The 57671-nt window shown below is 58.8% G+C and carries 49 protein-coding genes and 1 tRNA gene (1 of these 50 running past the window's edge); 27 read left to right on the top strand and 23 right to left on the bottom strand.

Annotation, left to right across the window (positions count from 1 at the left end):
* The 10 genes from IEY47_RS06570 to IEY47_RS06525 all read right to left on the bottom strand — a co-directional run.
* On the bottom strand, window positions 1-124 hold the start of the coding sequence (locus tag IEY47_RS06570) for a Na+/H+ antiporter subunit E (RefSeq protein WP_188982379.1). Its footprint begins 377 nt before the window's first position; only the first 124 of its 501 coding nucleotides appear in the window; it begins with the start codon at window positions 122-124; its stop codon lies off the left edge, out of view.
* Complete coding sequence (locus IEY47_RS06565) at window positions 121-1623, bottom strand: monovalent cation/H+ antiporter subunit D (protein ID WP_188982378.1); 1503 nt, start codon at window positions 1621-1623, stop codon at window positions 121-123. The genes IEY47_RS06570 and IEY47_RS06565 overlap by 4 nt, the downstream gene beginning before the upstream one ends.
* Entirely contained in the window at window positions 1620-1949 is a 330-nt protein-coding gene (locus IEY47_RS06560) for a Na+/H+ antiporter subunit C (protein WP_188982377.1), read from the bottom strand. The genes IEY47_RS06565 and IEY47_RS06560 overlap by 4 nt, the downstream gene beginning before the upstream one ends.
* 1 nt (window position 1950) lies before the next feature.
* Entirely contained in the window at window positions 1951-4743 is a 2793-nt protein-coding gene (locus tag IEY47_RS06555) for a monovalent cation/H+ antiporter subunit A (RefSeq protein WP_188982376.1), read from the bottom strand.
* 596 nt (window positions 4744-5339) lie between these two features.
* The gene (locus IEY47_RS06550) at window positions 5340-6167 is read right to left on the bottom strand and encodes a phosphodiesterase (RefSeq protein ID WP_188982375.1); all 828 of its coding nucleotides are present in this window, start codon (window positions 6165-6167) and stop codon (window positions 5340-5342) included.
* Between the two features lie 11 nt (window positions 6168-6178).
* On the bottom strand, window positions 6179-7207 hold the full coding sequence (locus IEY47_RS06545) for an ABC transporter ATP-binding protein (RefSeq protein WP_188982374.1): 1029 nt from the start codon (window positions 7205-7207) through the stop codon (window positions 6179-6181).
* On the bottom strand, window positions 7204-7998 hold the full coding sequence (locus tag IEY47_RS06540) for an ABC transporter permease (protein ID WP_188982373.1): 795 nt from the start codon (window positions 7996-7998) through the stop codon (window positions 7204-7206). The genes IEY47_RS06545 and IEY47_RS06540 overlap by 4 nt, the downstream gene beginning before the upstream one ends.
* A 19-nt stretch (window positions 7999-8017) precedes the next feature.
* Window positions 8018-8866: an ABC transporter permease gene (locus tag IEY47_RS06535; protein ID WP_229779323.1), complete on the bottom strand. Its 849-nt coding sequence runs from the start codon at window positions 8864-8866 to the stop codon at window positions 8018-8020.
* A 16-nt stretch (window positions 8867-8882) separates the two neighbouring features.
* Entirely contained in the window at window positions 8883-9890 is a 1008-nt protein-coding gene (locus tag IEY47_RS06530) for an ABC transporter substrate-binding protein (RefSeq protein WP_188982371.1), read from the bottom strand.
* Entirely contained in the window at window positions 9887-10888 is a 1002-nt protein-coding gene (locus tag IEY47_RS06525) for a substrate-binding domain-containing protein (protein ID WP_188982370.1), read from the bottom strand. Before IEY47_RS06525 ends, IEY47_RS06530 begins: the two co-directional genes overlap by 4 nt.
* Before the next feature lie 328 nt (window positions 10889-11216).
* Between IEY47_RS06525 and purE the strand changes: the two genes are divergently transcribed.
* From purE to IEY47_RS06490, 7 genes are all read left to right on the top strand, one after another.
* Entirely contained in the window at window positions 11217-11708 is a 492-nt protein-coding gene (gene purE, locus IEY47_RS06520; protein WP_188982369.1) for a 5-(carboxyamino)imidazole ribonucleotide mutase, read from the top strand.
* 31 nt (window positions 11709-11739) lie between these two features.
* Window positions 11740-12822, top strand: a complete 1083-nt coding sequence (locus tag IEY47_RS06515; RefSeq protein WP_188982368.1) for a 5-(carboxyamino)imidazole ribonucleotide synthase — start codon at window positions 11740-11742, stop codon at window positions 12820-12822.
* Window positions 12823-12916: 94 nt separating this feature from the next.
* Window positions 12917-13165 (top strand): GlsB/YeaQ/YmgE family stress response membrane protein, encoded by a 249-nt coding sequence (locus IEY47_RS06510; protein WP_188982367.1) that lies wholly within the window; start codon window positions 12917-12919, stop codon window positions 13163-13165.
* A 51-nt stretch (window positions 13166-13216) separates the two neighbouring features.
* Window positions 13217-13747, top strand: a complete 531-nt coding sequence (locus IEY47_RS06505; protein WP_188982366.1) for a DUF3299 domain-containing protein — start codon at window positions 13217-13219, stop codon at window positions 13745-13747.
* A complete protein-coding gene (locus IEY47_RS06500; RefSeq protein ID WP_188982365.1) occupies window positions 13748-14452 on the top strand; it encodes a uracil-DNA glycosylase family protein in 705 nt (234 codons plus the stop codon). It begins immediately after the preceding gene.
* Window positions 14453-14603: 151 nt separating this feature from the next.
* Window positions 14604-15545, top strand: a complete 942-nt coding sequence (gene trhO / locus IEY47_RS06495; protein WP_188982364.1) for an oxygen-dependent tRNA uridine(34) hydroxylase TrhO — start codon at window positions 14604-14606, stop codon at window positions 15543-15545.
* Between the two features lie 172 nt (window positions 15546-15717).
* Window positions 15718-16362, top strand: coding sequence for a DsbA family protein (locus IEY47_RS06490; protein ID WP_188982363.1), 645 nt, complete (start codon window positions 15718-15720; stop codon window positions 16360-16362).
* 44 nt (window positions 16363-16406) lie between these two features.
* Here IEY47_RS06490 and IEY47_RS06485 read toward each other — a convergent pair whose 3' ends face one another.
* Window positions 16407-17468 (bottom strand): metal-dependent hydrolase, encoded by a 1062-nt coding sequence (locus tag IEY47_RS06485; RefSeq protein WP_188982362.1) that lies wholly within the window; start codon window positions 17466-17468, stop codon window positions 16407-16409.
* Between the two features lie 366 nt (window positions 17469-17834).
* Between IEY47_RS06485 and IEY47_RS06480 the strand changes: the two genes are divergently transcribed.
* Window positions 17835-18875 carry an acyltransferase family protein gene (locus IEY47_RS06480; RefSeq protein ID WP_188982361.1) on the top strand — a complete coding sequence of 347 codons (1041 nt, stop codon included), beginning with the start codon at window positions 17835-17837 and terminating at the stop codon, window positions 18873-18875.
* A gap of 151 nt (window positions 18876-19026) precedes the next feature.
* Here the strand turns inward: IEY47_RS06480 and IEY47_RS06475 are convergent, their stop codons facing one another.
* Together IEY47_RS06475 and IEY47_RS06470 are read right to left on the bottom strand one after the other, a co-directional pair.
* Complete coding sequence (locus IEY47_RS06475) at window positions 19027-20418, bottom strand: ATP-binding protein (protein ID WP_188982360.1); 1392 nt, start codon at window positions 20416-20418, stop codon at window positions 19027-19029.
* Window positions 20415-21119, bottom strand: coding sequence for a response regulator (locus IEY47_RS06470; protein WP_188982924.1), 705 nt, complete (start codon window positions 21117-21119; stop codon window positions 20415-20417). Before IEY47_RS06470 ends, IEY47_RS06475 begins: the two co-directional genes overlap by 4 nt.
* Window positions 21120-21392: 273 nt before the next feature.
* On the opposite strand from IEY47_RS06470, the gene IEY47_RS06465 reads away from it, so the two are divergent.
* The 13 genes from IEY47_RS06465 to qatC all read left to right on the top strand — a co-directional run bounded on the left by IEY47_RS06465 (window position 21393) and on the right by qatC (window position 36461).
* Window positions 21393-23591: a TonB-dependent siderophore receptor gene (locus IEY47_RS06465; protein WP_188982923.1), complete on the top strand. Its 2199-nt coding sequence runs from the start codon at window positions 21393-21395 to the stop codon at window positions 23589-23591.
* Between the two features lie 389 nt (window positions 23592-23980).
* Window positions 23981-25903, top strand: a complete 1923-nt coding sequence (gene thrS, locus IEY47_RS06460; protein WP_188982359.1) for a threonine--tRNA ligase — start codon at window positions 23981-23983, stop codon at window positions 25901-25903.
* A gap of 17 nt (window positions 25904-25920) precedes the next feature.
* Entirely contained in the window at window positions 25921-26454 is a 534-nt protein-coding gene (gene infC / locus IEY47_RS06455) for a translation initiation factor IF-3 (protein WP_188982358.1), read from the top strand.
* Between the two features lie 61 nt (window positions 26455-26515).
* Window positions 26516-26710 carry a 50S ribosomal protein L35 gene (rpmI, locus tag IEY47_RS06450; RefSeq protein WP_188982357.1) on the top strand — a complete coding sequence of 65 codons (195 nt, stop codon included), beginning with the start codon at window positions 26516-26518 and terminating at the stop codon, window positions 26708-26710.
* Between the two features lie 22 nt (window positions 26711-26732).
* Window positions 26733-27089, top strand: coding sequence for a 50S ribosomal protein L20 (gene rplT / locus IEY47_RS06445; protein ID WP_188982356.1), 357 nt, complete (start codon window positions 26733-26735; stop codon window positions 27087-27089).
* 121 nt (window positions 27090-27210) lie between these two features.
* On the top strand, window positions 27211-28227 hold the full coding sequence (gene pheS, locus IEY47_RS06440) for a phenylalanine--tRNA ligase subunit alpha (protein ID WP_188982355.1): 1017 nt from the start codon (window positions 27211-27213) through the stop codon (window positions 28225-28227).
* Between the two features lie 45 nt (window positions 28228-28272).
* Entirely contained in the window at window positions 28273-30651 is a 2379-nt protein-coding gene (gene pheT / locus IEY47_RS06435; protein ID WP_188982354.1) for a phenylalanine--tRNA ligase subunit beta, read from the top strand.
* A gap of 3 nt (window positions 30652-30654) precedes the next feature.
* Entirely contained in the window at window positions 30655-30957 is a 303-nt protein-coding gene (gene ihfA, locus IEY47_RS06430; protein ID WP_188982353.1) for an integration host factor subunit alpha, read from the top strand.
* Complete coding sequence (locus IEY47_RS06425) at window positions 30938-31294, top strand: MerR family transcriptional regulator (RefSeq protein WP_188982352.1); 357 nt, start codon at window positions 30938-30940, stop codon at window positions 31292-31294. The genes ihfA and IEY47_RS06425 overlap by 20 nt, the downstream gene beginning before the upstream one ends.
* A 79-nt stretch (window positions 31295-31373) precedes the next feature.
* Window positions 31374-31450: transfer RNA gene (locus IEY47_RS06420), tRNA-Pro, on the top strand.
* Window positions 31451-32408: 958 nt separating this feature from the next.
* On the top strand, window positions 32409-34280 hold the full coding sequence (locus IEY47_RS06415; protein WP_188982922.1) for a KAP family P-loop NTPase fold protein: 1872 nt from the start codon (window positions 32409-32411) through the stop codon (window positions 34278-34280).
* A 268-nt stretch (window positions 34281-34548) separates the two neighbouring features.
* Window positions 34549-35190 (top strand): Qat anti-phage system associated protein QatB, encoded by a 642-nt coding sequence (gene qatB / locus IEY47_RS06410; protein ID WP_229779283.1) that lies wholly within the window; start codon window positions 34549-34551, stop codon window positions 35188-35190.
* The gene (gene qatC / locus IEY47_RS06405) at window positions 35187-36461 is read left to right on the top strand and encodes a Qat anti-phage system QueC-like protein QatC (RefSeq protein ID WP_188982350.1); all 1275 of its coding nucleotides are present in this window, start codon (window positions 35187-35189) and stop codon (window positions 36459-36461) included. The genes qatB and qatC overlap by 4 nt, the downstream gene beginning before the upstream one ends.
* Before the next feature lie 121 nt (window positions 36462-36582).
* On the opposite strand, the gene IEY47_RS06400 is transcribed toward qatC, so the two are convergent.
* The 5 genes from IEY47_RS06400 to IEY47_RS06380 all read right to left on the bottom strand — a co-directional run bounded on the left by IEY47_RS06400 (window position 36583) and on the right by IEY47_RS06380 (window position 45978).
* Window positions 36583-40104, bottom strand: coding sequence for an AAA domain-containing protein (locus tag IEY47_RS06400; RefSeq protein WP_188982349.1), 3522 nt, complete (start codon window positions 40102-40104; stop codon window positions 36583-36585).
* A gap of 346 nt (window positions 40105-40450) precedes the next feature.
* Complete coding sequence (locus IEY47_RS06395; protein ID WP_188982348.1) at window positions 40451-42025, bottom strand: EAL domain-containing protein; 1575 nt, start codon at window positions 42023-42025, stop codon at window positions 40451-40453.
* 527 nt (window positions 42026-42552) lie between these two features.
* Window positions 42553-43311, bottom strand: coding sequence for a 2-keto-4-pentenoate hydratase (locus IEY47_RS06390; protein WP_188982347.1), 759 nt, complete (start codon window positions 43309-43311; stop codon window positions 42553-42555).
* Between the two features lie 50 nt (window positions 43312-43361).
* Window positions 43362-44672 carry an MFS transporter gene (locus IEY47_RS06385; RefSeq protein ID WP_229779281.1) on the bottom strand — a complete coding sequence of 437 codons (1311 nt, stop codon included), beginning with the start codon at window positions 44670-44672 and terminating at the stop codon, window positions 43362-43364.
* A 94-nt stretch (window positions 44673-44766) separates the two neighbouring features.
* Window positions 44767-45978, bottom strand: coding sequence for a pyridoxal-phosphate-dependent aminotransferase family protein (locus tag IEY47_RS06380; RefSeq protein WP_188982346.1), 1212 nt, complete (start codon window positions 45976-45978; stop codon window positions 44767-44769).
* Window positions 45979-46132: 154 nt separating this feature from the next.
* Between IEY47_RS06380 and IEY47_RS06375 the strand changes: the two genes are divergently transcribed.
* A complete protein-coding gene (locus IEY47_RS06375; RefSeq protein WP_188982345.1) occupies window positions 46133-46828 on the top strand; it encodes a GntR family transcriptional regulator in 696 nt (231 codons plus the stop codon).
* Window positions 46829-46897: 69 nt separating this feature from the next.
* Here IEY47_RS06375 and IEY47_RS06370 read toward each other — a convergent pair whose 3' ends face one another.
* Window positions 46898-47446 (bottom strand): cytochrome b, encoded by a 549-nt coding sequence (locus IEY47_RS06370; RefSeq protein WP_188982344.1) that lies wholly within the window; start codon window positions 47444-47446, stop codon window positions 46898-46900.
* Window positions 47443-48522, bottom strand: a complete 1080-nt coding sequence (locus IEY47_RS06365) for a catalase family peroxidase (RefSeq protein ID WP_188982343.1) — start codon at window positions 48520-48522, stop codon at window positions 47443-47445. Before IEY47_RS06365 ends, IEY47_RS06370 begins: the two co-directional genes overlap by 4 nt.
* 124 nt (window positions 48523-48646) lie before the next feature.
* On the opposite strand from IEY47_RS06365, the gene IEY47_RS06360 reads away from it, so the two are divergent.
* From IEY47_RS06360 to ppk2, 3 genes are all read left to right on the top strand, one after another.
* Entirely contained in the window at window positions 48647-49162 is a 516-nt protein-coding gene (locus tag IEY47_RS06360) for a sigma-70 family RNA polymerase sigma factor (protein ID WP_188982342.1), read from the top strand.
* Window positions 49159-49905 carry an anti-sigma factor family protein gene (locus tag IEY47_RS06355; RefSeq protein WP_188982341.1) on the top strand — a complete coding sequence of 249 codons (747 nt, stop codon included), beginning with the start codon at window positions 49159-49161 and terminating at the stop codon, window positions 49903-49905. The genes IEY47_RS06360 and IEY47_RS06355 overlap by 4 nt, the downstream gene beginning before the upstream one ends.
* A 99-nt stretch (window positions 49906-50004) precedes the next feature.
* Entirely contained in the window at window positions 50005-50946 is a 942-nt protein-coding gene (ppk2, locus tag IEY47_RS06350; protein WP_188982340.1) for a polyphosphate kinase 2, read from the top strand.
* A 70-nt stretch (window positions 50947-51016) separates the two neighbouring features.
* Here the strand turns inward: ppk2 and IEY47_RS06345 are convergent, their stop codons facing one another.
* The 3 genes from IEY47_RS06345 to IEY47_RS06335 are packed head-to-tail and all read right to left on the bottom strand — an operon-like array spanning window position 51017 to window position 54583.
* On the bottom strand, window positions 51017-52162 hold the full coding sequence (locus IEY47_RS06345; RefSeq protein ID WP_188982339.1) for a polysaccharide pyruvyl transferase family protein: 1146 nt from the start codon (window positions 52160-52162) through the stop codon (window positions 51017-51019).
* A gap of 1 nt (window position 52163) precedes the next feature.
* On the bottom strand, window positions 52164-53480 hold the full coding sequence (locus IEY47_RS06340; protein WP_188982338.1) for a flippase: 1317 nt from the start codon (window positions 53478-53480) through the stop codon (window positions 52164-52166).
* Entirely contained in the window at window positions 53477-54583 is a 1107-nt protein-coding gene (locus IEY47_RS06335) for a nitroreductase family protein (protein WP_188982337.1), read from the bottom strand. The genes IEY47_RS06340 and IEY47_RS06335 overlap by 4 nt, the downstream gene beginning before the upstream one ends.
* 587 nt (window positions 54584-55170) lie before the next feature.
* On the opposite strand from IEY47_RS06335, the gene IEY47_RS06330 reads away from it, so the two are divergent.
* Window positions 55171-55317 carry a hypothetical protein gene (locus tag IEY47_RS06330; protein ID WP_188982336.1) on the top strand — a complete coding sequence of 49 codons (147 nt, stop codon included), beginning with the start codon at window positions 55171-55173 and terminating at the stop codon, window positions 55315-55317.
* A 646-nt stretch (window positions 55318-55963) separates the two neighbouring features.
* The gene (locus IEY47_RS06325; protein WP_188982335.1) at window positions 55964-57376 is read left to right on the top strand and encodes an amino acid permease; all 1413 of its coding nucleotides are present in this window, start codon (window positions 55964-55966) and stop codon (window positions 57374-57376) included.
* The last annotated feature ends 295 nt before the right edge of the window (window positions 57377-57671 follow it).

Below are 57671 nucleotides of genomic sequence, written 5' to 3'. Positions count from 1 at the left end.
GAATGCCCCACCCGAGAAACGCGCCCATCAGCCAGCTGCCGACGCTGAGTGAGTTGGTCAGCAATACCCAGACAACCGTTAGAAACAGCGTAAGGAGGGGATGTGGTAGCCAGCGTGACGTCATATGCCTTGCCCTCCGACGATGCTGAAGTAAGGCGCCAGATCGAGAAGCTGCCGAGCCGTCGCCTGCACATACGCGTGCACGGGTGCGGCGAAGACCACCAGCAACGGGCTGCCAAGGAGCAAGCCCGCTGTAGCCACCAATCTCACGCGGTCCAGATCAGCGGTTTCCAGCGGGCTACACGACATACGCCAGAACAGGGTGCTTCCCGCCCGCGCTAAGGCGATGACCATACCAAGGCCGCCAACCAACACGACTGGCCAGATGACCAAGGCCTGATAGCCGACTGGCGTCGCCTGGAGCAGCATGACCTTGCCAAGGAAGCCGGAAAACGGTGGTAACCCGGCGATCGACACCGCGCCTACGAAAAACAACCCGCCCAATAGCATGGGGTTGCGTAGCTTGGGGCCGCACGCCAGCTCGCAGCCGACCTTGCCTCGCTGCCGCGCTACCAAATCCGCCAGCAGGAACAGGCCGCCGGCGACCCAGGTGCTGTGGATGAGATAGAACAGTGCCGCGCTGAGCCCCTCGGCAGTGCCGAGGGCAACGCCAGCCAGCAACGTTCCCACTGAGACGACGACGAGATAGCCCAGCGTTATCCGCAGATCACGTGCGGCCAGCGCGCCGATCACGGCGATGGCGAGCGTCACCGCAGCTATCGGCCAAAGCCATGGCAGGACGAGGTTTGCCAGAGGTCCGGCTTCGCTGCCGAACACCAGGAAGAAAAGGCGGATGATCGCGTAGAGCCCGACCTTGGTCATGATCGCGAACAAGGCGGCAACCGGCGCGCTGGATGCCGCATACGCCCGTGGCAACCAGAAGTAGAGCGGCAGGATCGCACCCTTGAGCCCAAACACGACGAGCAGCAGGAACCCCGCGGCGGCGAGCAGCGGCGCGCGCTCCGGATCGGCACTGGCGACTTTCGTCGCAAGGTCGGCCATGTTCAGCGTGCCGAGTAACCCGTAAAGCGTCCCGATACCGATCAGGAAGAACGACGAACCCACGAGGTTGAGGACTACGTAGTGGGTGCCTGCGCGTACCCGGTCAGCCCCACCGCCGTGCAGGAGCAGCGAGTACGATGCGATCAGCAGGATCTCGAAGAACACGAACAGGTTGAAGAGGTCACCAGTAAGAAACGCGCCGTTGATGCCCAGCAACTGGAATTGGAACAGCGCATGGAAATCCGGCCCGCGTCGGTCATCGCCACGCGTCGCGTAAAGCACAGCGAACGATGCCAATACCGCTGCGACGACGAGCATCAGCGCGGAGAGACGATCGAGCATCAAGACGATGCCGAACGGTGGTGCCCAGCCGCCCAGGGCATAGACGTCGATTTGGCCGGAGTCGGCGCGCATTAGCAGTAGCGCTGCCAAGGGGACCAGCGCCCAGGTCGCCGCTAGCGAGACGACCCGCGTCGCCGTAGAGCTCAACTTCGGCCGCAGCAAGAAGAACCCACCCACCAACAGCGGCAACAGGATGGGCAGGATGATCAGGTGGTTCATTCGCGGGGCTCCTCACCATCCACATGGTCGGAGCGAAGCTCGCCCAGTGCGCGGAGCGACAGCACGACGACGAACGCCGTCATCGCGAAACCGATGACGATCGCCGTGAGGACCAGTGCCTGGGGAACGGGATCGCCGTATTCCGCGCTCTTGCCAATCACGGCAGGCGTGCCGGTATTGAGGCGGCCCATGGCGAACAGGAACAGGTTCACGGCGTATGAGATCAGGGTCAAACCCATCACCACCGGATAGATACGCGCCCGCATCAGCAGGTAAACGCCGCTGGCGACCAAAATGCCAAGGGTGACCGAAAATAAGATTTCCATGTCAGAGGACCTCCCTACTCGATTCGTCCTGACTCACGTGACCGATGTTCGACAGAATCAGCAGCGTCGCGCCGACGACTGCAAGGTAAACACCCAGGTCGAAGAACAGCGCAGTAGCCAATTCGATCTCGCCAATCAATGGGATATGGAAGTGGCCGAACGCGGAGGTCAGGAATTCATTGCCGAAGACGAATGAGCCTACCCCGGTGAGTGCTGCGATCAGCACGCCGGCGCCGGTAATACTGTGGTAACTGACTGAAAGCCGCCGTTGCGTCCATTCCACGCCGTGGGCGACGTATTGCAGGATCAAGGCGATAGCGGTTATCAGACCGGCGATGAAGCCGCCGCCTGGCAAATTGTGCCCACGCAGGAATATGAACGCCGAGATGAGCAGCGCCAGGGGCAGCAGCACGCGGGCGACGTTATCGAGGATCATCGGATGGCTGTCTGTCGACCAGGGTTTGCCTTTCGGGTCGGTCAATGGGTGCGGCAGGTGCAGCCCAAGCAGCAGCGCGTAGATGCCGATGCCGGCAATCGCGAGCACGGTGATTTCGCCAAGGGTATCGAACCCGCGGAAGTCCACCAGGATGACGTTGACGACGTTATGGCCACCACCACCGGACACGGCGTTCTGGAGGAAATATTCGCCGATGTGCTCGTAGGGACGGGTCATGACCGCAAAGGCCAGCAGGGCGACGGCGATACCCGCGCCGCCTGCCAGGGTGAAATCGCGTAAGCCGCGCAGGCTGCTGGATTCGGCCGGGGTCCGGTCAGGCATGAAGAACAGTGCCAGCACCAGCAGGATAATGGTCACGACCTCGACGGAAATCTGCGTGAGCGCAAGATCTGGCGCCGAGTAGCGGGCGAATAGCAGGGACACGATCAACCCGACTGTGCTTAACGTCATCAGCGCCTTGAGTCGGTTGCGGTGGAAGAACACGGTCAACACCGCAGTCAGGCACAGGATGCCCAGTCCGAGCGCGGTAAGCCCATCGATAGGGCTCAACGGAACGGGACCCTGTAGCGACTTGATCGGGGTGAGCGCAACCGCCACGAGCACCAACGCCGACAGCAACATCAGAGCGATGTACCGCTGCAACGAGCCGGTTTCCAACCTGCGTGTCACGGCTGCGGCGACCTTCTCCAGTACCTGGTTCCCACGCTCGAAAATGGCTTTGGCATCGGCTTCCGGCATGCCGTTGTACCAACGGAACAGCGGTTCCCGGCAGGCATAGACAAGCACACCGCCTGCCAGCGCTACGAAGCTCATCATCAACGCCAGGTTGAATCCGTGCCAAATTGCCAGGCTGTAGTAAGGCAGCTCGCCGCCCAGCGTGGCCGACGCACCTGCGGCAAGTAGGGGGCCGACGGTATAGCCCGGGAATATTCCAACCACCAGGCAAAGCAGCACCAGCACCTCGACCGGAATCTTCATGTAGCGGGGCGGTTCATGGGGTGGGTACTTCGGCAGATCGACTGGCTCACCATTGAAGAACACGTCATGGATGAAGCGCAGCGAATAGGCGACGGAGAAGATGCCCGCCAGGGTCGCTGCGGCAGGTATCAGCCAATTGAAGCTACCGAGCAGGCCCTGGTTGAGCGTTTCGTTGAAGAACATCTCCTTGCTCAGGAAGCCGTTCAGCAGGGGGACGCCGCCCATGGCGGACGCCGCGACCATCGCTAACACGGCTGTATGCGGCATGTAGCGCCACAAACCGGCAATACGACGCATGTCGCGACTGCCCGTCTCGTGGTCGATGATCCCCGCTGCCATGAACAGCGAGGCTTTGAAGGTGGCGTGGTTGAGAATATGGAACACCGCGGCGACGGTGGATAGCTGGGTGTCCAGGCCGAAGAGCAAGGTGATCAGGCCAAGGTGGCTGATGGTGGAATAGGCCAGCAATCCCTTCAGATCATGCTGGAACAGCGCGAGCGTCGCGCCCACCAACAAGGTGGTGAGGCCCGTCAGGCTCACGATGTAGAACCACCAATCAGAAGCCGCCATCGCGGGGTACAGGCGTGCCAACAGGAATACGCCTGCTTTGACCATGGTTGCGGAATGCAGGTAGGCCGACACGGGTGTCGGCGCAGCCATGGCCTGGGGCAGCCAGAAGTGGAAGGGAAACTGCGCGGATTTGGTGAAGACGCCGAGCAGGACCAGGATCAAGGCCACGGGATACAGCGCATGGTTGGTGATGAGCTCGCCAGACGCCAGCACTTGCGTAAGTTCGAAGCTGCCCACGATGTGGCCGATCAACAATACACCGGCGAGCAAGGCCAGGCCGCCACCGCCTGTAACTGTCAGTGCCATTCGCGCGCCCTTGCGAGCATCGGAACTGCCGCTCCAAAAGCCGATGAGCAAGAACGATGAGAGGCTGGTGAGCTCCCAGAAAAACATCATCAGCAACAGGTTCTCGGCGAGCACCACGCCCAGCATCGCGCCCATGAACAGCAACAGGAACGCGAAGAACCGACCGACATGTTCCTCTTTGCCCAGGTAATAGGTGGCATAGAGGATGACCAACAACCCGATGCCCAGGATCATCAGGGCGAACATGAAGCCCAAACCGTCCAGGCGTAGGCTGAAGTTCAGGCCGATTGCTGGAAGCCATTCCTGTTGGAACAGCAGCGTATTGCCGTCTAGCACCGCAGGGAGGTGCTGAAGGAGCAGCGCCAAGGCTATGGCCGGGGCGATCGCCGTCGCGGACGCACACCAGGAGCGCCCGAAGCGGTCGGTCATCAATGAGAGGAATGTTCCCAGGAGTGGCAAGGCGATGATCAGCGCGAGTGCCATATGTGTAAGCCCTTGTATTCGTCGCCAGGAAACGTCGTTGCCTGTTGAATGATTTAAGTCGTTTTCCAGGCCGAGTCTCGGTTCGGGAGTCGCCCATCTGGAATAGATGAAAGGGGGACCGAATCGAGCTGGAATAAATGTATGGAAGAGGCAGCTGTTAATAACTAACCGCGATAATAAGCTACAGACAACGAATCCCCCGAACTCGCTCCCTTACAAAATGTTTGGAAATAGCGGCGGCGAGGGTGATCACCATTTGAAATGGCAGGCATGGCTTGCGCATGGGCGGGGCGCGCGCGGGGATTAGTGGCGTTGGTTCGAGATATTGATGGCGCCCCTGTCGCGAGCATGGCTCGCTCCCACAGGGATATCCAGCGTTTGCAGGGCGGGTAGAATTCGCGGCTTTCTGCTGACTCAACGCGGGTTTCACCCGCCCTACGGGAGGGGATCGGCGGGTTTCGGTGGAAGAAGCGGGGCCTAACGTTCAGGTGTATGGTCTCGCCAAACTGCCAAACGAGCGGCGCACTTGTAGGGCGGGTGAAACCCGCGGCTTTTCCCTGCGGCAACGCAGGCCTCTCGCCCTACGAGGGCATCGTTCAGTCGATCAATTCGTCCCCATCGAAGAATGGGTAAGGACCGGGGTATTCGCCCATCACGGCTTGGTGCGTCACCAAACCGTGGGTCGGGTCCCACATGTGCAGGAGATAACCCGCCGGTTCCAGGGTGAAGCGGGAAGGCGCCTCGTCACGTAGATCCAGCACGACCTGGTGGGAAGTCCCAGGGCACACGCAGGCGACCGTGCCGCCGAACCGCTTCTGGATGGGGCGATGCAGATGCCCGCACAGCACGCGTTCCACCTGATCGTGACGCGAGATGACGCGCTCCAGCGCCTCGGCACCTACCAGTCCAAGGCGGTCCATGTGGCCGATACCGGACGGGAAGGGTGGATGGTGCAACATGACCAACGTAGGCCGTGTGGGTTTCTCGGACAGCCGTGTTTGTAGCCACTCCAGTTGCTCGGGCTCGAGCAGCCCGCTGTGTTGGCCCGCGATGGTTGAATCCAGGCCAATCAAACGCACGGGATGGGTTTCGACCGTCCAGTGCAGCCGGCCGCGCTTGGGCAGGTAATAGTGGTCCGCGAACGCCTGCCGGAGCTGTTCGCAGTCGTCGTGATTGCCCGGTACGAGATAGAACGGCATCAGCAGTTCGAGCAGTGCTTCGCGCAGCGTGCCGTATTCTTCCGCGGTACCGAAGTCCACCAGGTCGCCGGTGATGAGGACGATGTCCGGGCGTGGCTCCAGCGCATTGAGGCGTGTGATCACTCGGCGCAAGGCGCCAAGGGTATCGACCACGCCGTAGGATCGCCGCCCACCGGCCTTGATGTGGAGGTCGCTAATCTGGGCGATGAGAAAATGTCGGTTCATGGGTAATTCCTTTACGCAGCCAATGCGAACAGCGGGCCGGTTACGTTCATTTCGATAAGGTCGCCGCGCTGACGGAGGCGGTCGTCGCGGCTATCCACCAAAAGCTGGCGGCCATTGCCGATGTCCACCAGCACGCGCGTATGCGCACCTTGGAAGAACTGCCCGAGCACTTGGCCCTGCAGCGCGCCGTTTGCGTGCACGATCTCCAGATGTTCCGGGCGGCAGCACAGTACCGTGGCGGAGGTGTCGTTCCATGGCAGCCAGCCGCCGGCGACCCTGGCGCGACCCTGTTCGTGGGCCAGTACGTCGAAGCGGTTCAGGTTGCCGATGAAACCCGCCACGAAGGCGTTCGCCGGACGCTGGTAGATGTCCTGTGGTGTGCCGATCTGCGCGATTCGGCCGTTCTCCATGACGACGATACGATCGCCCAATGCCATCGCCTCGGCCTGATCGTGGGTCACGTAGATCGCCGTGATATGAAGCGTCCGCAACAGCCGGTCGATATCGACACGAAGTTGCTCGCGCAGTTGCGCGTCGAGCGCTGCGAGCGGCTCGTCCAGTAGAAGGATGCGTGGACGGGCCGCCAAGGCACGGGCCAGCGCAACCCGCTGACGTTGCCCACCGGACAGCGCATGGATCGAGCGATCGGCAAAGTCCTGCAGGTGCATCAATTCGAGCATCTCCGCGACTCGCGTCGCGCGTTCGGCCTTAGGCATGCCGCGCACTTTCAAGCCGTAGGCCACGTTGCCCGCGACGTCGAGGTTGGAGAAGAGTGCGTAGCTTTGAAACACCATCCCGACGCCACGCTTTTCGATGGGCACGTCCGTCACGTCATCGTCACCGAACAGGATCCGCCCACCCGCATCGGGGGTTTCAAGGCCGGCGATAAGGCGCAGAGTGGTGGTCTTTCCACACCCGGAAGGGCCGAGGAACACGAGGGTTTCACCCGGTCGGACGTCGAGGTCGATGGGGCTCAGAGCGGTTTGGCCACCCTGGAAGGTCTTGGCGCATTGGCGTAGGCGAATGGCGGTCCCGGTCATCGTAGGGCTCCTCGTGACAGGCGATTGCTCACCACTTGCAAGGCGACCAGCAAGGGAACGATGAGCATCAGGAAAATCAAGGTGTAGGCCGAACCCACCTCCAACCGCGCCGAGGCGTAGCTGTCGGCGAGACCCACAGGCAGGGTTTTGGTCAGCGGGGTATGCAGCATCCAGGTCAGGTTGAATTCGCCCAGCGAGAGGGTGATGACCATCAGTGTGCCGGCGAGAATGCCCGCTCTGGCATTCGGCACCACGATGCCGAAGAAGCGCCTGGCCGGACCCGCGCCAAGGCTTGCGGCGGCTTCTTCGAGCACGGGAAGGTGACTGCGCTGCATGACGGCCATCACTGGACGCACAAGGAACGGCAGGGTGAACAACACGTGCCCGACGAGGATGAAGCCCGCACTGCTACGAAAGCCGCTGTAGTGGCCATAGGTCAACAGCAAGGCTAGGGCGGTGGCGAAACCTGGCATCGCCACTGGCAATACGAGCAACTCTTCTACGGCACGACTGAGACGGTTATCCAATCGCACCAGCGCATACGCTGCCGGCACGCCGATGACGACGCAGCACAGGGCGCACGCCAGGGCAAGCTGGAGCGAGAGCCATACGGTCGGCGCGTAAGCTGTCCAGACCTGAATGACCCAATCGAAGGTGAGCCCGCTTTCGATGCCTTGGAAGTAATTGCGGGTCAGGCCAGCCATCACGGAAAGCACGATCGGCACGAGCATGAAGGCGCACACCAGCAAGGTGAAGGCGAGTTGCAGGGTGAACAGTCCGGTGCGCTTCATGGGTGTTGGTCTCCGGCGTTCATGTGGACAGGCTCCGTGGGCCGGCGAGATAACGCGCAAGCATCAGGACCAGCCAGGTCACCACGCCGAGCAGAACGGACAGTGCTGCTGCGACGGCGAAATTTGCGAAGTTGGTAAAGGTGTCGTAGATGGCGATCGGCGTCACCGATAGCCGTGTACCGAGGGTAAAGGCGGTGCCAAAAGCGCCCATGGCCGTGGCGAAACAGATCGCGCCGCTGGAAATCAGGGCGGGCATGAGCCCCGGCACGATGACGTCGCGAACCACACCCCAATGGCTCGCACCCAAGGAGCGAGCAGCTTCCTCCAGGCTGCGGTCCAGCGTCTCGCAGGCCGCCATGACCGTGAGGATGACCCGCGGTATCGAAAAGTAGAGGTAACCGAGGAAGAGTCCGAACAGCGAGTAGGCGAAGATCCAGCGGTCACCGGTGAGGGCGGTGCTGATACTGGCGAAGAGGCCTTGCCGACCGCCCAGCAGGATGATGAGAAAGCCCACCACTACGCCTGGGAATGCCAGCGGAAACGTCATCAGGGCGACCAGCAGGCTGCGGCCCGCGAATGCGTGGCGCGCCAGGAAACAGCCGGCGATGCCTGCAATGACAAGGGTCGCCAGCGTGGTGCCCGCGGCCAGCGCGACCGTCTGCAGCAACCCCTGCATATAGGCAGGGCTACTTACGACGACAAGATAACCAGGCGTGCCGCTGCGATCGGCATCAGCTCCTAACGTGATGAGCTGCGCCAGCGGCAACAGCCAGAACGCGGTCAGTACGATGAGGGCCGGCGCCAGTGTCACGACGATCGCCAGCGGCACCCGACGCCGTAATGGCGTCGGGCGTACCGGCAGCGTCATTGCCAGGTCACTCATTTCAACGGATCTCGGCGAGGTACTTGTCCGCGAACGCTTGCTGGGCGGACGCCATCTTCGCGTAGTCCACCGTCTGCGCCCGGGCGTATTCGCTGTCCGGCAGGAAGCGTGCGGCCACGTCTTCGGGCAGGGCGACATCACGCACAGGTTTCAGGTAAGCCTTGGCCCACAGCGCCTGGCCTTTGTCGGACAGAACATAGTCCAGCACCTTCTCGCCGTTGCTTTTGTGCGGCGCGCCTTTGACCAGGCTCATGGTGTAGGGAACGGTGATGCTGCCTTCCCGTGGGATCACGAACGCGACGTTCGCCTTGTCGTCGTAGCGCGCGCGGTAGGCATTGAAGTCATAGTCGATCAGAATTGGGATCTCACCGGACAGCATGCGCGCGTAGGCCGTTTGTTTAGGAACGATGGGATCGTTCTTCGCCAGCTTCTTGAAAAAGTCGAGCGCTGGCGTGAAGTCGTCGAGGCTGCCACCCATGGCTCCGTTGATGGCCACGGCGCCGACATAGCCGACGAAGGCGCTGGACGGGTCGAGATAGCCGACCATGCCGGCGTATTTTGGGTCCAGCAGGTCGTTCCAGCTTTGCGGTACGGGCTTTCCGCCCAGCGCATCGACGTTGACCATGAGGCCGAGGGTGCCGGAGTGAATGGCGGTCCACTGTCCGGCTGGGTCCTTCAGGCCCTCGGGAACCTGATCCCACAGCGCCGGTTTGTAGGTGTCGAGCACGCCGGCTTGTTCCGCCTGGATACCAAACGAGACGCCGTAGTAGACGACGTCCGCCACTGGCGCGTTACGCTCGGCGACGATTTGCGCGAGCGATTGCCCGGAGTTCTTGTTGTCCTGCGGGACACGAATGCCGGTGTCTTGCTCGATGGCCTGGAGCTGAGCGCCCCAGTTGGCCCACTCAAGTGGGCAGTTGTAGCAAATAGCGGATTCAGCGGCGTGGGCAGTGGAAGCGACCAAGGCGAGCGTGGCGAGGCCTCCGCGTACTAGCGTTGCGATCTTCATTCGAGACTCTCCAGGGGGATGTTGCTGCTTTCGCCGGGCCGAATGCGGCAGGCCAGGCAGTGGTGTCTAGGGGCGTCGCCTTCGAGCTGCGCCAATATTTCAGCGATGAGGGTGCGACCCAGTTGCTCGATCGGTTGGACGACGGTGCACAACGAGGGATAGAGCTGCTCGCCCAAGGCGATGCCGTCGAAGCCGACGACGGAAATGTCGTCCGGCACCTTGTAACCGCTGCGCTGGAGTACGCCGATCACACTGATGGCGAGCAGGTCGTTCGAGCAGAGCAGGGCGGTGGGCGATAGCCGGGTCCATTGCTCGGTCATGACCGATGCACACGCGGCGGTATGGGCGGGCATTTCGATGACCGGAAGCGGCGTGAGACCATGCGCCCGCATCGCCGCCCGATAGCCATCGACGCGGCGTCGGGCACGGTCGGACTGCAGGGCAGGGCCGGTGACCATGGCAATCTTGGTATGGCCTGCTTTCAACAGGTGGCGAGTCGCCGTTGCCATGCCCTGATGGTTGTCGACGTACACCGAGGCATAGGGCTGCGATGGTTGGTGATACGCCAATGCGAAGGGCGTGGATTCCGCCGCCAGACGTTTGAGCAACTCGCTGCCATCGGCGTCGGCGACCGTCAGAACCAGGCCATCGACACGTTGCCGAAGCAGATCCTCCACCATGTCGCGTTCGCGATTGGCGCAATAGTCGGTCGTGGCAATGAGCAAGGCATAACCTTGTTCACGCGCGGCTTGCTCCATGGCGTGCAATTGTTCCGCGAACACCGGGTTCAGCAGGCTCGGTAGCACGACGCCAATGAGCCGGGTGCTTTGCTGGCGCAGCTGCTGGGCCAGCCGATTGGGCCGGAAGTTGAGCGCATCGGCTGCTTCAAAAATGCGTGAGCGCGTGCTTTCCCGAACCAACTCGGGCGTAGCAAAGGCCCGAGCGGCTGTCGCCCGGGATACACCTGCCTGCTGCGCTACCTGCTTCAAACCTGCCATCGTGCTCTCACTGAGATCGATCTCATGGCGCAGAGGCTAGGGCGCATCCGTGTCAGTCCAGCGACGTCTGGGTGACCGTTTGGTTTCAATGGTGTTTCGTAAATGTTTCAGCGGACACCGCTAGCGATGGGTTAGCGGGTGTTTGATTGCACACGTCTACGGGGGCTGGCCGTGTACACGCCTTGAGGTATACTGCGCCGCTTTTCCGCTGGGCTATTCTGCTAAAGCAGAGTCTGGCGGCATTCGCACACAAGCCACGCTCGGTCTTCCGGCGTGGCTTGTTGGTTTATGCCGCGCCACGTTGGCGCACGAAGCGAGAGGCAAGACGATGAGCGCACTGGTAGGCGTGATCATGGGGTCCAAGTCGGACTGGAGCACCCTGAGCCATACGGTCGAGACGCTGGAAAAGCTCGGCATTCCACACGAGGTGAAGGTCGTTTCCGCCCACCGTACGCCGGACCTGTTGTTTCAGTATGCGGAAGAGGCCGATACACGTGGCATCGAAGTGATCATCGCGGGCGCAGGCGGTGCGGCTCACCTACCAGGTATGTGCGCGGCGAAGACCCATCTGCCTGTACTGGGCGTGCCCGTTCAATCGTCGATGCTCTCTGGTGTGGATTCGCTACTCTCTATCGTGCAGATGCCAGCGGGCGTTCCGGTTGCAACGCTCGCGATCGGCAGGGCCGGTGCGGTGAACGCAGCATTGCTGGCCGCCAGCATCGTTGGGCATGGCCATCCTGAATTTCACGAGGCGCTCAAGCGTTTTCGCGAGCAACAGACGCAGACGGTATTGGACAACCCGGACCCACGCGACGCCTAACGGGTGACGGATTCCTGGAGAACGTAAAGTCATGAAGATCGGTGTAATCGGTGGTGGCCAGTTGGGCCGTATGTTGGCTTTGGCGGGTACGCCACTGGGCATGAGTTTCGCCTTCCTGGACCCCGCAGCGGATGCCTGTGCCCAGGCCCTTGGCGAGCATGTTCGTGCTGACTACAACGATAACGAGCACCTGCGCCAGTTGGCCGACAATGTCGATCTGGTGACGTTCGAGTTCGAAAGCGTGCCCGCGGAAACCGTGGCTTTCCTGTCTCAGTTCGTGCCGGTCTATCCAAGTGCCGACGCGCTGCGCATTGCCCGCGATCGTTGGTTTGAAAAGTCGATGTTCAAGGAGCTAGGCATTCCGACGCCCGCGTTTGCCGATATTCAGTCCCAGGCTGATCTCGATGAGGCCGTGGCCCGCATAGGCCTGCCAGCGGTAATGAAAACGCGCACGCTGGGCTATGACGGCAAGGGGCAAAAAGTGCTGCGCGAGCCCGCTGACGTCAGCGGTGCATTTGCCGAGTTGGGCGGCGTGCCGTGCATTCTCGAAGGGTTCGTGCCGTTCACGGGTGAGGTTTCACTGGTCGCCGTGCGCGCACGCGACGGGGAAACCCGCTTTTACCCGTTGGTCCACAACACGCATACGAACGGCATCCTGCAGCTGTCGGTTGCCAGCACGGATCACCCGTTGCAGGCGCAGGCCGAGGACTACGTCGCACGCGTGCTGGAAAAACTCGATTACGTGGGGGTGCTCGCGTTCGAGTTCTTCGAAGTCGACGGCGGCTTGAAAGCCAACGAAATCGCACCCCGCGTGCACAACTCGGGTCACTGGACCATTGAAGGCGCGGAATGCAGCCAATTCGAAAATCACCTGCGTGCGATCGCGGGCCTTCCCTTGGGCTCGACTGCGAAAGTCGGTGAGAGCGCGATGGTTAATTTCATTGGCGAAGTACCATCAACAGCCAAGGTCGTAGCGCTCGATGGCTGCCATTTGCACCACTATGGCAAAGCGTTCAAGCCCGGGCGGAAGGTTGGACATGCCACGTTGCGTTGCACGGATCGGGCAAGTCTGGAAGGGCTCATCGATCAGGTGCAAGGCTTGATCCAGAGCTGAAATCATTCGTTTCAAATGCCTGAACCCCGGAAAGACTCCTACTGTCCCATCGTGTAACGGCGTTAGCCGCTCATTCGATTTCAAGGAGTTTTTCATGGGCATTATCGGCACCATCATCATCGGTTTTATCGTTGGCTTGATCGCACGTTTCCTGAAGCCCGGCGACGACAGCATGGGCTGGATCATGACCATTCTGCTGGGTATCGGTGGTTCCCTACTGGCAACCTATGGTGGGCAGGCGATCGGCTTCTATCAGGCTGGCGAAGCGGCCGGATTCATCGGGGCCGTGGTCGGCGCCATCATCCTGTTGGTGCTCTACGGTATGATCAGCAAACGTCGCTGATCCGATCGGGCCGTCGCCCGGCGGCCCGTTCCCCTTGCCAGGCTTCATTCCATGCGTTTACCGCTTTTCTGCGTTCTCCTCCTTTCCGTTTCACTCGCACACGCCGCACCGCCCGAACTCGACTGGCTCGACATGATGCCGCCCGAGGATCAGAAGGCATTGGAAGAAATGCCTGAGATCGACCACAACACGCCGGAAGCGGAAGGCTTCAGTGCGAAAGGTGGTTTGAAGCAGGACAAAGGCTTGCCCGCTGTCATGTATTCGGCCAAGACCGTACCCAGCCTCAATGGCAAGAAGATTCGCCTTGGAGGTTATCCCGTGCCGCTCGATGCAAGTGAGGCCGGTACCTACGAAACGTTTTTCCTGGTGCCTTATCCCGGTGCTTGCATCCACGTACCGCCGCCGCCGCCCAACCAGATCGTTCTCGTCACCTTTCCCAAAGGCTTCAAGATGGCGGACATCTATACGCCGATCTGGGTCGATGGGACGCTCAATGTCGAGAAGACCTCTAGCGACTTGGCCGAGGCCGCCTACGTGCTAAGAGCGTCCTCCGTGAAGGTCGTGGAGGAGGACGACCTCTAGATGCCAGCCTGCGCCGATGCGACATTGCCTGACGCTATTCGCAAAGCGTTCCGCGACTTGGCAAGCCAGACGCCGGGTATCGATTGTGAGGTCTACCAGCGCTTTGAGAAGGATCCGCTCGAGCCGATCGTCGGCCTCGGGCAACATACGGCGCGAATCAGCTTCTTCGGCCGCGACCCAGGTAGGGATGAAGTTCGCCACGGCCTGCCATTCGTAGGCAGTGGTGGCCAGGTCGTCCGCAAGGTGATCTATCGGCGCCTTAATGGCCGTGAAATGCCGACGTTCGAGGCGTCGCTGGAAGTAGGGCGATCCTTTTTCTGGATCAATACCGTTCCTTACAAGCCGCTTGGCAATAAGGCGTGGTCGATGGCGGTCAAGCGACGCTTTCACCCGCTGATGCGCCAGTTGCTGATCGAGCAGTGGTCGGGTCACGAACTCATCACTTTTGGCCGGGAGGCGTTCCTGTGGTTCGGCATCGATCAACCCAAGCAGGTCCGCGACGCGCTGGAGGCTTTTTGGCGAAGCGACGGGCGCTTTACGGAGAGTATTCAGATACCGCTGACAACGGCAACGGGTGATTGCCGCGTGTTCAGCGTCCACCCACTACCGCATCCTTCGCCATTGAATCAGACGTGGTACACGCGCTTTCCTGCACTGTTGAACACGCGTTTGCAGCAGCTGAACGTTGGCTCATGCTCTGGGTAACGCCTGCCGCCGTGTGATCTGGCATCGGCGTCTTGCGCTGGTGGCCTCGCCTCCTAAGCCCTACGGCGTTAACATACGCGCCGCGCCGGGGTTGCCGGCGCTTTTCATATCCCGGTCCACCCTTTGCGAGGGTGACCACTGAGGAGTCTTCATGACAGATCAAATCGTCGTGGCGGCGCTGTACAAGTTCGTTTCCCTGCCGGACTACGTTGCGCTGCGCGAACCCTTACTCAATACGATGTTGGTAAACAACGTCAAAGGCACCTTGTTGCTCGCCGAGGAAGGCATTAACGGAACCGTTTCCGGGCCGCGGGCAGGCATCGACGCGCTGTTGACCTGGTTCCGCCTCGATCCACGGCTGGCCGATGTGGATCACAAGGAGTCCTACTGCGCCGAGCAACCGTTCTATCGCACCAAGGTCAAGCTGAAGAGGGAAATCGTGACGCTTGGGGTCCCCGGTGTGGATCCCAACAAGACCGTCGGGACCTATGTCGAGCCGCAGGATTGGAATGCGTTGCTCGATGATCCCGAAGTGCTGCTGATCGATACGCGTAATGACTACGAAGTGGCCATCGGCACGTTCGAAGGGGCAATCGATCCGAAGACCAAGTCGTTCCGCGAATTTCCGGATTACGTTCGAGAGCATTACGACCCGGCGAAGCACAAGAAGGTCGCGATGTTCTGTACGGGCGGCATCCGCTGTGAGAAGGCGTCGAGCTTCATGCTCAATGAAGGATTCGAAGCCGTTTACCACCTCAAGGGCGGCATCCTCAAATACCTAGAGGAAGTCCCGCAGGCTGAATCGAAGTGGCAGGGCGACTGCTTCGTCTTCGATAACCGTGTCACTGTTCGCCATGACTTGACCGAGGGCGACTACGACCAGTGTCATGCCTGTCGTAGCCCTATCTCGGAAGAGGACCGCCAATCGGATCACTACACGCCCGGCGTCAGTTGCCCGCATTGCTGGGATTCACTGCCGGAGAAAACGCGCGCCGGTGCTCGCGAGCGCCAAAAGCAAATCGAGCTCGCCCATGCGCGCAACGCGCCGCATCCTTTGGGCCACAATCCGCGCCTTGCAAGCAAGACTGGCTGACGCCTGGCCTGCGGTTGTGTAGCGCTCACGTTTGTGCGGCGCTCTTCCTGTCTCGCGCGTCTTGGTACGGATGTCTTGGCACGCTTCCGGGGCGCCGCAGAGTCGAACGGCATGAGGCGATTACGGCCCTGTGACGGAGCGCCAATCCACCCTTCACGATAAGGAGCACGCTATGTTCGCTCGCTTGATTTATGTAATGGACCCGATGTGTTCGTGGTGCTGGGGCTTCGCGCCGGTCGCCGAAGCGTTGGCGAAACAGGCGGCGGACTTCGGCGTTCCGACCCATTTCGTGGCGGGTGGCCTGCGCAGTGAACGGACCCCCATCGATGCTGCGGACCGGGACCGGTACCTGGGCTATTGGGCTGCAGTGCAAGAGCGCACGGGTCAGCACTTCGATCGAGAGCGTGGCCTGCCCAGTGGCATGGTGTACGACACGGAACCTGCCTGCCGCGCATTGGTGACGGTTCGTGAGGTCGCGCCATCGCAGGTCTTCGCGTTCGTGAAGGCGGTACAGCAGGCCTTCTATGTGCATGGAAAAGATGTCAGCCAAACTGTCGAATTGACGCGTATTGCAGGGGAACTGGGCATCGATAGCGAAGCGTTCTGTAGTCGCTTCGATCTTGACGCAATGCGTGAAACGACCCGGCTCGATTTCGCTTGGGCTCGTCAACTGGGTATCTCAGGCTTCCCGACCATGCTTGCCGAACGCGATGGGCAGTTGGCGTTGTTGACCAATGGCTATCAGCCGCTAGAAGCCTTGGCTCCCTTGTTGAATCGGTGGTTGGAGCGGGGAGCGAATTTGTCGTCGGGAAGATAGCGCCAGTAAGAGAGGCCCTAAACCGTTGCTGGCCAGCCTCTATTTCAACCCTCGCGATGGGCGGTGGCATTCGGCCCCATGGGCGCCGCCCATGACCGCAATGGCAGCTCCGGCGATTGCGCCCAAATTCGATTCCAGATCATGCGTAACTGCTCCGCGCCACCGCGGTAGGTCGGTTCGCGCTCGACATAGCCTATCAGCGTCCATTCTCCGTTTTCGTCCCGCTGTGCCATCGGAAACCGGAACGGGTGAAATCCCGTCATGCCCAGGCGCAAATCGGTGACGAGCAGGCGCCCGTTCACTTCGTCATAGCGCAATATGTTCGAGGTGAACCAGGCCAGGCGGTGCCATTGCGGTGAGTCCTGCAGCACGTGGCTGAGCTGTTTTCCGCTCGGCATTGCCTGCAATGCCGGCGGCTGTGTGTCGAACCAACTGACCATGCTTTCGTAGTACTGGTCTCCAGCCATGACGGTGACGCGCCACAGCAGGGTATTCAACGGCGTCGGCGCACTGAATACGGCCTCGACCTGAATGCCTTGCGCCGACAACTGCTGTTCGACCCGGTGCTCAGCCATCCATTTGCCGCTTACGCTGAACGCGATGTACAGGCTCGATATCGTCAACGCAGCGATCGGTCCGCGCGGCGTTTTGTCTTTCAGCCCGGAGATGAGCCCCACCACGACGGCTAGGATCAGGGGCACCGTGTACAACGGATCGATGATGAACAGCGTCGACCAGGCTATCGGCGGTGTCGTCAACGGCCACAACAGCTGCGTGCCATAGCTGGTGAACGTGTCGAGCAGCGGATGCGTAATGAGCACCAGCCATAGCGTGATGAACAAACGGCCAGCCGAATAGCCAGGGTTTGGCCTGAGCCTGAGCAATCCGGTAAGCGCCAGCGCAAGCGCGCTCAGGACGAAGAGCGAATGGCTAAAGCCGCGGTGATAGGTCATCTGCGCGACGGCGTCACCGTAATCGATGACGACATCGAGGTCCGGCAGCGTTGCCAGCGCGGCCCCATAGACGAGCGCTTTGCGTCCCTGCCATCGGCCCAGCAGAGCGCCCTGAATGGTTGCGCCTAGTACGGCCTGCGTAATCGAATCCATCGTGACCTCACTGGCGGAAAGCGGCTACGTTAACGGAGCGCGAAGCGGGCGGGAATCAGAAAGTCAGCGCAACGTTTTCTGGTTGCGACTTTCGGGGCAATTGTGGGTAGCGTAAACGGCCGTAATGGCAATCTCGCGAATAGTCCGACGGTAATCCGTTCCCGCGAATAGGCCCTGCAGTAACCATTCGGTCGATCTGCGCAAAAAAATCGATCGTTCGCGGAATTTACCTGTCGGACAGCAGTGACTGTGTTGCTCACTTCAGGTGCGTGCCGGCGAAACGAGGTATTTCTACTTTCGCATGTACCGGCACGAGGGCGGCACGTCTCACTCGTTCATCACGTGAGGGGGGACAGCTTCGGCGGTATGCTTTTTTCTGTGCAGGCGCTTCGTGCTTTCGCGGCCTGGTTGGTCGTTTTCCATCACTTCATGCAGATCTTCTACGACTTCAAGTCGGACAATCCCCTCGGGCAATTTCTTTCCGAGCGCGGAGCGGTGGGCGTCGACGTGTTCTTCGTCATCAGCGGCCTGGTGATCTACCTGTCGACCCAGGGGCGTGAACAGCCCACCCGAGAATTTCTCATCAATCGCATCATTCGCATTGCGCCCGCGTATTGGCTCTACAGCCTGATCGTTGCGGCGATCCTGGTGTTCGCGCATCGGGTCATGCCCATCCAGGTCTTCGAATGGCATCACCTCTTGCGCTCGCTATTCTTCATTCCTGCGCAAAACCCCGCTGGTTACGGCTTTTATCCCACGCTGCCCGTCGGCTGGACGCTCAACTACGAGATGTTCTTCTACACCGTGTTCGGTGTGCTGTTCTTCGTGCGTGAGCGTTGGCGACTGCCGTTGCTGGTTGTCACGCTATTACTCGTGAATCTGGTATTGGCACGCCAACCTTGGTTCAGCGATTTCTACCGTAACAGCATCCTTTTCGAGTTCTTGCTGGGGGTGTTCATCGGCGTGCTGTATCGCAAGGGCTGGCTGATGCGGAGCACGTGGCTACCGGTTTTGGTGCTGGTTGCCGCCGCAGCTGCGATCTATGCCTTCGATGAGTCGAGCCGCTTCTTGCATTGGGGGCTCCCAAGCGCCGCCATCGTGTTTGCGTTGATTTCGTTGGAGCCTTGGTTCGCGGGTCGGCAATGGCTCAAGCGACTAGGGGATCGCTCCTATTCGGTGTATCTCGTGCACGTGATCCTGCTCTCGCTGGCCTGGTACATCCAGCAGCGGCTCGACTTGAATGCTGAACTGGTTCTGCTGGCGTGCATCCCGTTCATTCACCTGGCGTCCTCGTTCAGCTATGAATGGGTCGAAAAACGGCTAGGTCTTTGGATGAAAGGCCGCTTGCTTCGCGAGACGAATCGCAACAAGCAAGTGGCGGACGCTGCGGCCCGCCACAGCGGTTGAGCTTCAGTGGCATTTCGAAGAGGGAAGACCTTAGTAGGCTTCACGCCGCAACCTGGTCCGTTTCGCGTGTCGCCTCGCAAGTTCTTCCGGCATGCGGTTGCGCGGGTGTTGAAGTGCCCGCTCGGAGAAATGACACCTTATCCGCGCGGATTCAGCTTCTGGGTAACTGCACGACGATTTGCAGCCCGCCATCGGGCTGGTTGCCGAGGATCAATCGACCGCGGTGCGCCATGACAATGCTACGGGCAATGCTCAGCCCTAGGCCGTACCCTGTGGTATTCGAACGGCAAGGTGCTGCGCCGCGGACGAAGGGCTGTACCACCGTTGCGAGCTGATCCTCGGCAATGCCCGGTCCGCTGTCTTTGATCACGACTTCGACGCGATCGTTTAGGTCATGTAACTCGACCTCGGCGTTGCCGGCATAGCGCAAGGCGTTTTCGATAAGGTTTTGCAGAACGCGCCGGATGCCTGCAGCGTGGCCCGGAATGACGACATCAGGTGGGCCTGTCCATCGTGTATCGCCGCCGCTCTCAGCGCACTCGTCGACGATCTCGGCAAGCAGTGCGGAAAGATCGAAGGACATCCTGTTCTTCGGCTGTGCGCTTTCGGTCACGGAATCCAACAACGAACGGATCAGCTCCTCCATCTGCGCCACATTGGCCACCAGCTTGGCGCGCAGGGTGTCGTCGACGATGCCTTCGATCCGCATGCGAATGCGGGTTAACGGCGTACGCAGGTCGTGAGAGACCGCTGCCAGTAACTGCGTGCGTTCGCTCATCAGATTGATCAATTGCCGTTGCATGGCGTTGAACGTTTCGGCCGCCTGGCGCATTTCGCGTGGACCTTCGACTGGCAATGGTGGGCGTTCAAGGTTCTGGCCAAGCGCCGAGGCTGCTTGCATCAGGCGCTGGAGGGGGCGAATGCTCAGCCGCACCACGATCAAGGCGACTGCAACCAGGGCCAGCGCCCGCAGGAGATAGACTCGCAGGATGTAGTCGCCCACGATCAACCACGCGGGCTGATCGTTCCAGCCTTGCTCTTGCGCGGCGACGATATGCAGCCAACGCCCATCGGGTTGCCGGACCTGAAAGTCGAAATGCCCAAAGACCTGAGCCAATCCGAACAGGCTTGCCCATGTTCGAGGTCGGCCATGCTCGTCGAGTATTTCCAGTGACAGCAGCGAAACGTCGGTCACCTGGCCAAGCTCATGACTCAGCGAGCGGCGTAACAGCCGCTCGACGCTGCGTTGCGAATCGTTAGGTTGCGCCGTTCTGCTCAAGGGCGCGTCAAGCAGCTCAATGTGGAACGTCTCGGTTTCCAGCGATCCGAAGCCTTCGCCGCTTGCGAGATGGCGCATGACTTCAACGGTGCGAAACACCACCAGGCGGGCAGGGATCTCCAGCACTTGGCTGTAGCGCACGTCGTACCAGATGCTGCTAAACAACAGCTGGATCGACAAGGCGCCCACGACCAGGATGAGCGTCAACTGACCAAATAGTGAATTCGGCCACAGCTGGCGCGGTGAGATGGAGCGCGTCGTCATGCGGCGTCGGGCGCCAGTTCGAGCAGATAGCCCTCGTTGCGAATGGTGCGGATGAGGCGCGGGTTGCGTGCGTTGTCTTCAAGGTACTGGCGTAAACGGCTTACGCACACGTCCACCGAACGGTCGGCAGGGTGGTGGTCGCGACCAAAGGCGCTACGGCTCAATTCGTCTCGACTGAAGATGCGATTGGGCTTTTCGCCCAACGCGCGCAGGATCATGAAGTCCGAACGGGAGAGGTCAAAGGTTTCACCGTTGGCCGAGAACAAGCGGCGGGTGCGCAGGTCCAGGCGCCATCCGGCAAAGCCCAAGGCATGCTGATTCGCTTGGGGCTCTATGGTGCGACCACCTCGGCGCAGGACCGCGCGCACGCGCGCCAGCAGCTCGCGCGGTTCAAACGGCTTGCATAGGTAATCGTCCGCGCCGATTTCCAGGCCGATGATGCGTTCGGTGGAGGCGCCACGGGCACTGATCATGACAACCGGTAAATCACCCTGGCTGCGTACGCCGCGACACAGGCTCAGGCCATCCTCGCCTGGAAGCATGACGTCGAGGATCACAAGGTCTGTAGGGTGTTCCAGCTGGCTCCACATTTCGCGCCCATTGGCGGCAGGCCGCGTTCGGTAGCCCATGTCGTTGAGGTAGTCGCAAACCAGCTCGCGAATCTCGTCATCGTCATCCACCACCAGAATGCGGGGTCGCACATCCTCATCCACGACCGGCGCGCGCGCTCGCTCCTTCTCGCTACAACAATCCATTACATAACCCTTACAAAGCCAAAAACCGGTCCGGACGGCCGTCAATATAATCGCGCCTCCCTTGTTCGTAAACGCTAATACTTATCATTGAGTGAAGGACCGCAGATGTCGTATCGCCGCTCCGCCGTATTCGAATCCCGCCCGTTCCAGTGGCAAATCTCATCCCTCGCAAGCGCAATAGCCGTCGGTATTGGTAGCTGTTTATTGAGCGCCTCCCTGATGGCCCAGGCGTCGGTTACGGATACTGCCGACGGCGAGCTGGAGCTCGGGCCGGTCAAGGTCGAAGACCGCTATCAAGGCGAAGGCGTGAACAGCTATACGGTCAGGCAGACCCAGTCTTCGACCGGTTTGGCCCTATCTCCGCGGCAGACGCCACAGTCGGTGACCACGATTACCCGCCAGCAGATGGAGGATCGCCAGATTGCCAATATCGAACAGGCGCTGGAAATCACCCCCGGCATAACGGCCAGCAAATCCGAAGTGGGCGGACGTACGGCGTACCGAGCGCGGGGCTACGCGATCAGTAACTGGAAGGTGGATGGCCTGCAGTTTCCTGGTGGTACGGATTTCAGCGGCGCGGGTAGTTCGCTCAACATGGACCTGTATGAACGAATAGACATCCTCCGCGGGGCAAACGGACTGCTTGGTGGCACGGGAGACCCGTCTGCGACGGTCAATCTGATCCGTAAGCGTCCTACCGAGACCTTTGGCGGAAGCGCTTACCTGACCTATGGCAGCTGGGACAAGACGCGTACGGGGGCCGATCTGAACCTGCCGTTGACCGAAGACGGTCGCCTGCGTTCGCGCTTTGTCGTCACCCAGCAGGAAGGTAATTCATTCCGCGATCATCAGTCGGATCGTGCCAGGGGCGCTCTGGCGAATTTCGAATTCGATTTGAGCGACGCCACGACGCTTGGCGCGGGCTATCAGTACGAATACAACAAGGTCGTGGGTGGTGGCTGGGGGGCGAATATCCCGATCTGGTATGGCGACGGCAGCAAGACCGATCTTTCTCGAAGCACCAACCTGGTACCGAGCTGGAGTTACGGCGAGCATGAAACGCAGACCGTGTTCGCGTCCCTCGAGCACCGGTTCAATGAAGATTGGCGGTTGAACGTTCAGGCGGCGCAAAGCACTACCGATGCTGTGAGTCATTATGGCCTTGCGAAGGTGAACCAGTTCAGCCGCGGTACATACACGGGTTACCCGAACCAGGATGGCACCGGTACCGTTCTGAACGGCATTCATATGTCAACGGATACGACTCAGCAGTCGGCGCAGTTCGATCTGAGCGGCGCGTTCGAAGCTCTCGGTCGCCGTCATGAGGTCATGTTCGGCTACAACGACAGCCGTACGGTGGGCTGGAGCCCTCAGTACGACTGCACGTTGTCGAGTACGACGCTGTCTCGTTCGACCTCCGGCAGCTGCCAGTTCCGCGCCAACAACGGTCTGCCGGTCAGTAACTGGTACAACGGCGTTGACGACGACATGTACCTGACGGCGACGAAGACCGGTCTGCACAGCAAGACCACTACGCGTCTGCAGGGCCTGTATGCCGCTACCCGCCTGAGCATTACCGATCCGCTATCGGTGATCCTGGGGGTGCGCACCAGTGACTACAGCAGCAAGACGATCGGCAATACCGGTGCGCGCACGACGCAAACTGAGTCCGGCGTGGTCACGCCGTACGTGGGCGCGGTCTACGACCTCAGCGACAACTACTCGTTGTATGCCAGTTACACGGATATTTTTACCCCGCAAAGTCAGGAAACCGTCAGTGGAAGCCGGGTAGAGCCTATCGTTGGCAAGAGCTACGAAACGGGTATCAAGGGTGAATGGTTCAACGGTCGACTGAATGCCCAGCTTGCGTATTTCCGCACGCAGCAGGACAAGAAAGCGGTTACCGATGGCGCGAACCTGACGCCCACGGGTGCGCAGGCGTACGTCGCCGGTACCGGTACTGAAACCGACGGTATCGACCTCGAAGTCGCAGGTGCGCTGACGCCGAATTGGAACGTCTACGGGGGCTACACCTATCTGCACTTCCGTCGTCTGGATTCGGATGGTCGCAGTGATCCGTCGCACTTGTTCAAGCTGTCGACGACCTATCGCATGCCAGCGCCGCTGGAGCGTTTGACCATGGGCGCAGGCGTCAATGCGCAGAGCAACATCCGAGCACTCTCCAGTCCGGCTGGACAACCCTCGAACGGGGTGAGCAATAGCTCAACTGACGTGAACTGGTCCGGTTATGCGATCTGGAACGCGATGGCCAAGTATGAGATCAGCGATAAAACGGATCTTTCGCTGAACGTGAACAACCTGTTCGACAAGACGTATTACACGCGCTACGGGTTCTACGCGGGTGCAATCTATGGCGACCCGCGCAACCTGGCGGTAACGCTGCGCACCACGTTCTAAAAGTTGTCGCCCGCATGGCCGTGCTCCCGGTCGTGCGGGCTTTTTCGTACGGTGGGTAAAGCCGCGTAATTCGGGTAGAAGGCAGGCATCGGGTATTTCCAACCAACACCTGCCATCTCCGCTTTGAGGAAGCGTTTGCGCTCAAGGCGACTGAAGTCGCCCCTACAGAGTGGTCCCGCTCGTCAGCCTTTGTACATTCCAGTAACATGGCCGACCCATTCAGGCGCGCAGGCCAAACGGTCTCGTGCGTTACACCAGTGATCCCGTTCGGACAGGGTCGTCGAAAGGCGACTGCCACTGTGAGGCAGAACTCCCACCGAATGACGCTTACTGGCCCACCCCAACCCATGTGGCCTTACGTAGGGGTCACCACTAGGAGAGGAGGCGCCATGCCCATCATCACCCTTCCTGACGGCAGTCAACGTCAATTCGATAACCCTGTCAGCGTCCTCGACGTCGCGCAGTCCATTGGTGCGGGGCTTGCCAAGGCGACCGTCGCCGGAAAGGTCGACGGCCAATTGGTCGATGCGTGCGACATCATCAAGCACGACGCCACGCTACAGATCATTACGCCGAAGGATGAAGAAGGGCTGGAAATCATTCGCCACTCCTGTGCTCATTTGATCGGCCATGCCGTGAAGCAGCTGTATCCAACGGCCAAGATGGTGATCGGCCCGGTGATCGACGAAGGCTTCTATTACGACATCGCCTACGAGCGCCCCTTCACGCCGGACGACGTTGCCGCCATCGAAGCCCGGATGAAGAAGCTGATCGACACCGACTACGACGTCATCAAGAAAATGACGCCGCGCGCCGAGGTCATCGATGTTTTCGCCTCGCGTGGCGAGGAGTACAAGCTGCGCCTGATCGAGGACATGCCCGACGAGCAGGCGATGGGGCTCTACTATCACGAAGAATACGTGGACATGTGCCGCGGCCCGCACGTGCCCAATACGCGCTTCCTCAAGGCATTCAAGCTGACTAAGTTGTCGGGTGCCTACTGGCGCGGCGATTCGAAAAACGAGCAGTTGCAGCGCATCTACGGTACGGCCTGGGCAGACAAGAAGCAGCTGGCTGCCTACATCCAACGTATCGAGGAGGCCGAGAAGCGCGACCATCGCCGCATTGGCAAGCAGCTGGACCTGTTCCACCTTCAGGAAGAAGCGCCGGGCATGGTGTTCTGGCATCCGAATGGCTGGACGGTCTATCAGGTGCTCGAGCAGTACATGCGCCAGGTGCAGCGTGAGCACGGCTATCAGGAGGTGAAGACGCCACAAGTCGTCGATCGCATCCTGTGGGAGCGCTCGGGGCACTGGTCCAACTATGCCGAGAACATGTTCACCACGTCCTCGGAAAGCCGCGACTTCGCAGTCAAGCCAATGAACTGCCCATGCCATGTGCAGGTGTTCAACCAAGGGCTCAAGTCCTACCGCGATCTGCCGCTGCGACTCGCCGAATTCGGTGCGTGCCACCGCAACGAGCCGTCGGGCGCGCTGCACGGCATCATGCGCGTGCGCGGTTTCACGCAGGATGACGCGCACATCTTCTGTACTGAAGAACAGGTTCAGAAGGAAGCGGCGGACTTCATCAAGTTGACCCTGCAGGTCTATGCCGACTTCGGCTTCCACGACGTCATCATGAAGTTGTCCACCCGTCCGGCAAAACGCGTGGGTTCTGAAGAAATGTGGGACCGCGCCGAGAAAGCGTTGGCCGACGCGTTGGATGGCTCAGGTCTGGAGTGGGAATACCAGCCAGGCGAGGGCGCGTTTTACGGGCCGAAGATCGAATTCACCCTCAAGGACTGCCTCGGGCGCAACTGGCAATGCGGCACGCTTCAGTACGACCCGAACCTGCCTGAGCGACTCGATGCGAGCTACATTTCCGAGGACAACAGTCGCCAGCGGCCAGTGATGCTGCATCGCGCGATCCTGGGATCGTTCGAGCGCTTCATCGGTATGCTGATCGAGCACTACGCGGGCCAATTCCCTGCTTGGCTGGCGCCAACGCAGGCCGTGATCATGAATATCACGGATAAACAGGCACCGTTCGCCGGAGAAGTGGAGCGGGAACTCAACGTAAGCGGTTTTCGTGCCAAATGCGACTTGAGAAACGAAAAGATCGGATTTAAAATCCGCGAGCATACTTTGCTCAAGGTTCCCTACCTCCTCGTCATTGGAGACCGGGAAGTTGAGACACGTTCCGTAGCCGTACGTACTCGCGAAGGTGTCGACCTGGGGTCGATGCCACTCGATGATTTCCGCGAGTTGCTTGCGCAAGCGGTTTCCCGGCGTGGTCGCCAAATAACGGAGTAAACACTATCAAGCGTGATATGAGACAAGATCGAAGAGCTGCACCTAAGGCCCCGATTAACGAGAATATCTCGGCTCGAGAGGTGCGATTGATTGGTGCAGACGGCCAGCAGATTGGCGTCGTCTCTATTGAAGAAGCGCTTCGCGCTGCTGAAGAAGCCAAGCTGGACCTGGTGGAAATTTCCGCCGATGCGCTGCCGCCCGTATGTCGAATCATGGACTACGGCAAGCACCTCTTCGAAAAGAAGAAGCAAGCCGCTGCCGCGCGCAAGAACCAGCATCAGCAGCAGATTAAAGAAATCAAGTTTCGTCCAGGGACGGAAGAAGGGGATTACCAGGTAAAACTACGCAACCTGGTACGTTTCCTAAATGAAGGGGACAAGGCCAAGATTTCGTTGAGATTTCGCGGTCGTGAGATGGCCCACCAGGAGCTGGGGATGGAACTGTTGAAGCGGGTCGAAACCGACCTTGCCGAGCTCGGTACCGTCGAACAGCATCCTAAGATGGAAGGACGCCAACTAATGATGGTCATCGCCCCCAAAAAGCGAAAGTAACTACCAGGGCACTGGCAGGCCTTGCAGTTATACATATTGATTGAATGCGGAGTATCCGAACATGCCAAAGATGAAGACCAAAAGTGGCGCTGCGAAGCGCTTCAAGAAGACTGCGGGTGGTATCAAGCACAAGCACGCCTTCAAGAGCCACATCCTCACCAAGATGACCACCAAGCGTAAGCGTCAACTGCGCGGCACTTCAATGCTTGCCTCGTGTGACGTTGCTCGTGTTGAGCGTTCCCTGCGCCTGCGCTGATTATTTAAGAGAGGATTGATTCATGGCTCGTGTTAAGCGTGGCGTTATTGCCCGTGCTCGTCACAAAAAGATTCTGAAACTCGCCAAAGGCTACTACGGTGCGCGTTCGCGCGTATTCCGCGTTGCCAAGCAGGCGGTGATCAAGGCTGGCCAATACGCCTACCGTGACCGTCGTCAGCGGAAGCGTCAGTTCCGCGCTCTTTGGATTGCTCGTATCAACGCTGGTGCTCGTCAGAACGGTCTGTCCTACAGCCGCCTGATCGCTGGCCTGAAAAAAGCAGCCATCGAGATCGACCGTAAGGTCCTGGCCGACCTGGCAGTGAACGAAAAAGCGGCGTTTACCGCGATTGTCGAGAAAGCGAAAGCCTCTCTGGCTTAAGTCCCCGACAATTACCGGGCTTGCCCGGTGCTGAACGAAACCAAGTCTGGAATCGTTCTAAACGTCATCGATAGGGGAAGAGCCTTCAAGCTCTTCCCCTATTTCGTATCTGGAGCCCCGAATGGAAAACCTGGATGCACTGGTCTCGCAAGCGCTCGAGTCCGTGCAACACACCGAAGACGTCAACGCCCTGGAGCAACTCCGGGTTCAATACCTCGGCAAGAAGGGCGAGCTGACGCAGGTCATGAAGACCTTGGGCAATATGCCCGCAGAAGAGCGTCCGAAGGTTGGCGCGTTGATCAATGTGGCCAAGGAGCGCGTCCAGGACGCCCTCAACGCACGCAAGCAGACGCTGGAAAGCGCAGCGCTCGCCGCGAAGCTGGCCGCGGAGAAGATCGACGTGACACTGCCCGGCCGTGGCCAGGTTTCCGGCGGGCTGCATCCCGTCACTCGCACGCTCGAGCGTATCGAGCAGTTCTTCACCCGCATCGGCTATGACGTGGCCGAAGGTCCGGAGATCGAAGACGACTATCACAACTTCGAAGCGCTCAACATTCCCGGGCACCACCCGGCGCGTGCCATGCACGACACCTTCTATTTCGATGCGCGCATGCTGCTACGTACCCACACGTCCCCTGTTCAGGTGCGGACGATGGAAACGCAGAAGCCGCCAATCCGCATCGTTTGTCCGGGCCGTGTCTATCGCTGCGATTCGGATATCACGCATTCGCCCATGTTCCACCAGGTCGAAGGCCTGCTGATCGACGAGGGCGTGAGCTTTGCCGACCTAAAGGGCACTATCGAAGAGTTCCTGCGGGTGTTCTTCGAGAAAGACCTGGGTGTGCGCTTCCGGCCTTCCTTCTTCCCCTTCACCGAGCCGTCGGCTGAAGTCGACATGCAGTGCGTCATGTGCTCCGGCAAGGGCTGCCGCGTCTGCAAGCAGACTGGCTGGCTGGAAGTCATGGGCTGCGGCATGGTGCACCCGAACGTGCTGCGCATGTCCGGCATCGATCCGGAACGCTATCAAGGTTTCGCCTTCGGCATGGGCGGCGAACGGCTTGCCATGCTGCGTTACGGCGTGAATGACCTGCGCCTGTTCTTCGACAACGACCTGCGCTTCCTCGGGCAATTCCGATAGCGCGCACGCGTCACGCACACGAACAGGTTTGGGAGAAAGTAAGAGATGAAATTCAGTGAACAGTGGCTCCGCAGCCTCGTCAATCCACCCGTAGATCGGGATGAGCTGGTTGCGCGCCTGTCCATGTCCGGCCTTGAAGTTGACGCCGTAACGCCCGTAGCGGGTGCTTTTAGCGGCGTTGTCGTCGGTGAAGTGCTCAGCGTCGATCCGCATCCCGATGCCGATAAACTGCGCGTGTGCCAAGTCAGCGATGGTCAGGCGACGCTGCAAGTCGTTTGTGGCGCACCCAATGTGCGCCAAGGGCTAAAGATCCCGTTCGCCACGCTCGGCGCGGTACTGCCCGGTGACTTCAAGATCAAGAAAGCCAAGCTACGCGGTGTCGAGTCCAATGGCATGCTGTGCTCGGCTTCGGAGCTGCAGATTAGTGAAGAAAACGATGGCCTGATGGAGCTGGCGGATGATGCGCCGGTCGGCCAAAGCCTGCGCGACTACCTCATGCTGGATGACGCCAGTATCGAGATCGGCCTGACGCCCAATCGTGGTGACTGCCTGTCCCTGACCGGCCTTGCACGAGAAGTTGGTGCCATCTATGCCGTGCCCTACACGGCAGTCGACGTGCCAAACGTCGCGCCTGCTCATGATGAAACACGCCCTGTCGAATTGCTCGCGTCCAACGCGTGCCCGCGATACCTCGGTCGCGTGATTCGCGGAGTTGATCTAAGTCGTCCGACCCCATTGTGGATGGTTGAGCGTCTGCGCCGTTCCGATATTCGCAGCATCGATGCGGCGGTCGACGTTACCAACTACGTGATGCTCGAACTCGGCCAGCCGATGCATGCGTTCGACCTTGCGCAGATCGAAGGCGGCATTCGCGTCCGTATGGCAGAGGAGGGCGAGAAGCTCGTCCTGCTCGACGGCCAAGAAGTCGCCTTGCGCGCGAACACCTTGGTCATCGCCAACCATGCCAGGCCGCTCGCCATCGCGGGTGTCATGGGCGGTGAGCACAGCGGCGTCAGCGCAGGTGCGCGTGACCTGTTCTTGGAAAGCGCCTTTTTCGACACCATCGCCCTGGCAGGTACCGCGCGTTCATACGGCTTGCACACCGATGCATCGCATCGCTTCGAGCGCGGTGTCGACTACACCCTCGCGCGCCGCGCCATGGAGCGCGCTACGCAATTGCTGTTGGATATCGTTGGAGGTGAAGCAGGTCCGATCACCGAAGCGGTCAAGGAAGAGGCGTTACCGAAGGTCGAGCCCATTACGCTGCGCGCGGAGCGCGTGAGCCGTATGCTCGGTTTGGACGTGCCGAGCGCAGATATCGAGCGCATGCTCACTTCGCTGGAACTGGACGTGAACGCCACGGAGCCCGGTACCTGGCAAGTCGGTGTCCCCAGTCATCGTTTCGACCTGAGTTTGGAGGTCGATCTCATCGAAGAGATCGGTCGTCTCTACGGCTACAACCGTTTGCCGGTGCGCTATCCGCAAGCGCGGCTCGCACCCACTGCACGTGCCGAAGCCCGTTCCGAGCTACCCGCGCTCAAGCGACTGCTCGTTGCTCGCGGTTATCAAGAAGCGATCACCTACACGTTCATCGATCAAAAGCTCTTCGAGCTTTTCGCGCCCGATACTCAGCCTCTCAAACTGGCTAACCCGATCTCGGCTGAACTGTCGATCATGCGTACCTCGCTTTGGCCGAGCCTGACCAAAGCGCTGTTGCATAACCTCAATCGCCAGCAGAATCGTGTTCGGTTATTCGAGAGCGGCCTTCGCTTCGTCGGTCAGCTGGAGAACCTGCAGCAAGACATGATGCTCGCCGGCCTCATCAGCGGCAGCCGTCTGCCGGAAGGTTGGACGGCAGGGCGCGAGTCCGTCGACTTCTACGACTTGAAAGCCGACGTCGAAGCCATCCTTGCCAATGCCGGTGCAGCAGGTGATTTCCATTTTGCGCCGGGGAGCCATCACGCGTTGCATCCGGGCCAGACGGCTGCCGTCATGCGGGGCGAGCGGTGTATCGGCTACATCGGCGCCTTGCACCCGGAACTCGCGCGCGAATTGGGTATCGAACAGGCCGTCTACCTATTTGAGCTGGAGTTGGCACAGGTGGCGCCCGGTATGTTGCCGGCCTTCCGCGAGCTGTCCCGCTTCCCGGAAGTGCGTCGTGACCTGGCGCTGGTGGTAGAGAAGGGCGTAGCGGCCGAATCCTTGTTGAACGACATGCGCGAGCAGGCCGGAGAGTTCTTGACCGACCTCAAGCTGTTTGATGTTTATGAAGGAAAAGGTATTGATCCTGATAGGAAAAGCCTGGCAGTTGGCTTGACCTGGCAGCATCCAGCGCGCACTCTTACCGACGAAGAAACCAACGCGACGATGCAACGCATCCTCACCTCGCTCGAACAAAGGTTCAACGCAACGTTAAGGAAGTAACGTATGGTGGCCCTGACGAAAGCCGAGATGGCCGAACGCTTATATGAAGAGTTAGGTCTCAACAAACGGGAAGCCAAGGAACTGGTCGAACTGTTTTTTGAAGAAATTCGTCAGGCCCTGGAGCACAACGAGCAGGTCAAGCTGTCCGGATTCGGCAACTTTGATCTGCGCGACAAGCGCCAGCGACCCGGCCGAAACCCGAAGACCGGCGAGGAGATTCCGATCACCGCTCGCCGCGTCGTCACGTTTCGGCCAGGCCAAAAACTAAAAGCCAGAGTCGAAGCCTATGCTGGAACCAAGCCATAACGACGAGCTACCCCCCATCCCGGGTAAGCGCTATTTCACCATTGGTGAAGTCAGCGAGCTCTGCGCCGTCAAGCCGCACGTATTGCGCTACTGGGAGCAGGAATTTCCTCAGCTCAGCCCCGTGAAGCGACGCGGCAACCGCCGCTACTACCAACGCCACGACGTCCTCATGATCCGCCAGATCCGTGGCCTGCTTTACGAGCAAGGCTTCACCATCGGCGGCGCCCGCCAACGCCTTTCCGGCGACGAAGCGAAGGACGATAGCACCCAATACAAACTCTTCCTGCGCCAGATGGTCTCCGAGCTCGAAGACGTCCTCACCGTGCTGCGTCGGTAAGATTTTTCCAGGAAAAACCTTCCAACATTCAAACCCTTAAGGTATAGTTTCGCCCGTTTCCAGCAATCGGAAACACCGTCGGGGCGTAGCGCAGCCTGGTAGCGCACTTGCATGGGGTGCAAGGGGTCGAGTGTTCGAATCACTCCGTCCCGACCAAAAATCAGAAATCCAGTCACTTAGCGGTGACTGGATTTTTTTATGGCCGATGGTTTTTGAAAGCTTCTAATTTTCGCCCCAGTTTTCGCCCCACCGTTGTCTTCGCTGAAATCTACTGAGTGAAAGGCTATCAATCAGATGCTCTTTGCGGTTTGCTTAATGCTCCTGTCGCTAAAGGCTGTCTCGGTAGAGCGGAACGACGCGTATCTGCGAAATTGCGTCTGACTACCCAGCGCCGCATCATTTGCAGTTTACTCAACCGCAGGATTCGCGCATCTGGTCAATTGGAAGGTGACAGGCAGAGATCGTCCGATTGCGGACGTTCACCTAGCACACACTCGGTGATTCGTTCGATCTGTATCGTTGAGCAGTAAGCTCAACTGCTCTCGAATCGATCTATGCCCCGGCGTAGCTACATAGCGTGCATGAAACAGTGCTTTGAGGGTGTAGTGCGGGGATGAGAATGGAGTTTCGTGCTCCACAAAGCGCGAGCAATGAAACAGCTGGGCAGCGACATCTCAGGGCATGGCAGCGACATGCCGAGCGCTCACACGGTGATCTAGATACAGCGCTGAACCAATGCCTTCATGTGCGCTTCTGGCCACGATGACCTAGTCGTTTATGAAGCCGTCCAGAGCCTCGATATCTTTGTACTAACCGCTGTATTCATCGGCGAATCCCAGCACGAATTGGGCTCGCCCGTTGGCAAGATCATCCGATGACTCCCTGTGACTTGAGCTGATTACTCTGGGGCGCCAACTGCTCCAGCCTGGCGTTCGATTTCAACAAATATTTGCTCCATGCTCGACCTAGAATGCGCAGCGGCGTACGGCCTTGTATCAATGAGGCGGCGTACCATTCGGAAAGAAAGTATGGCCAGTTGCCTCTACGTCGAGCAGTTCCGTTACTATCTGCGGATGCTACGGCTTTATGCTGACAGCGGCCAAGGAGGGGCATGATGTGGGTCGATAACGAAACAGATACGGACTTCCTCAATTTTTCCGGGGTTGCCGACACCGTTGCCGAGATCGTTTACCAGGCCAACGGGCGCCCAATTTCCATTGGGGTTTCTGGTGCTTGGGGGGCTGGTAAGTCCTCGATGATCAAGCTCATTCAGGCGTCGCTGCGCAACCCGCCGGAGTCGGCGCAAAAGCCTGAAAAAGACTTCGTCTTCGTCGAGTTCAATGCCTGGCTGTACCAAGGGTATGACGACGCCCGTGCGGCGTTGATGGACGTTATCGCGTCCCGCCTGCAGGAAGAGGCCGAGGCGCGGCAGACTGCTCTCGACAAGGTCTACGAGCTAGGCGAGCGGGTGAATTGGCTTCGGGTGGCCAAGCTCATGGGCGGTGTGGCAATTTCTGCTGCGGCCGGTCTTCCGATGTCCGGTCTGGTCGGTGGGGCGTTGGGCCTGGCCAAGCAATGGTGGTCGGGCGACGTCGATCCGGCGACAGTCAGCGCAACCCAAGACTACGCCGAAAAGGCGGTCGATGAGGCCAAGCAGCTCATCAAGGGAAAGCCTCAGAAACCTTCGCCGCCCAAGGAAATTCAGGCGCTCCGAGAGAACTTTGAAGCGGTCTTGGATGAGCTTGGCGTCACGCTAGTCGTATTGATCGATGATCTGGATCGTTGCCTGCCTGAAACGACCATCTCAACCCTTGAGGCCATCAGGCTGTTCCTATTCCTGCGTAACACAGCCTTCGTCATTGCTGCAGATAACGAGATGATCAAGCATGCGGTGCGCCGACATTTCAGTGGCGTGCCCGACGATGTATTGGTCACCAGCTACTTCGACAAGCTGATTCAGGTTCCGATTCGGGTGCCGCCTCTTGGGACACAGGAAGTCCGGGCGTACATGATGATGCTTTTCACCGAGAATAGTGGGCTGCCCAAGGACGAGGTCGAGTCCATCCGCGTTAAAGTTCGCAATCAGCTTCGGACAACATGGCAAGGCGGTCGTGTTGATCGGGCCTTTATGCAGTCGCTGTCCAAGAAATACCCTGAGGAGCTGATCGGGAAATTCGACACTGCAGAGCGTCTTGCAGCGGTGATGACCTCTGCGTCAGGTATTCATGGCAACCCCCGGCTTATCAAGCGCTTTCTGAACGCCTTGGCAATCCGGATGAGCATTTCACGTGCCCACGGCGTGGGCGTCGATGAGGCGGCGCTGGTCAAGTTGATGTTGTTCGAGCGCAGTGGCAATCCGAAGGCCTTCGACGAACTGATGAAAGCGGTTGCCGCTGATAAGCACGGCAAGCCAGTGATGCTGGCAGGCTGGGAAGCCGATGTGAAACAAGGCAAGGAGTTGTCCTTGAATCAGCCTTGGGATCACTCCTTTGTGAAGGAATGGCTGGCCTTGCCCCCGGCTCTGGCGGACAAGGACTTGCGTGGAGCCATCTACGTAAGCCGCGAGCATGCACCGATCATCACCGACGAAGATCGTCTTTCCTCAAACGCTGCAGGGCTGCTGACCGCGCTGCTCGATTCGCCCGATATGGCGCCTCAGCTCAGGGAATCCCTGAGGGAGATTGCTCCTGCTGAGATTAGCGTCATCATGGATCGTCTTCTTGACAAGGCAGGCGATGAGCAAGAGTGGGGCGTACCGCCCATTCTGGATGCGATGCTGGTCATCGCGGGCATCGATGGATTGCAGGGGCCGCGCCTAGCCGCATTCTTGAAAGAACGTCCGCCCGCACAGATCCAGGCTGGGATAGTGCCAAAAATCAAAGATGAGAGCTGGGCAAGGTCTGTATTTGATTACTGGCAAAGCCTCGATGTCAGTGCTCCAGTTAAGGCTGCGATAAGGAAGTTGAATGGGAACGTCACAAAATAGCGACGGGCCGGGAAAAGGGGTGCCGATGGTGCCTCCGTGGACGCCTCCGTTACCGCCAATGCCACCGGTACCGCCACTACCTGTCCCGCCTCATGTCCCAGAGCCGCCGGTTCCGCCAGTCCCTGTGCCGCCAGATCCTGGAGAGGATCGTCCTGATCAGGACGTGCAGTCTGATGGCTCTCCAGAGGGTGATAAGGCGCCTAAGACTGCACCGCAGTCGCCGCCGCCATTAGCTCCTTCAGGCCGCTTTGGCGGTGCGCGCAAGGGATTGGGCGACTACGCCAAGAACGCTCATCGCAGCGGCCTCCAGCGCAGCCTGAAGCACTACGTCAAACATGGGTACGGTGGTGCCAAAACCACGACGGCTCGATTTGGTGGAACGGTAGCTGTTGCTGCGATGCTGGGTGGCACCCTTGAGTCGGTGGCTGACGGAACCAGCCAACCCAATGTGCGCGCTATTGACCCCGTCCTTCTGAATGGCCGATCTGCTTCGGAAGTCATGGATGCGTTGGTTGAAGCTGTTCGGCCTGTCGATGGAACTCAGGATGCGGAGGCAGAGCGAGCCTCGATCCGGGGCTCTCTGTCCGATGTACTCGTTAAGTACCCCAACGCTGATCTGTTGAGTTTGGCCCCTGAAGAGCGGGCCTACGCGATCGAGCGTTTCACCGCGTTGGATGTGTTTCACCGGTACGAGCTTGACTTGGGGAAAACCGTCCAAGAGAAAGCCGAAACGCCTTTAGTCGCGGTGCGCCGGCTGAAAGAGATCAAGGAATACATCAAAGAGTGCGTCTCAGCCTCTTTTCGCACCATTGCTGCCACTGGAGCACGGTTGACGACCGGGCGTATTTCTCAGGTCGTGACAAAGGCGCTACAGCAGACTTTTGAGGTATTCGAGGGGTATACCGAATGAAGTTCGTTTGTGGCCCTGCTGGGTTTCAGGTACCCGCGATCGACCAGGCAATGCCGGTGGTGATCTATGGTCAGGCGGAAAAGGGGCAGGTCAGTGTTGGAGGGTACACCCGCCATCTGCTTGAGAAGGCTCACCTAGATATCTCGCCTCAGGCGTGGGATTTTCTGACCATCGCGCTTTCAGTCGTTGCGGCAGACTTCACCGACCTGCGCGCGAAAAGCGCTGACGGGTGGACGCGTACGCTCGAACTTCATGTCGCTGTTCAAGACCCTGTATTTTGGAATTCCCAGTCACGAGCGCTGGAAGCTGCGCTGGGTTTTCTAACAACAGATGTGTGGACGTTCGTCTTTCATTCCGGTGGGTATGGGCCACCTGCACAGTTGCAAGCGCTGCATCCCCAAGAAGAATCGGTGGCCCTGCTGTCTGGCGGAATGGATAGCCTGATTGGTGCGATCGACCTGGTCACTGAGAAGGTGAAACCTTACGCCGTCAGCCAAATCGTGCGAGGCGATGGTCAGAAGCAGCACGACTTTGCCCAGAGCCTTGGGTTGTCCAGGATCGGCCTGAATCACGTTGCCAAGTCTCCGGGGTCTCAGGAACCCTCGCAGCGGGCACGCTCCATTGTGTTCCTGGCTTTTGGATTGGCCGTTGCGACGTCCCTTGATCGGTACCACCAAGGCGGTCGGGTGCCTCTCTACATCTGCGAGAACGGCTTCATCGCGATCAACCCGCCGCTGACCGTGACTCGGCTCGGCAGTCTGAGTACTCGAACTGCGCATCCCGAATACCTCGGTCGTTTACAGCAGATCTTCGATGCAGCCAGCATCAATGTTCAGATTCGTAACCCTTACGCCCTGGCGACAAAGGGCGAGATGATGGTGGACTGTAAGAACCAGGATCTGCTCAAGCAGCATGCAGTGATGTCCACCAGTTGCGGGCGTTTCCAGCGGTTTGGGTACAAACACTGCGGGCGATGCGTGCCTTGCCAGGTCAGGAGAGCCTCGTTCATTCGATGGGGCGAGCTGAAGGACAGCACGGAATACGTCTATGACGACCTGAGCATCAACAGTCCCAAGTACGGTCGTTTCGAAGATGTTCGCTCTGTGGGGATGGCGGTAGAGAGCGTCGCGCAAGACGGATTCGATCAGTGGCTAGGACACAGTCTTTTTTCATCGTTCATTACTGACAGGCCAGGGTACCAACGGATGCTTGCCCAAGGCCTTGATGAGCTGGCCACGCTGCATGCTTCCTATGGGCTGGGCAGCCGCTAGAAAGTGAGAGTGTGCTGAGTGCCTGCTCCCGTTTTCTGCCCTTTGCTCGTACCCTCCAGCTTGGTTCTGGCAGGCCCTGATACCGATAGTTAATGGAGAATCACTGATCACCAACATGCGACTACGCAGTACTCCGTTCCACTAAGCGCTTTGCATCAACCAATTTCCCAAGCCCCTCCCGGTTCGTTCGGATTTCCTCTGCCACATCTGGCCCGTGGTAGACCATCGACGTTTCATGCCGCATGTAATCCGGATCGCGGCTGGCGCTGAACCAGTTGAAGGAGCCCACGCACAGTAAGTTGTCGTCCGCCATGACTAATTTGCTGTGGATTCGGTTGATTGGGTACACACGCACCCCAACACCCTTAAGCGTATGGATTGCCTGCTTTAATTCGATTGACTTCGACGCATCCGCCGGTTTGCCAACATTGAATTCAACGTCCGTGTAGATGCTTATTTGTACATGGCGGGAAGTTGCTTCGGTCATGGCGTCCATAGCGCCTATCTCGTTAACGCGGGACAGTTTCAGCCATGGGCTGACGATATGGATTTCTCGCGTGGCCTGTCGCAATGCGGCCAGTAGGAACTGGTCGTGTTCTTCAGCATTGTGCAGGTGCGAAAGGCCGGTACGCGTCGTCAACAAGTCCTGGCGTGGCGGTGGGGTGAAACGGAGTTCGTTTTCGGGTTCGGCGAAGAGGTAGCGTGCGAGCAGGGCACGGGGTGAGCCTGGTTGGGCCAGGGTGAAAAGATCCATGTCGCCGAAAACCAGGAAGCTGTCCTGAGCGCGGGAAACCGCAACGTTGAGCATGCTGTTACGTTGGTCGATAAAGCCGCCGTTAGCATGTTTGGAGTACGTAGGTGAGAAAAGAATGACTCGACGTGCAGCGCCTTGAAGCGCATGCACAGTACCTACGGTAACGGCGTCTTCTTCCTTTCCAGTTTTTATGCCTTTGGCGTTGCAGGCATCTTGGATGGCGCCGACTTGTGCGCCGAAAGGGGTAACGATGCCGACAATTTTCGAGATGTGCTGCCCGTACCGCGATTCGAGTTCAGTGCGGTTCTCGTCGAGCCAAGCGGCGATCGTTTCAGCTTCCAGTACGTTGTTGCGGCTGCGTCCATGGCCGCGTTTGCAGATGCCAGGGACATGTAGATAACCCATTGGCGGAAGTGCCGGGTTTGTTGGATCCCTGCGCATCGGTTGCAGGCGGCCGTGGTAGCAGAGTTTGTTGCAGTAATCGACGATGCTGTCGTAGCAGCGGCGGTGTTCGTAGAGGTACATGCCGCGCGCGAGCTGGTGGTCGTAGTGGTAACGGCTGGCGTTCTGGGCAATACGCATGGCGCTGCCGCTGGCTGATGCTTTGCCGAGCTCGACGATACGTGCGTATCCAGCGTCCTCGTCCGCGGTGTTCAGTAAGTCGGCGTCGAAGAGGTTGCCTTTGTCGACGGGTGTGTTCGTCGACCAGATAGGTTCGATCTGTTCGGTGTCGCCGATCACCAATGCCTTACGTGCGAGTGCGAAAGAGGCACCAGCGACTTCCGGTTGAACCTGTCCAGCCTCGTCGACGATAAGGAGGTCGGCGAAGTCGTATAGATAGTCAGTTTTCCACGCGCCATTGTCGTTGCGTCTGACGCTCAGTTTCTTTGGCAGCATGAAGAACGTCGACACGATACAAGGGGTAAGTTTCATCCATCTGCGCCACCGCGGAATGACCGTCGTTTTGCCAGTACGTTTGGCTGCGGCTTCGATGTCTTTTAGGTTTTCATTCATCTCCAGCAGCCATCGGCCTTCCCAGTAATGGGTCGTCAACAGGAAGAGCGGAAAGCGTAAACGCGTGTCGGCAGGCGCGTCGCAAGCAGCTAGGTCGAGCGTTTCGGCGCGGGCCGCGAAGTCGTTGCCTAGAGGTTCAAGCGCATGCGCCCAGGCTTGCACGCAAAGGCTCCGCTTATCTACGAGATGCTGAAGCACCTTCAGGCGTCTTGTTTCGGTCTCTAGCGCAAAGGTTGCGTCATCCAGCCAATGCCTGATTGACGACTCGATGTCGCTGAATGTCCGCCACGCTTGAATCTGCATTTCCTGTTCGCAAGAAAATGCCGGCAAAGACTTGTCACCCAGGGCCACTCGGGCACGCGCTATGCGCTTACGTCCAATGCTGGGTACCCAATTGAACAGGGCAAGGAAAATCGATTCGTCCGCTAAATAGCGTTCCAGTGCGTGCTGACGAGCAACGACACTTTCTCGGATGTCCGCGAGCCGTTGTTCATTTACACGGTTCTGCGCTTCTTCCAAAGATCGACTGCCAAGCATTTCATTCAGGGCTTGGCGGGACTGCACTAAAGCATCCCACGTATCGACCAGTGCACTAAGTTCGGCGGCCCCGGACTCGATTCGCTCCCGTAGTAAATCGACCGTATGTTCGACGGTCAGCGCTTTAGAATCTGGAAACGCTACCGCTGCATTCTCCAAATAGCGTTCCTTGGCAACGCTCAATCCTTCCGAGGTCTCCAGTGCGGTGAAGAACTGATCCGTTTGATATGTCTGCGCGGCTTTTTCGGCCTTGCTATCGGCTGGCAGGTAGGCGCCGAAGCTGCCTAACTGCGGAAGCCAACGTCCCGCAAAGGGGCCATTGCCTACGGAGAAATCCTGTGCGAACGCGTCGAGGATGTTGGTGACGGCCTGGTTGTTGGTCGAGCTTGCGACGATTACAGGCGGTTGAGCATCCGGGCCAGCCAACGCGGCTTTGGTCCAAAGTGTTGCTACAACAGATAGCAGCAAGGTGGTCTTGCCGGTTCCAGGAGGACCGTTTACCGCTAGGACGTCGCCCTCTGGGCAAGCAAGCAAATGAGTTAGCGCATCGCGTTGCGCCGGGGCTAGGGGATGCTCCGCATGACTGTGTGCCAAACGCTCGGCAAAACCTTGCTCTTTGCCAAGGCATGATTCGGGCGCAGGGTAGTCGAGGGCGGCGTAGCGTTCGAATAGCGGGGCGCTAGGCTTCGTCGTTTGGATATGCTCGTAGAGCGAGACGATGTGCTGGCTCGCGCCTTTTGACGCCTGTTCTTTCATCACGAGCAGCTCAGGCAGGCGTTGATAGGGATCGTCTTCGCTCGGCCAGTGCGGGCATATCGCTTTTAGCAGTTGGCCGATGTAGCGCTGATATTCGGCCCAATGTGCTTGGTGCGTCGCGGGCTCGCCCCACTGTGGATCAGCCAATGGCCGCTGTTTGCTTAACTGCTCGTCCACGTCCTTCACGTTGGCGACCGCGAAGCTGCCGCGTTCGAGCGGCTCCAGAATGTTCCTGGGTACCTGCGTCTTTGCGGTGGGCCAGAGCTTCCCGTCGCGCGTCAGGATGGCCTCCGTGACGATTGGCGTAATGTAGCGAGGCAAGTTCGTACGCTTAGCGCCGTGTTCCAACGTGGAAGCAAACAGATAAGGTCTTAGTGAGACAACGACGCGCTCGGCGCTTTCCGGCTCGTCTCTAAAGCACGCCGCCAGTGTGTCTTCGGCTAACACGCCGGCAAGCATCACGTGTTCGGGTTGTCGTATGAAGGCCTTTAGCTCTTCGTCATTGAGTGCGCCGTTATTGCGTTCCGCATCTGCCAGGCAATTGCGCCAGTACTTCGCGAGCTTAAGTGCATCCTGTTTCATGAGTGCGATTTAGGCCATTCATCCGTGTGCATATGGGGCCGGTAATAACTCGGCATCTGTGTGGGCGAGCCTAGCGCAGGTGTTTCAAGGCGTCGACCAAGACAGTTTTATGCACTACCGGATAACTTAATTAGACCTAAACCAATTGCAACGAAACTTCCGGCAAGCCGCCAATCTGCGCGTGCAGCTCACCTGGCGTCTTGGCGAAATGCATTCCTGTGTAGGAACCCGTTGTGATGACGAACGATTGTTGCCTTGCGGTGGGGAGCCAGCCTTAACCATGTTCAGCGTTCCCTGAAAAACAGGTGAGGCCGCTCATATGAGGGGCTTTTGGGTACGCCAAGCATCAGGAATCATTGGTCGATCGTATAAACGCCGCCAGCTCCGCGATGGGCATCGGTTTGGCGAAGAGCCAGCCTTGCGCGTAATGAACGCCAGCGTCTCGCAGAACGTCGCGCTGGTGCTCTGTCTCCACGCCTTCGGCGATCATTTCCAACCCCAGGGCTCTCGCCATCTCGATGATGTGAAACGCCACCTTCGTGGTGGGAGATTCTTGCTCGAAGGAATCGACGAACATCTTGTCGATCTTCAGCACATCCAACTCATAGGTTGCCAGGTAGGACAGGCTGGAGTGACCGGTTCCGAAGTCATCGATGGCGACCTTGAATCCTCTCGCACGTATCGACATCAGAAAATCCTTGGCTTTTTCAGGTTTCATCAGCCCTCGTTCAGTCGCCTCGATCATGATGTTGTGCGATTGCGCGCCCGCAAGATTCAGGAGCGCTAAGAGGCGCGCTTCGGTTTCCACTGAGTGGAGGTCTTCAGCAGAAAAGTTGATGGCGATATGAATGTCGGGGAACGCCATGATCAACGTGACCGCATCACGTGCAACGATATCCATCACCTGGGCTGTCACCTGCTGGATGAGACCGTGCCTTTCAGCCGCGGGGATGAAGGCCGTCGGGCTCATCCCTTGTTCATCCGGGGGCGACCATCGGATAAGTGCCTCGGCACCTTCACAGCGGTTGGTACGAAGATTCATCACCGGTTGATAAACCAGATGGAACTCTCTGCGCCGCAAGGCTCGTTTCAAACGGGCTCCGATTGAGAGCAGATAATGCGTTCGCCATAACACGATCGCCAACAGGGCGCTGCCGATGGCGAGCCCGACCGGCAATAGACCGATGGCTGCATTGTAGACATACGTCATGACCAGCGACGCAGGCATGGCGGCGACGGCGGCGGTGTAGCCAAGGTCGGAAAGCTTGATGGCGACCCAGCGACCCTGGCTGTCTTCGAAAGAGGTGTTCTTGCCGGAGAAATGTTGCAGCCATTCGCTATCGATATCACCGCTGGCTCGCATGACCTTGCGATCGCCTGTCGCGAACTGGCCAACAACCGCGCCAGGCGGTAGCGGAATGTCTGAAACCAGTTCCGGTAGCGACAGCACCGCGTAGCCCGCACGAGCCGTGACAGCGAAACGTGTGTGGTCAATGCGAGGCAACCGGACCCGATCCCAGGCCAGGGGTGAACCGGGGAGAGGATAGCTTCGGTCTGGAGCGCCAAGATCAGTGGGCGTGTTCCCCGTCAGACTGGAGCATTGCAGCCAGTTACCGCGCATGCGCCCAATGCCCTGCATGTAACCGGAAGAAGCCGCCGCTCGGCGCATTTGGTCGAGGTCGTCGACCGTGCAGGCCTCCTGTACACCGCCAGCAACCAGTCTGTCGATGGCCGCATTCGATTGGAAGCGCAGCATGGCTGCGCGACGAAGGATATGACTAGCCAGCAGATCAAGCGATGCATCGGCGTCCTCATGGCCTCGCTGCCACGCCATGTACATCGTGACTGAGACCGGGGTCGCGAAGGCAAGACAACCCAGCATGGCCGCGACAACCAATAGCCTAGTACGACGCGTTGCCATGAGCAGCTCCTGCTTATGAGCTTGCGGTTGTTTCCTTCAGACTTACAACGTCTCTTCGGAGATCATCCTTACATGCTAGCCAGCCAGGTGGAATGCGGCCAGTTAACGGCGGATACGTGACCGCGATTTCCTCATCCTTCACCTCGGCTGATGCAAGAAAAATGGCGGTCGTGGTTGTTCAACATCTCGAATTCGCTGCCGTCGAAGGCAATCCGGTTACCGAAGCATCCCAACCGGGTGGCATGACGTGGCGGGCTGAAGGCGGATACCGAGTGGCGAAGCCTGTATTTTCAAGCAGTGACGATGATCCTGAGCCTGGGTATCGATCGTCCGTTCACGTCTGACCTATTCGATGTGGCGCTGGGCTTGTTGTTCAAGGCGTCGGCTCGACGGAATAAGGTGTTGACGATTACGCCAGCGCGGAAGAGCTGTTGGCGTTAATCCTGCCGGCGAGGGCCGAATACCTATCCGGCGTCACCGCGATTGTCCACTGGCCGCGCTACTGATTGCCGCGACCGTCAAGCGATCTAAACCAACCGCAGCGAAACATCGGGCAGGCCGACAATCTGTCCGTGCAGCTCACCCGGCGTCTTGGCGAAATGCATTCCTGTGTAGGAACCCGTCGTGACGACGAAGTCCTTCGGCAAAGTCTGGCCGTGTTGGGTGTAGTGATTGACCAGCCACGGAAGTAGGCGTCTTGGGTCGCCGGCTGGGTTGCCTGTCTCGGCTGGGACGATGTTTTCTTCGGCGAACGTCAATTCCACCGCGGGGGCGATGAAGTCGAAGTCTTTTCGATAGGGCACGAACTTGCCTACGACCAGCGCGCCGTGGTTGAGCAGGTCGGCTAGCTGTATCAAGGGTTCGACCTGGGGATACGTCGAGAAGCGGCTAGAAACGAGTTCGATCGCCGCGGCCATCTCGCCGATGGCGTCCATCACTTCTTCGTTGCTATAGGGTTCGTCGCGCGCGTCGAAGGCGTGTTTGAAGCGGAACGCAATTTCCAGTTCGAGACCTGCAGGCCGGTAACGAGCATGTTCGAACGCGTGTCCGGTAGGAAAGAGACAGTCGCGCGGCAGCACCGATCCGCGAATGGGATCGGTGTCTGATTTCGACCCTACCTTCCAGCCGCCGGCTTCGACGCCGCGTAATTTCAAGGTTTCATCCTGGACGCAGTACGCCGCATCTCTGTCCTGGGGCGTAAGGTCGTGCGGTATCTCGTGCAGAAGCGTCTGTTCCTGTTGCGCCTGGACGAGCAGTTCGGCCAGGCGAGTAGCAGGTGATGTCATGGCGGTAGTCCTCGAGTAAGCGTTCACCTGATTTCCAGGTAGAGAAGGGCTTATTTGTTCACGGCGATCGCGACGGATGGCTTTGGATTCAAGGGCGGCATCGGTTTGCCATAGTCGAACTTGTTTTGGGGCTTCATCCGGAACGACAGCACCACGCCGATCGCCAGCAGTACGATGCTCACCAGAAACGGCAGTTGCCAGTTACCGAACTGGTCGATCAGCATGCCGGCGGCGACAGGGCTGATGATGGCGGCCATGGCGGAGCCGGTGTTCATCATCCCGCTGGCAGTGCCTGAATGGTCCGGTGCGATGTCCATTGGGATCGCCCACATCGGGCCGATGGTCAGTTCCGAAAAGAAGAAGGCGGTAGCCAGGCAGGCTAGGGAGACGTAAATGTCCTTGGTGAACATCAAGGGCAGGAGCGCCAGCAATGTGAACGACAGGCAGATCGCGACCATCAGGCTTCGCGCCTTGTTCAGGTCGCCGGTGCGTGCATAGAGGCGGTCGCTGATGATGCCGCCCAACGTATCGCCGACGACACCGCCGAAGAAGACGGTGGACGCAAAGATCGCGGTGTTCTTCAGGTCCAATCCCATGTTCATGAAATACATCGGTACCCAGCTCAAAAGCAGCCAGAGCGTCCACCCGTAGCAGAAGTAAACGACGATCACCGGGCTCATGCGTTTGAAGAGGCGCCCCCAGGGGAGCGGCAGCTTGTTCTTGGGTTTCGGCGGGGGCAGAGAGTCGAGCTCCTGCTGCGAAATGCGCGGATGGTCTTTTGGCAATTCCGTGAAGACCAGCATCCACAGCATCACCCACACGAAGCTGATGGCCGCGCAGACATAAAACGATTCGCGCCAGCCATAGGCGGCCATGACGGCGATCATCGCCGCTGGAGCCAGGGCATTGCCCAGACGTGCGAAGGCGTGAGTGATGCCTTGTGCGAAGCCGCGATTTTCCTTCGGCACCCACCTCGACATTGCCGCCGTAGCAGCCGGGAACGTCGCGCCTTCACCAAGGCCGAGTAGGATGCGCGCGATGATCAGCGACACAAAACCGCCGGCGAGCCCGGTCAGCGCGGTGGCGCCGGCCCATACCATCCCGCAAACCACCAGCGTTCGCTTGGCGCCAAAGCGGTCGCTCACCCAGCCGCCGATGATCTGGAAGACGAGATAGGGATAGGCGAAGGCGGAAAAGATGATCCCTATCTCGGTCTTGGTGAGATCGAACTCCGCGCCGAAACCGACAGCTGCGGTACTGACGTTGACGCGGTCCAGATATGTGATGAAGTACATGGCGCAGAGCATGCTCAACACCACAGTGGTGGGGCGCAGACGTAAGAATTTCATGTCTATCTCCAATTTCTTATTGTGCGCGCCGGGGGTGGCGCGTTAATTCGGGATAGTGAGGTCGGTCAATAACGGGTGCCGGGCGGGGGACGCGGCACCTGTCCGATCATTCGCGTCGCAAGGGGGAAGGGTGGCTCGACAGGTAGTCCATCGCCGCGAGCACACCGCTGGACTGGAGTTTTACGCCAGACATCTGCAAGCCCATTTCGCAACCGGTAAGGGTCGCCATAAGGGTCAGGTCGTTGCAGTCGCCCAAGTGGCCGATGCGGAACATGCGACCTTTGACCTTGCCCAGACCAGTCCCGAGGGACATGTCGAAGTGTTCGTAGATCGTTTTGCGGATGGCATCGGCGTCGACGTTTTCTGGCGTCATCACGCCGGTCAGAACCGGGCTGTACACGGTAGGGTCCGCGCATTGGATGTCCAGCCCCCAGGCGTTGACCGCCGTGCGACAGGCGTGGGCCAGGCGGTTGTGTCGCTCGAACACGTTTTTCAGGCCTTCATCCAAAATCATGTCCAGCGCTTCGGCGAGGCCGTACAGCAGGTTGGTGTTCGGGGTATACGGCCAGTACCCGGTCTTGTTCATCTCGACGATCTCGTCCCAAGCCCAAAAGCTGCGGGGTAAATCCGCACTCTTGTTGGCCTCCAGGGCTTTGGGTGAGAGCGCATTGAAGCTGATGCCAGGCGGGAGCATCAGGCCTTTTTGGGATCCGGAGATCGTCACATCGACGCCCCATTCGTCATGACGATAATCGGCGGACGCCAGCCCGGAAATCGTGTCTACGAGAAGCAGCGCTGGGTGGCCGGCCGCGTCGATCGCCTTGCGCACAGCCGCGATATTGGATGTCACGCCAGTACTGGTTTCGTTATGAACGACGCAAACGGCCTTGATGCGCTGGCCGCTGTCCTTGCGCAGGTGGTCCTCGATCATTTGTGCGTCTACACCGTGACGCCAGCCCTCTGTCCCGGGGTATCCGATGAATTGAGGCTTCAAGCCGAGCTTGAGAGCCATCTTTTGCCAAAGCGTGGCGAAGTGACCGGTTTCGAACATGAGCACTTCGTCGCCGGCGCTGAGGGTGTTGCACAGCGCGGCCTCCCAAGCGCCCGTGCCTGAGGCTGGATAAATGACGACTGGGTGACCTGTCTTGAAGATTTGCTTGATGCCATCGAGCACTTTCAGACCGAGCGTACCGAACTCGGGACCGCGGTGATCGATGGTCGGGTAACTCATCGCACGCAGGATGCGATCAGGCACAGGGCTTGGCCCCGGAATCTGCAAAAAATGACGGCCAGCCGGATGGTTGTCGAGTTTCAGCATGATCGGTTTTCCTTTTGTTTTTGTATTTTGAATGCAAAAAACCTAGCAGGTGTCCAGGCGCTGTCAAACGTTTAAATTGAGCTAATATCGGGTGAGATACCGGCATTTTCAGTATAAAGAACGCGCAATCTGGCATTTGGGTAAAGGGGGTGGCATGCAGAATATTGAAGTCCTCGAAAGCACCGGAGGCTCTAGACCCATGCTTCGCGTCGAGCGGCAACGACTTCACGATGTCGTCGTCGAGCACCTGAGAGGTTTCATTACTGAGGGTATTTTGCCGCCGGGCAAGAAGCTCAATGAGCGTGAACTGTGCGAAACGCTGGGTATCTCTCGCACGCCGTTGCGGGAAGCGCTGAAAGTGCTCGCCGTAGAGGGTTTGATCGATATCAGCCCTAACCGCGGCGCGAGCGTCTCGCGCATGTCGGAACTCGAAATTCGCGAGACCTTCGAACTGATCAGCGGTATCGAAGCGTTCGCGGGTGAGCTCGCTTGTGAGCGCATCACTGGGCAAGAACTCAGTGATATCAAGTCGCTGCACGACGCCATGGTCGTGAGCAAAAATCAGAATGATCTACCGGGTTACTACCAGCGTAATCAGGCCATTCACGATCTGATCAACAAGGCGGCGCGCAACAGCGAATTGCGGCAGGTGTATCTTTCGCTGAACCGGCGCATTCAAGCGCTGCGCTATCTGTCTAACCATCAGGCACCGAAATGGGATCGGGCACTGCGTGACCACGAGGAGATGATCGAAGCGTTGGAAGCGCGGGATGGCAAGACGCTCAGCGAGATTCTCCGCCATCACCTGCTGGATAAGCGCGATGCGATCATGTTGATGGTGAGGGAGTGACGCCGGCTGCTTTTTGTTTGCCGGTTTGGTCGTCCGGGGACGCCATCAGTCGATGTCGGAAATCGAAGGTCATTCTTCTATACGCTTCCCTCGCATCATGCTACGCAGCACCCCGTCTCGTCGAATGAGCCCGTGATACAGCGCCGCGCCCATATGCAGCAAAAACGTTAGAAACAGCAGGTACGCGAGGTACTGGTGCGCATAGCGAAGCACCGAAAACAGCGCGGGTCCGGCGGGGACGATCGGTGGCAGCTGGACGCCGTAGCCAAGCGTGATCGGGTAGCCACCGGCGGACAGCATCGCCCAGCCAACGAGAGGCATGGCGAGCATCAATGCGTAGAGTGCCGAGTGCGAAAGGTAGGCGCCCATGCGTTGCCAAGTGGGAAGATCGGCCGGCAGCGGCGGTGCGGGATAGCGCCAGCGGACATAGAGCCGTAGCAGAACTAGGATCAAGATCGCGATACCCAGCGGTTTGTGCAGGCCGATCAGCCATTGGTGGCGTTCGGAGACGCTGGCCACCATGCCGACGCCAATGAACAGCATTGCCAATACGAGGACGGCCATCAGCCAGTGCAGGATTCGCGCGGGCAAGGAGAAGGCGGTAGGCGTTGATTTCATGGGTGCTTGCTCCCTGCAAGGTGGGCGTCGCCTGGTCGAGAGGTGCTGGGGAGATGCGCCTCCTCGCCCGTACGGCGGAGGTAGGAGTCTGCGTAGGCCGCAGAGCGTGCGGGCAACAGGGGGTCCGATGAAATTTCGATGCCCTGCGGAAGGATGGTCGGGTCGTAGTTGATGTCGCGGCATTCGCCGCTGTCCTGGGGTTGAACCTGGTTCAGTACCAGGGTGCCGGCATCGATCTGCGGGCGATTCGCAGGCCAGGTTTTGGTGGCATCGTCGACGGGGTCACCGGGCGCCGCGAGTGTTACCAATAGCCGCCAGCGTAGCGCGCCGGAGGCCAACCGTTGCTCTAGGTCGAATGCTAGGTAATTGGGATCGCTAGTATCAGGACTGGCAGTGTCGTCCATTGCCTGTTCAGGCACGACCTCCCAGCGCACGGCCTGACGTTCACCCTGTTCATTTACGAAGTAGAACGCGTTCAAGCCCCAATACGTTTCCGTCGCGTAGCTGGCGGACGGTTTCGCGGTCTTCACCCATTTCAGAAACGCGGACGCTTCGGGGTGAGCGTCGAAGAACGCTTTCATTCGCGCAGGGTCCGGTTTGCCGGTGGCCGGATCAGGCCGGCCGGCCTGTAGCTGCGCGAAGAATGCTTCCGGCGTGGCCACGGGGAAGACCGGCATACTGTTCATTCCGGTGCGCCACTGCTGGCCGTCCGACTGAGTGAAGCGCAACGCGAAACTGCGAATCGGTACGCTGTTGTCCGGCGCGTAAGGGTTGCCACCGGGCAGGGCGAACCGGCCAACGACTGGGGTATCACCCGGCGCGAAGAGCGCGGCTATGGAGTAGTCAGCCGCCTGGCCGCTGCTCGTGAAGGTGCCGGCAACGCAGATGCCTTTGCTGTGATTGCGTCGGTAGCCTGGATGGACGCCTGCATTATCCTCGAGGGTGTCGACGATCTTTTTTGGTGTCAGTCGATTGGGCGCGATCCAGCCACCGACGTAGGCGAACAGCCCGGCAAAAACGGCAATCGCTGCGGCGATGAATAGCCATCGCCAGGTAGGGGTACGCGATGAGTCCATTGGTCATGCTCCTGATGGGTAATGCCAGGACAGACGAACGCCGATGGGCTTTATTCCCTGCATATGTTCATGGAATAAAATCCGCGCCCGGACGTCTTCACGCTATCCACCGATGGGATGGCCCATGAGAAAACACGATCTCGATGAAGTGCTTCGCGAGCAGATACCCGCATTGCGCCGGTATGCCCGCTGGCTGACGCGCGACATCAGCGGCGCTGACGACCTTGTACAAACCAGTTTGGAGAAGGCGCTGTCGCGTTGGAGTACGCGGCAAGTAGAGGGTGAGCTTCGTCCGTGGCTGTTCTCGATCGTCTATCACAGCTTCATCGATTCTTGCCGCCGGGCGCGGCGTTACCAGCGCTTTCTAGAGCTGTTTCGTGGCGACGAACCAACTCAGGCCTCGCTGGAGCGTGAGTACGTCGCCGGCGCTACGTTATCGGCATTCGAGCGGCTACCAGAGGAGCAGCGCAATCTGCTGTACTGGGTTTCCGTCGAGGGGCTCAGCTACAAGGAAATCGCGACCATGCTCAAGGTGCCGATCGGCACAGTGATGTCTCGGCTTTCACGGGCACGTGATGCCCTGCGCAAATTGGCCGAGGGAACGCATTCCCCGAAACCTGCCTTACGGGTGTTGAAATGAACAAATCGCCTAGCGAACACGAGCTACATGCGTATATCGATGGCCATCTCGACGCTGACGCTCGGGTAAGGGTCGAGGCCGCTTTGGCCGCCGACCCAGTGCTCGCTGCAAGGGTTGCGGCGTGGCAACGTGACGCTCGCGCGCTAAGGTCGGCGTTCGCGACTGATGAGCTTCGACCTAACGCTGAACTCGACCCCGCCCGCATCCGTCAACGGTCACGGCAGCAGCGTGCTCGCCGATTGGCGGTGGCGGCAAGTCTAATCGTGAGTCTCGGCATGGGCGGATTGGGCGGCTGGCAACTGCGCGGGCAGCATTTAGCCGTCTCGGACCTACCCATGAGCGACGCGCTACAGGCGTACCGGATGCTCGTCATGGAAGGCAGCTTGCGGCCAGACATGGTGCAAGAACGGCCTGGCGAGCTGCAGACTTGGCTCGGTGCGCACTTTGCTGACGCAGCCTCGATGCCTGATCTGCAGCGAGCGGGCTTCACTGCGGTATCGGGACGGCTCATGTCCACCGGCGAGGGGCCGGCCGCGATGGTCGTTTACCGAGATGCTCAAGGGCGCTCGATCACGTTCTACATTCGCCCGCCGGGTCGGGAAGACTACATGCTCCGCCCCGGCGAACGCCGCGAGGGTGAGCTGATGGCCCGTTATTGGTCCGGGCAGGGCTACAACTATGCCTTGGTAGGTACGAACAATCCGGATATGGAACGCACGCTGAGAGCCGCGGCGGAAGGCTGATACCTACGCTACGCGGTCTTGCTGGCAACAGATGATCATGACTGTCATCTCGCGTACACGTGGCTTACGTAGCGTAAAGCTTTTACCGGAGCCTGACGCATGGACAACAACTTCGATTTCGACCGCCATGAACAGATACTGCGCAGCATTGGTCAGGATTTGATCGACAGCTACGACGAGGAGCTTGAGCAGGAGATCGATGACGGCCGCCTGGGTTCGGACAGCATGTTCGAAGCACTGGGTATCGATGATGTTGCGAGGGAAGGCGAGATCGGCCGCCGCACGTATTTCCGTGAGTTGTTGCGCCTGCAAGGCGAGCTGGTGAAGTTGCAGGATTGGGTGCAGCACTCCAAAGAAAAGGTCGTCGTGATCTTCGAGGGCCGTGATTCGGCGGGGAAGGGTGGCGTAATCAAGCGAATCACTCAACGTTTGAATCCGCGGGTTTGCCGCGTCGCCGCGTTGCCAGCGCCGAACGATCGCGAACGTACACAGTGGTACTTTCAACGCTACGTCTCGCACCTCCCTGCGGGTGGTGAAATCGTGCTGTTCGACCGGAGTTGGTACAACCGCGCAGGTGTCGAGCGGGTGATGGGGTTCTGCACCGAGGATCAATACGAAGAGTTTTTCCGTTCGGTGACGGAGTTCGAACGCATGCTGGTGCGCTCCGGTATCCGGTTAATCAAATACTGGTTTTCCATCACCGACCAAGAGCAGGAAGCGCGTTTTCACGCGCGTATTCAGGACCCGCTCAAGCAATGGAAATTGAGCCCGATGGATGTGGAGGCGCGTAGTCGCTGGGAGGCTTATACCAAGGCGAAGGAAACCATGTTGGAACGCACCCATATCTCGGATGCGCCTTGGTGGATCGTGCAGGCGGTGGACAAGAAGAAAGCTCGACTCAATTGCATCAAACATCTGCTCGACCAGATTCCCTACCAGCGCGTGGTGCATGAGGAAGTTGTGCTGCCACGACGGGTTTATCACCCCGACTATATTCGGCGGCCCGTGCCGGCCGAGATGTACGTGCCGGAGCACTATTAAGGCACCCGTTAGCGTTGTGGGTTCGGCACCGCTCCGAGCCTGCACCGGCAGGGCATTCGCACGACGTCGATCAGTGTTCGATCAAGCTGAAGACGTCGTCCCACATGTCTTTCGAGCGGGCCTTCAACTCGTTGGAATGACTGCGCAAACTCGAGGACAGCGCCGCCATCTTGGTCGGTTCGGTCAGGTAGTCGAGTGCGCTGGACAGTTCCTCGTCCGACAGATTTATGTTCAGCACCCCCTCGGGAAATCCGTAGTCGGCGAAGAGCATTTCGTACTTGTGGCTCCAGCCCGTGGCGAGCGATGGCACCCCTTGCGAAAGCGCGCTCACCAGCCCATGAAACCGGCTACCGAGTGTGCCTCGGCAAGCGCCCAGAATTCCCTTTACCGCAAGGGGATCGTTCTCCTGCAGGACCGGTAGGCCATCGATTGCCTTGGACAGTCGCTCCGCAAGGCCAACGTCCGCAGTGCCCTCGTGAATGAGCAGGAACGGTTTGGCGTCGCGCTCTACCAGCATTCTCGCCGCGCGCTCTAGGAACGGAACGTAACCCTGAGCGACATCACCTCCTGTTTTGTCGAGCATTCGGTAGTTAGGCACCAGGCAGACTTGGTGGCGTTCTGCATCGAAATAATCCGGCCGTGTGCCGTTGACGAGGTTGGTGAAATCCGGTGCCAGTTTGATGTTATTGCGGGGGCCGGTGATCTCGGTGAGGTAGTCGTAGGAGACCTGTTCGCGGGGATAGATGAGGTCGCAGCTGTCGACGAAGGCTTTTACGGCATCTTTGCTGCGCTGATCGTGATAAGGGCCGAATGCCTGCGGCAGCAGTACTGCCTTGGTGCCGTTCTTTCTCCAACGCCGGCTGGATCGGGCCAGCTCGACGGACAGTTCCGGACCCCACTGATCGGTGTAGGCGAAACCTGCGGCATCGAGTACGACGTTCACTTCCTTGTCCAGTACGACTCCATATTGTTCGCGAATACCGGCGGGAACGAATGCTGCGAGATCGCCGAAGGGAATGCCGGCGCGCCACAACCAAGCCTTCTGATACAGGCCTAATGATGCGCGATTGCGGTAGGGGTAGGGGCTTTGGGCGCGGCCGGGTTCCATGACCACCTTGGCGTCAGGCAGACGTTGCTCCAGTTGCTGGATGACGGCGTGCAGCATCAGCTCAGCGCCTTTGTTGACGAACCCGGCTTTTCTGACTTCGACGTACATATCACGCTCTCCTTGATTCACGAATGAACGGGGGCACACTGATGAACGCGTGCAGCAAGATACTTCTGGTCATCATCACGAATAGCGGTCGCGTGCGCCGCGACAGCAGCAGACTTAGGTAGCCGGCAATGCCGTAGGAAATCAGCGTCGCCCAGGCCGAGCCGACGACGCCGTGGCTGCGGATAAGGAAGTAATTCAGCACGACGTTGCTCAAGGCACCGAGCCCCTGGGTCACCAGGGAAAAGACGAACGCCTCCTCGATGATGATCCACTTGCTGAAGAGGGCACGCATGAACACGAACGTCGCGGCGAATATGTGAATCGACAGCACGGCCCCGGCGTCTCGGTAGCGTTCGCCGTAGAGCAGAAGAACGATCGAGTCCGACAGGAGAAAAACGGCAAGGGCTAAGGTGAAGGCGGCAAGAAACAGCACGTCCAGCGCCATTTGCATGAAACGGTGATAGGCCTCGGTATCGCTTTTGCTCAGGTCGATCATCTTGGGGAAGACCGAGGCCATCAGAATCGTCGGGATCAGATACCAGGCTTCGGACAACCGAGACGCAGCGGAGTAAACACCTACGGCATATTCACCTAGCATGTACTGCAGCATGATCTGGTCGACCTTCAGGTAGATCACTGCGGAAAGCGATCCGAGAAAGATGAGCAGGCTCTTCTTTATTAGTGATGTGGCCAGCGCCCAGGAGAAATCGAAGCGATAGGTGCGTTTGAGCTTGATCGCGTAGCAGACCAGAAGGGCGGAGGTTGCGATGACGACCACGACGTGGGCCAACGCGATGTAGACGAGCCCTGCTCCGGCAACAGCCAGGATCATCTTCAGCCCGTTGCCACCAAGCTGCCCGACGACACCTGCAACGGCTGCATACTTGGCTTGCACGCGCGCTTGAAACCAGTCGATCAGCATCTCGAAGGGCGTGAAGAACAGGGCAAGGGCGGTGAAGAGCAATACCCAGAAATTTTGGTCGTTGCCGATCAAGTAGGTGCTCATCATGACGATGAACGCGACCACCGAGCAGCTCACCTTGATCATGAATACTGTCGACAGGATCTGGTCTTCGTTGCCTGGGTCGCTGCGCAGTTCCTTGACGACAAGCCCGCTCAAACCAAGGTGAACCACGATGTTCAAGAGGCCTAGCAACGCTAGCGCGTAGTTCAGATAGCCGAAATCTTCAGGGCCCAGATAGCGCGCAAGTACGACGGTGGTCGCCAGGCCGATCGCAAGCATCAGGCACTTCTCGCCCAACATCCAGCCGGAATTGAGGAGATACCTCATGCCTTCGCTGAGTTGCGATGTCTTCATTGAGGCGCGGTGCCCAATGTGCCGTAGCGGCGTGCTTCCTCCAGTGAAAGCTTTTGTGAATAGGGCACCAGACCATTGCTGGCGGCGTAGCCAAGCGAAATGAACATGACGATGCGTTCATCCGGGGCAAGGTCGAGCAGCGCGGCAGCGGTTCGTTCGCGCTCCGGGATGTCGGGCCAATTGATCGAGCAGGAGGATACGCCTTGGGTTTCGAGTGCGAACATGAACGACATCGCTGCCAACGCGCCATCGATGTAAATGACGTGGCGATCGCGGACGTGGGGATAGGCGCGCAAACGTCCCACGACGGCAATGATGGCGGGGAAGTTATGGTCGAACCCCGCGACGCCCAATGGCAACCGCGCTGCCTTCGCTACGGACGGCGCATCATCGAAGATCAGGAAGCGGTAGGGCTGGCGGTTACAGGCACTCGGTGACTGCAATGCCACTTCCATCGCTTTATCGATGACGTCCCGGGGGACCGGCCTGTTCTGATACCAGCGTACCGAGCGTCGTTTCATCGCCAGTTGCCGCATGGACGTGTAATCCACACTGGTAAGGCTGGCATCGGCCAAGAACGGTACACGCTCGGTATCTGGCACGCGCAGAGTATGCAGGCTTCCGGCGGGACGATTTAGATGGACGAACCTTTCGCGTGCGGCCCTTATGGTTGGGTGATTACCGACGATGGAGAAATAGGCAGCGAGTACGTCATGTGCCCAGCTCACTTCATCGCGGTCGACTTTGCCATCGAGCGATGCGGCATAGGCTTCGACGGTGTCGCCGATATAGTCCAAGGCGAAAACGTCCCGACGGGGCTGCATGATTAGGCCCTTTTCGATCCGGTGTATCGCGCGGCGTAGGAAGTAGTTCACCGGCTCGCAGCCGGATTGGTTTTCCTCGTGATGCAAATGACCGACTACGACTGCTTTTGCTTCGTGATCGAACGCCGTGGAGAAAAACATGTAGTGGCAACGACGCAAGAGCGTGGACTTCGACAGCACTCTGATCCAGCCAATGGCGAGCGCTTTGCGCCATTGTTTGAGGGTTTCGATACCGCTGGGCGACAAGATTTTCTTGAGCGATTCCTTAAACGTTTTCATAAGCCGCAGTGACCGTTCAATGATTGATATTTCCCGGCATTCAATACATGGCGTATTGATACTGACGCGCTGGATAACGCTTTTTGATCGACGACTTGGATCCTTTGGCTCTGAGGGCCCCTGATCTCCGTGGCTTGCTGCAATTCGCGGTTTAGCTGGCGAGGGCAACCGACGAGTTGCTGGGCTGAGTGATTTTCTAGACTTAAGCCGGCGAGTCGTTCGTGCTGTTAGTGGCAGCGTTTGCGATAACGCTCCATTTCTATCCCGGTCTTTGGCCCGCTCGGACGGAACGGTGCTTCTTCGTGTTGCTGGCTTCCTATATCTATAGCGCCGCGTACTGAGCAGCCCTTCGATGATTGAACCCGAGGCGTTGGCGGATTGCCAAAAGTGCTAAGTGCAGGAGGGAATAGCGATGAGCGACAAGCAAGAGAAAAAGCAGACCGGGGATGAAACGCCCGCCCACGCGACTGAGCAGGAAAAAGAGAAGCTCAAGGATTTCAATAAAGGCGGGATTCCACCAGGCGTCGCATAGCTCGTTTGGAGTGCGGACGTCTTGGGTCGATGAATATTGAACGCGGAGATTAGCGATGAGCCAATACCAGATGAGTAAGACGCCGGGCGAGGCTGATCTTGCTGACGATGACCAGACGCACGATTGGGGACATTCGCCTGCAAAGCCGGATAGCGAGCCGCAGCAGGACGATACCGGTGAAGGCGTCGACTCGCTCGAGTAAGGGGCTTTTTTCCATCACCTTCGAGGGCGACGGGTTCGCCCTTTTCTATGTGGTGGGCTTTTTCACTGGTGAATTTGAAAGGATAAGCCTGCAAAACGTTTGCTTATCTGAATGATAGCTGTCTCCGGTCGATGCAATGTCTGCCGGATTAAATGGATCAGGTTGAGTCTCGCCTTCTGGAAACCGGGTATCCATGCGCGCCCAGTTGCTGCTCCACCCGGACACTTCCCAAAACATATTTTTCGGCTAACATGCCGGCCCGTTGAATTTTGTGAACAGTTTCGCGAGGCAATGCGATGACGCTGTAGCAAATGATTCAGGCGTTTTTCCGGCTAACCAATGCCCGTAGGGGCTCCTTGAGTCGATCATCGAAAGGACTCGCAAAGCTTGGGCTCAAGGTTGTGTGGAGTAAATCAAACATTCGAACGGGCACCGCTAGGTATCGATGCTGCAACTCGTTCGTGTCATCAAGGCGGCGTTAGGCACTAACTCTTCGATCAGGGTAGGTCTGGTGGTCGCCGATTCCGATACACGTTTGTGAGGGAGCCCTCAGCTGGTTGCCCCGTGCAGGCGTGTTGCTATTGCTGTTGCTCATAGGGGCAACGTTCTTGCTGTTCAGCACTATTAATAAGAGGTAGTTCTCTTCATGGAAACGGTAGCAGCCGATAAGGCGAAACAGACGCACGAGAGTCAGCTCAGTGCGTCATTGAAGTCCCGGCACCTCACCATGATGTCGATCGCCGGCGTGATTGGTGGCGCGTTGTTCGTCGGTTCCGGTAGCGTGATCCATAGTGCGGGGCCAGCGGCGGTGTTGGCCTATCTCGCAGGCGGCATTCTTGTCATATTGATCATGCGCATGCTGGGTGAGATGGCAACGTCCTCGCCGGACACCGGCTCATTTTCTACCTATGCTGAACGCGCCGTAGGAAGGTGGGCAGGGTTCACGATCGGATGGTTGTACTGGTGGTTCTGGGTCATTCTGATGGCCTGGGAAGCGTATGTCGCAGGCACGATTCTGAACGGGTGGTTTCCCGAGGTCAGCGTCAATGTCTTCGTATTGGCGACAACGTTCGTTTTGATCAGCATCAACTTCTTCAACGTCAAACACTATGGCGAGTTCGAGTTTTGGTTTGCGCTAATAAAGGTGGTGGCGATCATCTGCTTCTTGGTTGTCTGCAGCATGGCCGTTCTCAATCTTTGGCCGACCGGCGAGGTGAGTGGATTCGGTAATTTGACCGCGCAAGGCTTCATGCCCAACGGCTTTGAGTCGGTAGTGGTTGCCATCCTTGGAGTGATGTTCGCGTTTCTCGGCGCGGAGATCGTGACAATCGCCGCTTCTGAAGCGAAGGATCCTTCAACCCAAATCGTGAAAGCGACCAATTCTGTCGTTTGGCGTGTCTGCTTGTTCTACATCGGCTCGATCTTCCTGATCGTCTGCTTGGTACCGTGGAATGATCCGCTGATGGCGCAGTCGGGCTATGGGTCCTACCGCCGTACGCTTGAATTGCTAGGTATACCCGGTGCTGAGTGGGTGATGAACTTCGTGGTCTTGACGTCGGTTAGCAGCTGCATGATCTCTGCTCATTACACCGCGTCGCGTATGTTGTTCTCGCTGTCCACACGCGGCGATGCGCCATCCTTCTTTAAGATCACCCGTACAGGCACGGGTGTACCGGTTTACGCAATCATCGGCTCCTGCGCGGTTGCGATCATTTGCGCCCTTATCAATTTCAGCGAAACGCTTCGGCCGAAAGACGTACTAGACACACTCATGAACACCACCGGCATGATTGCACTGCTGGTTTATCTCGTTATCGCGTTTTCGCAGCTCAGAATGCGTCGCAAACTTGAAGCGGAAGGTGCGGACATTCGGTTGAAGATGTGGCTGTTCCCTTGGCTTACCTACTTGGTGATCGCATTCATCGTTGGCAGCTTGGTGACCATGGCATTCGTCGAAGAGTATCGCGTACTGGTGATCTCAACCGGTATTGCTGCGGCATTCGTGGTTGTCGCGGGGGTTGTCGTCCATAAGCGCGCCGCGAGGCGACCGGTCCGCTAAACTATCTCTGCGAATAGAGGGCGCACCACACGGTGCGCCTTTTTCGTTTATAGATACGTGCCTTCAACCGATTGGTCCGTTACCAAACCGCCGTGTTTACGTCATTGCTGTCGTCGCGGAGACACGAATTAAAGAAAGTTGGGATTTCCCTATTGACGGCCTGATTTGGGGGCCTATAATGCGCACCACTTCCGGCGCAGCCTGAACCTGAAAAGCCTTGTAGATCAAGGGTTTAGGTTTAAATTAAAGGTTGCACGGAAGGCGGATTCGAGTAGAATGCGCGGCGCTGGCAGGG

Source organism: Pseudomonas matsuisoli, from assembly GCF_014647635.1.
In the GTDB taxonomy this organism is placed as follows: Bacteria; Pseudomonadota; Gammaproteobacteria; order Pseudomonadales; family Pseudomonadaceae; genus Pseudomonas_P; species Pseudomonas_P matsuisoli.
The sequence above is the reverse complement of the archived record's forward strand: the minus strand, read 5'-3'. Positions and strand labels throughout refer to the sequence as shown.

Bases quoted from the DNA above. Each gene is read 5' to 3' on its own strand.
- IEY47_RS06395 (WP_188982348.1), bottom strand. From the start codon at position 42,025: ATGGCAACGCGTCGTACTAGGCTATTGGTTGTCGCGGCCATGCTGGGT.
- IEY47_RS06365 (WP_188982343.1), bottom strand. From the start codon at position 48,522: ATGGACTCATCGCGTACCCCTACCTGGCGATGGCTATTCATCGCCGCA.
- IEY47_RS06505 (WP_188982366.1), top strand. From the start codon at position 13,217: ATGCGTTTACCGCTTTTCTGCGTTCTCCTCCTTTCCGTTTCACTCGCA.
- IEY47_RS06340 (WP_188982338.1), bottom strand. From the start codon at position 53,480: ATGAAGACATCGCAACTCAGCGAAGGCATGAGGTATCTCCTCAATTCC.
- IEY47_RS06530 (WP_188982371.1), bottom strand. From the start codon at position 9,890: ATGAAGATCGCAACGCTAGTACGCGGAGGCCTCGCCACGCTCGCCTTG.
- IEY47_RS06330 (WP_188982336.1), top strand. From the start codon at position 55,171: ATGAGCCAATACCAGATGAGTAAGACGCCGGGCGAGGCTGATCTTGCT.
- IEY47_RS06560 (WP_188982377.1), bottom strand. From the start codon at position 1,949: ATGGAAATCTTATTTTCGGTCACCCTTGGCATTTTGGTCGCCAGCGGC.
- IEY47_RS06360 (WP_188982342.1), top strand. From the start codon at position 48,647: ATGAGAAAACACGATCTCGATGAAGTGCTTCGCGAGCAGATACCCGCA.
- IEY47_RS06500 (WP_188982365.1), top strand. From the start codon at position 13,748: ATGCCAGCCTGCGCCGATGCGACATTGCCTGACGCTATTCGCAAAGCG.
- qatC (WP_188982350.1), top strand. From the start codon at position 35,187: ATGAAGTTCGTTTGTGGCCCTGCTGGGTTTCAGGTACCCGCGATCGAC.
- IEY47_RS06415 (WP_188982922.1), top strand. From the start codon at position 32,409: ATGTGGGTCGATAACGAAACAGATACGGACTTCCTCAATTTTTCCGGG.
- IEY47_RS06335 (WP_188982337.1), bottom strand. From the start codon at position 54,583: ATGAAAACGTTTAAGGAATCGCTCAAGAAAATCTTGTCGCCCAGCGGT.
- pheS (WP_188982355.1), top strand. From the start codon at position 27,211: ATGGAAAACCTGGATGCACTGGTCTCGCAAGCGCTCGAGTCCGTGCAA.
- pheT (WP_188982354.1), top strand. From the start codon at position 28,273: ATGAAATTCAGTGAACAGTGGCTCCGCAGCCTCGTCAATCCACCCGTA.
- IEY47_RS06375 (WP_188982345.1), top strand. From the start codon at position 46,133: ATGCAGAATATTGAAGTCCTCGAAAGCACCGGAGGCTCTAGACCCATG.
- IEY47_RS06550 (WP_188982375.1), bottom strand. From the start codon at position 6,167: ATGAACCGACATTTTCTCATCGCCCAGATTAGCGACCTCCACATCAAG.
- IEY47_RS06510 (WP_188982367.1), top strand. From the start codon at position 12,917: ATGGGCATTATCGGCACCATCATCATCGGTTTTATCGTTGGCTTGATC.
- IEY47_RS06565 (WP_188982378.1), bottom strand. From the start codon at position 1,623: ATGAACCACCTGATCATCCTGCCCATCCTGTTGCCGCTGTTGGTGGGT.
- ihfA (WP_188982353.1), top strand. From the start codon at position 30,655: ATGGTGGCCCTGACGAAAGCCGAGATGGCCGAACGCTTATATGAAGAG.
- IEY47_RS06480 (WP_188982361.1), top strand. From the start codon at position 17,835: ATGCTTTTTTCTGTGCAGGCGCTTCGTGCTTTCGCGGCCTGGTTGGTC.
- infC (WP_188982358.1), top strand. From the start codon at position 25,921: ATGAGACAAGATCGAAGAGCTGCACCTAAGGCCCCGATTAACGAGAAT.
- IEY47_RS06490 (WP_188982363.1), top strand. From the start codon at position 15,718: ATGTTCGCTCGCTTGATTTATGTAATGGACCCGATGTGTTCGTGGTGC.
- rplT (WP_188982356.1), top strand. From the start codon at position 26,733: ATGGCTCGTGTTAAGCGTGGCGTTATTGCCCGTGCTCGTCACAAAAAG.
- IEY47_RS06545 (WP_188982374.1), bottom strand. From the start codon at position 7,207: ATGACCGGGACCGCCATTCGCCTACGCCAATGCGCCAAGACCTTCCAG.
- IEY47_RS06400 (WP_188982349.1), bottom strand. From the start codon at position 40,104: ATGAAACAGGATGCACTTAAGCTCGCGAAGTACTGGCGCAATTGCCTG.
- IEY47_RS06355 (WP_188982341.1), top strand. From the start codon at position 49,159: ATGAACAAATCGCCTAGCGAACACGAGCTACATGCGTATATCGATGGC.
- IEY47_RS06465 (WP_188982923.1), top strand. From the start codon at position 21,393: ATGGCCCAGGCGTCGGTTACGGATACTGCCGACGGCGAGCTGGAGCTC.
- IEY47_RS06345 (WP_188982339.1), bottom strand. From the start codon at position 52,162: ATGTACGTCGAAGTCAGAAAAGCCGGGTTCGTCAACAAAGGCGCTGAG.
- thrS (WP_188982359.1), top strand. From the start codon at position 23,981: ATGCCCATCATCACCCTTCCTGACGGCAGTCAACGTCAATTCGATAAC.
- IEY47_RS06555 (WP_188982376.1), bottom strand. From the start codon at position 4,743: ATGGCACTCGCGCTGATCATCGCCTTGCCACTCCTGGGAACATTCCTC.
- IEY47_RS06325 (WP_188982335.1), top strand. From the start codon at position 55,964: ATGGAAACGGTAGCAGCCGATAAGGCGAAACAGACGCACGAGAGTCAG.
- IEY47_RS06425 (WP_188982352.1), top strand. From the start codon at position 30,938: ATGCTGGAACCAAGCCATAACGACGAGCTACCCCCCATCCCGGGTAAG.
- ppk2 (WP_188982340.1), top strand. From the start codon at position 50,005: ATGGACAACAACTTCGATTTCGACCGCCATGAACAGATACTGCGCAGC.
- purE (WP_188982369.1), top strand. From the start codon at position 11,217: ATGAGCGCACTGGTAGGCGTGATCATGGGGTCCAAGTCGGACTGGAGC.
- IEY47_RS06475 (WP_188982360.1), bottom strand. From the start codon at position 20,418: ATGACGACGCGCTCCATCTCACCGCGCCAGCTGTGGCCGAATTCACTA.
- IEY47_RS06380 (WP_188982346.1), bottom strand. From the start codon at position 45,978: ATGCTGAAACTCGACAACCATCCGGCTGGCCGTCATTTTTTGCAGATT.
- IEY47_RS06525 (WP_188982370.1), bottom strand. From the start codon at position 10,888: ATGGCAGGTTTGAAGCAGGTAGCGCAGCAGGCAGGTGTATCCCGGGCG.
- IEY47_RS06485 (WP_188982362.1), bottom strand. From the start codon at position 17,468: ATGGATTCGATTACGCAGGCCGTACTAGGCGCAACCATTCAGGGCGCT.
- IEY47_RS06515 (WP_188982368.1), top strand. From the start codon at position 11,740: ATGAAGATCGGTGTAATCGGTGGTGGCCAGTTGGGCCGTATGTTGGCT.
- IEY47_RS06370 (WP_188982344.1), bottom strand. From the start codon at position 47,446: ATGAAATCAACGCCTACCGCCTTCTCCTTGCCCGCGCGAATCCTGCAC.
- IEY47_RS06540 (WP_188982373.1), bottom strand. From the start codon at position 7,998: ATGAAGCGCACCGGACTGTTCACCCTGCAACTCGCCTTCACCTTGCTG.
- trhO (WP_188982364.1), top strand. From the start codon at position 14,604: ATGACAGATCAAATCGTCGTGGCGGCGCTGTACAAGTTCGTTTCCCTG.
- rpmI (WP_188982357.1), top strand. From the start codon at position 26,516: ATGCCAAAGATGAAGACCAAAAGTGGCGCTGCGAAGCGCTTCAAGAAG.
- IEY47_RS06535 (WP_229779323.1), bottom strand. From the start codon at position 8,866: ATGACGCTGCCGGTACGCCCGACGCCATTACGGCGTCGGGTGCCGCTG.
- IEY47_RS06390 (WP_188982347.1), bottom strand. From the start codon at position 43,311: ATGACATCACCTGCTACTCGCCTGGCCGAACTGCTCGTCCAGGCGCAA.